General features: G+C 31.3%; 42 protein-coding genes (1 of these 42 running past the window's edge). 35 read left to right on the top strand and 7 right to left on the bottom strand.

All coding sequences use genetic code 11. The annotated features are described in order from the left end of the window. Nucleotides 1-150 carry the final stretch of a peptidylprolyl isomerase gene (locus C4Q29_RS04590; protein ID WP_103981672.1) on the top strand. Its footprint begins 450 nt before the window's first position, so only the last 150 of its 600 coding nucleotides appear in the window; its start codon lies beyond the left edge, outside the window; its stop codon occupies nucleotides 148-150. Between the two features lie 498 nt (nucleotides 151-648). Here C4Q29_RS04590 and thiT read toward each other — a convergent pair whose 3' ends face one another. Next, nucleotides 649-1,188, bottom strand: a complete 540-nt coding sequence (gene thiT / locus C4Q29_RS04585) for an energy-coupled thiamine transporter ThiT (protein WP_103981637.1) — start codon at nucleotides 1,186-1,188, stop codon at nucleotides 649-651. Nucleotides 1,189-1,524: 336 nt separating this feature from the next. Between thiT and C4Q29_RS04580 the strand changes: the two genes are divergently transcribed. The 9 genes from C4Q29_RS04580 to C4Q29_RS04540 all read left to right on the top strand — a co-directional run bounded on the left by C4Q29_RS04580 (nucleotide 1,525) and on the right by C4Q29_RS04540 (nucleotide 10,639). Next, nucleotides 1,525-1,989, top strand: a complete 465-nt coding sequence (locus tag C4Q29_RS04580; RefSeq protein WP_103981636.1) for a CarD family transcriptional regulator — start codon at nucleotides 1,525-1,527, stop codon at nucleotides 1,987-1,989. 22 nt (nucleotides 1,990-2,011) lie between these two features. Next, entirely contained in the window at nucleotides 2,012-3,130 is a 1,119-nt protein-coding gene (locus C4Q29_RS04575) for a PIN/TRAM domain-containing protein (RefSeq protein WP_103981635.1), read from the top strand. Between the two features lie 8 nt (nucleotides 3,131-3,138). Then, nucleotides 3,139-4,290, top strand: coding sequence for a DUF1002 domain-containing protein (locus tag C4Q29_RS04570; protein ID WP_103981634.1), 1,152 nt, complete (start codon nucleotides 3,139-3,141; stop codon nucleotides 4,288-4,290). A 71-nt stretch (nucleotides 4,291-4,361) separates the two neighbouring features. After that, on the top strand, nucleotides 4,362-5,012 hold the full coding sequence (locus C4Q29_RS04565) for a 50S ribosomal protein L25 (RefSeq protein ID WP_103981633.1): 651 nt from the start codon (nucleotides 4,362-4,364) through the stop codon (nucleotides 5,010-5,012). Between the two features lie 942 nt (nucleotides 5,013-5,954). After that, on the top strand, nucleotides 5,955-7,100 hold the full coding sequence (locus C4Q29_RS04560; protein WP_103981632.1) for a THUMP domain-containing class I SAM-dependent RNA methyltransferase: 1,146 nt from the start codon (nucleotides 5,955-5,957) through the stop codon (nucleotides 7,098-7,100). 1 nt (nucleotide 7,101) lies between these two features. Beyond that, a complete protein-coding gene (locus C4Q29_RS04555) occupies nucleotides 7,102-8,247 on the top strand; it encodes a SpoIIE family protein phosphatase (protein ID WP_103981631.1) in 1,146 nt (381 codons plus the stop codon). Further along, nucleotides 8,219-9,493 carry a glucose-6-phosphate isomerase gene (locus C4Q29_RS04550; RefSeq protein ID WP_103981630.1) on the top strand — a complete coding sequence of 425 codons (1,275 nt, stop codon included), beginning with the start codon at nucleotides 8,219-8,221 and terminating at the stop codon, nucleotides 9,491-9,493. The genes C4Q29_RS04555 and C4Q29_RS04550 overlap by 29 nt, the downstream gene beginning before the upstream one ends. Before the next feature lie 8 nt (nucleotides 9,494-9,501). Then, the gene (locus tag C4Q29_RS04545; RefSeq protein ID WP_103981629.1) at nucleotides 9,502-10,041 is read left to right on the top strand and encodes a phosphatidylglycerophosphatase A family protein; all 540 of its coding nucleotides are present in this window, start codon (nucleotides 9,502-9,504) and stop codon (nucleotides 10,039-10,041) included. Then, nucleotides 10,034-10,639, top strand: a complete 606-nt coding sequence (locus tag C4Q29_RS04540; RefSeq protein ID WP_103981628.1) for a ribonuclease H1 domain-containing protein — start codon at nucleotides 10,034-10,036, stop codon at nucleotides 10,637-10,639. The genes C4Q29_RS04545 and C4Q29_RS04540 overlap by 8 nt, the downstream gene beginning before the upstream one ends. Nucleotides 10,640-10,700: 61 nt before the next feature. On the opposite strand, the gene mscL is transcribed toward C4Q29_RS04540, so the two are convergent. Further along, complete coding sequence (gene mscL, locus C4Q29_RS04535; RefSeq protein ID WP_103981627.1) at nucleotides 10,701-11,087, bottom strand: large-conductance mechanosensitive channel protein MscL; 387 nt, start codon at nucleotides 11,085-11,087, stop codon at nucleotides 10,701-10,703. 131 nt (nucleotides 11,088-11,218) lie between these two features. On the opposite strand from mscL, the gene C4Q29_RS04530 reads away from it, so the two are divergent. After that, nucleotides 11,219-12,049, top strand: coding sequence for an aminoglycoside 6-adenylyltransferase (locus tag C4Q29_RS04530; protein ID WP_103981626.1), 831 nt, complete (start codon nucleotides 11,219-11,221; stop codon nucleotides 12,047-12,049). After that, on the top strand, nucleotides 12,050-12,871 hold the full coding sequence (locus C4Q29_RS04525; protein WP_103981625.1) for an HAD family hydrolase: 822 nt from the start codon (nucleotides 12,050-12,052) through the stop codon (nucleotides 12,869-12,871). A 63-nt stretch (nucleotides 12,872-12,934) separates the two neighbouring features. Here C4Q29_RS04525 and C4Q29_RS04520 read toward each other — a convergent pair whose 3' ends face one another. Beyond that, complete coding sequence (locus C4Q29_RS04520; protein WP_103981624.1) at nucleotides 12,935-13,765, bottom strand: phosphatase PAP2 family protein; 831 nt, start codon at nucleotides 13,763-13,765, stop codon at nucleotides 12,935-12,937. A 131-nt stretch (nucleotides 13,766-13,896) separates the two neighbouring features. Between C4Q29_RS04520 and C4Q29_RS04515 the strand changes: the two genes are divergently transcribed. From C4Q29_RS04515 to C4Q29_RS04495, 5 genes are all read left to right on the top strand, one after another. Continuing rightward, nucleotides 13,897-14,781 carry a tetratricopeptide repeat protein gene (locus C4Q29_RS04515; RefSeq protein WP_159459214.1) on the top strand — a complete coding sequence of 295 codons (885 nt, stop codon included), beginning with the start codon at nucleotides 13,897-13,899 and terminating at the stop codon, nucleotides 14,779-14,781. Nucleotides 14,782-14,783: 2 nt separating this feature from the next. Beyond that, nucleotides 14,784-15,587, top strand: a complete 804-nt coding sequence (map, locus tag C4Q29_RS04510; protein WP_103981622.1) for a type I methionyl aminopeptidase — start codon at nucleotides 14,784-14,786, stop codon at nucleotides 15,585-15,587. 13 nt (nucleotides 15,588-15,600) lie between these two features. Beyond that, the gene (locus C4Q29_RS04505; protein ID WP_103981621.1) at nucleotides 15,601-16,146 is read left to right on the top strand and encodes a hypothetical protein; all 546 of its coding nucleotides are present in this window, start codon (nucleotides 15,601-15,603) and stop codon (nucleotides 16,144-16,146) included. Nucleotides 16,147-16,170: 24 nt separating this feature from the next. Beyond that, nucleotides 16,171-16,902: an HAD family hydrolase gene (locus tag C4Q29_RS04500; protein ID WP_103981620.1), complete on the top strand. Its 732-nt coding sequence runs from the start codon at nucleotides 16,171-16,173 to the stop codon at nucleotides 16,900-16,902. Nucleotides 16,903-17,031: 129 nt separating this feature from the next. After that, the gene (locus C4Q29_RS04495) at nucleotides 17,032-17,385 is read left to right on the top strand and encodes a sigma-70 RNA polymerase sigma factor region 4 domain-containing protein (protein WP_103981619.1); all 354 of its coding nucleotides are present in this window, start codon (nucleotides 17,032-17,034) and stop codon (nucleotides 17,383-17,385) included. Between the two features lie 70 nt (nucleotides 17,386-17,455). On the opposite strand, the gene C4Q29_RS04490 is transcribed toward C4Q29_RS04495, so the two are convergent. Beyond that, complete coding sequence (locus tag C4Q29_RS04490; RefSeq protein ID WP_103981618.1) at nucleotides 17,456-18,070, bottom strand: hypothetical protein; 615 nt, start codon at nucleotides 18,068-18,070, stop codon at nucleotides 17,456-17,458. A gap of 20 nt (nucleotides 18,071-18,090) precedes the next feature. Here C4Q29_RS04490 and C4Q29_RS04485 point away from each other — a divergent pair, with 20 nt between their 5' ends. The 14 genes from C4Q29_RS04485 (at nucleotide 18,091) to C4Q29_RS04425 (ending at nucleotide 48,283) form a co-directional block, all read left to right on the top strand. Beyond that, nucleotides 18,091-20,244, top strand: coding sequence for a DNA internalization-related competence protein ComEC/Rec2 (locus C4Q29_RS04485; protein ID WP_103981617.1), 2,154 nt, complete (start codon nucleotides 18,091-18,093; stop codon nucleotides 20,242-20,244). Between the two features lie 145 nt (nucleotides 20,245-20,389). Beyond that, on the top strand, nucleotides 20,390-20,542 hold the full coding sequence (locus tag C4Q29_RS06335; RefSeq protein WP_159459213.1) for a hypothetical protein: 153 nt from the start codon (nucleotides 20,390-20,392) through the stop codon (nucleotides 20,540-20,542). A 19-nt stretch (nucleotides 20,543-20,561) separates the two neighbouring features. Further along, the gene (locus C4Q29_RS04480) at nucleotides 20,562-22,160 is read left to right on the top strand and encodes an ATP-binding cassette domain-containing protein (RefSeq protein ID WP_103981616.1); all 1,599 of its coding nucleotides are present in this window, start codon (nucleotides 20,562-20,564) and stop codon (nucleotides 22,158-22,160) included. 9 nt (nucleotides 22,161-22,169) lie between these two features. Then, nucleotides 22,170-23,177 carry a ribosome small subunit-dependent GTPase A gene (rsgA, locus tag C4Q29_RS04475; RefSeq protein WP_103981615.1) on the top strand — a complete coding sequence of 336 codons (1,008 nt, stop codon included), beginning with the start codon at nucleotides 22,170-22,172 and terminating at the stop codon, nucleotides 23,175-23,177. An 88-nt stretch (nucleotides 23,178-23,265) separates the two neighbouring features. Further along, the gene (locus C4Q29_RS04470) at nucleotides 23,266-23,925 is read left to right on the top strand and encodes a PH domain-containing protein (protein ID WP_103981614.1); all 660 of its coding nucleotides are present in this window, start codon (nucleotides 23,266-23,268) and stop codon (nucleotides 23,923-23,925) included. A gap of 246 nt (nucleotides 23,926-24,171) precedes the next feature. Beyond that, nucleotides 24,172-30,762: a type I pullulanase gene (pulA, locus tag C4Q29_RS04465; protein WP_103981613.1), complete on the top strand. Its 6,591-nt coding sequence runs from the start codon at nucleotides 24,172-24,174 to the stop codon at nucleotides 30,760-30,762. A gap of 225 nt (nucleotides 30,763-30,987) precedes the next feature. Further along, nucleotides 30,988-40,269 (top strand): Spy0128 family protein, encoded by a 9,282-nt coding sequence (locus tag C4Q29_RS04460; protein ID WP_103981612.1) that lies wholly within the window; start codon nucleotides 30,988-30,990, stop codon nucleotides 40,267-40,269. Continuing rightward, nucleotides 40,250-42,088 (top strand): SpaH/EbpB family LPXTG-anchored major pilin, encoded by a 1,839-nt coding sequence (locus C4Q29_RS04455; RefSeq protein ID WP_103981611.1) that lies wholly within the window; start codon nucleotides 40,250-40,252, stop codon nucleotides 42,086-42,088. The genes C4Q29_RS04460 and C4Q29_RS04455 overlap by 20 nt, the downstream gene beginning before the upstream one ends. 107 nt (nucleotides 42,089-42,195) lie before the next feature. Continuing rightward, nucleotides 42,196-42,867 carry a class C sortase gene (locus tag C4Q29_RS04450; protein WP_159459212.1) on the top strand — a complete coding sequence of 224 codons (672 nt, stop codon included), beginning with the start codon at nucleotides 42,196-42,198 and terminating at the stop codon, nucleotides 42,865-42,867. Further along, entirely contained in the window at nucleotides 42,854-44,854 is a 2,001-nt protein-coding gene (locus C4Q29_RS04445; RefSeq protein WP_159459211.1) for a pilin N-terminal domain-containing protein, read from the top strand. Before C4Q29_RS04450 ends, C4Q29_RS04445 begins: the two co-directional genes overlap by 14 nt. A 1-nt stretch (nucleotide 44,855) precedes the next feature. Continuing rightward, nucleotides 44,856-45,575: a class C sortase gene (locus C4Q29_RS04440; RefSeq protein WP_103981608.1), complete on the top strand. Its 720-nt coding sequence runs from the start codon at nucleotides 44,856-44,858 to the stop codon at nucleotides 45,573-45,575. Next, nucleotides 45,565-46,149, top strand: coding sequence for a SpaA isopeptide-forming pilin-related protein (locus tag C4Q29_RS04435; RefSeq protein ID WP_103981607.1), 585 nt, complete (start codon nucleotides 45,565-45,567; stop codon nucleotides 46,147-46,149). The genes C4Q29_RS04440 and C4Q29_RS04435 overlap by 11 nt, the downstream gene beginning before the upstream one ends. 61 nt (nucleotides 46,150-46,210) lie before the next feature. Next, a complete protein-coding gene (locus tag C4Q29_RS04430) occupies nucleotides 46,211-46,930 on the top strand; it encodes a class A sortase (protein WP_103981606.1) in 720 nt (239 codons plus the stop codon). Between the two features lie 99 nt (nucleotides 46,931-47,029). Then, on the top strand, nucleotides 47,030-48,283 hold the full coding sequence (locus C4Q29_RS04425; RefSeq protein ID WP_103981605.1) for an LCP family protein: 1,254 nt from the start codon (nucleotides 47,030-47,032) through the stop codon (nucleotides 48,281-48,283). Between the two features lie 50 nt (nucleotides 48,284-48,333). Here C4Q29_RS04425 and nagA read toward each other — a convergent pair whose 3' ends face one another. The 3 genes from nagA to C4Q29_RS04410 are packed head-to-tail and all read right to left on the bottom strand — an operon-like array spanning nucleotide 48,334 to nucleotide 51,698. Then, nucleotides 48,334-49,464, bottom strand: a complete 1,131-nt coding sequence (nagA, locus tag C4Q29_RS04420) for an N-acetylglucosamine-6-phosphate deacetylase (RefSeq protein ID WP_103981604.1) — start codon at nucleotides 49,462-49,464, stop codon at nucleotides 48,334-48,336. Between the two features lies 1 nt (nucleotide 49,465). Beyond that, on the bottom strand, nucleotides 49,466-50,899 hold the full coding sequence (locus C4Q29_RS04415) for a PTS transporter subunit EIIC (RefSeq protein WP_159459210.1): 1,434 nt from the start codon (nucleotides 50,897-50,899) through the stop codon (nucleotides 49,466-49,468). Nucleotides 50,900-50,915: 16 nt separating this feature from the next. Beyond that, complete coding sequence (locus C4Q29_RS04410) at nucleotides 50,916-51,698, bottom strand: MurR/RpiR family transcriptional regulator (RefSeq protein ID WP_103981602.1); 783 nt, start codon at nucleotides 51,696-51,698, stop codon at nucleotides 50,916-50,918. 161 nt (nucleotides 51,699-51,859) lie between these two features. On the opposite strand from C4Q29_RS04410, the gene C4Q29_RS04405 reads away from it, so the two are divergent. The 4 genes from C4Q29_RS04405 (at nucleotide 51,860) to C4Q29_RS04390 (ending at nucleotide 57,567) form a co-directional block, all read left to right on the top strand. Then, nucleotides 51,860-53,278, top strand: a complete 1,419-nt coding sequence (locus C4Q29_RS04405) for a S1C family serine protease (RefSeq protein ID WP_200813121.1) — start codon at nucleotides 51,860-51,862, stop codon at nucleotides 53,276-53,278. A gap of 102 nt (nucleotides 53,279-53,380) precedes the next feature. Then, nucleotides 53,381-53,914 carry a ribosome hibernation-promoting factor, HPF/YfiA family gene (hpf, locus tag C4Q29_RS04400; protein WP_103981601.1) on the top strand — a complete coding sequence of 178 codons (534 nt, stop codon included), beginning with the start codon at nucleotides 53,381-53,383 and terminating at the stop codon, nucleotides 53,912-53,914. A 114-nt stretch (nucleotides 53,915-54,028) separates the two neighbouring features. Continuing rightward, complete coding sequence (secA, locus tag C4Q29_RS04395; protein WP_103981670.1) at nucleotides 54,029-56,764, top strand: preprotein translocase subunit SecA; 2,736 nt, start codon at nucleotides 54,029-54,031, stop codon at nucleotides 56,762-56,764. An 8-nt stretch (nucleotides 56,765-56,772) separates the two neighbouring features. Then, nucleotides 56,773-57,567, top strand: a complete 795-nt coding sequence (locus tag C4Q29_RS04390; RefSeq protein ID WP_103981600.1) for a class B sortase — start codon at nucleotides 56,773-56,775, stop codon at nucleotides 57,565-57,567. The last annotated feature ends 104 nt before the right edge of the window (nucleotides 57,568-57,671 follow it).

Below are 57,671 nucleotides of genomic sequence, written 5' to 3'. Positions count from 1 at the left end.
GGAGCCTTCCACTTAGATGGTAAACACACAGTGTTTGGCCAAGTAGTTTCAGGTATGGAAGTTGTTGAAAAAATTTCAAAAGTTCAAACAGACCAAGCTGATAAGCCGCTTGAAGATGTGAAAATTGAAAAGATTGAAATTGAAGAATAGAATGGGAGTAAGATTGTGACGGGGCACAATTTTACGTCATGACACGACAAGCAAGAGCGAAGGGAAGCACGAGTCGATGTCTGGCTATTCCTCATCAAATGAAGAGAAATGTGACCGTAGTGGAAGCATTTTTAGAATGAGATGTGAATGGGATTTAGTTTAAGGATTTACTTAAATTGATCTGAATGAAACAAGTAAGAGCAGAGGCGTTTTTGTGTCTCTGCTTTTTTGTTATTTATAGGTGATTTATTCAAAAATGAAAACAAGTTTTTATTTGAATGAAATTTTTGAGATTTTTTCATTCAGAATTTAACTCTTCAATTTATTTGAATCATTTCGGATTTTTTCTAGTTTCATAACTCCCTCAAAATTTTGAGACACTTACTATATGTATGTGTTTCCAAAAAATAAAGCAACCAAACATTCCTACTAAATTTCCCAACAAAAAAAGCTGCTATAGTTACCTATAACAGCTAGTTAGATCTATATTTTTGATAATTAATATTGTCTTCTTAAATATTTACCCATTGGTTTCCACAATAAAGCGAAAACTACTAAAAATATAATAATTTCAGGTCCAATATAAGTAATGTTATATATGAATGAATACTTAGCGGCACTACCTGTTTCTGGTGGGAAAAATACTAGACCAGATAAGAAGTGCATTAAAAATTTCAAACTGTAAGCAATTAATATTGATGGAATATAGCCTAAGTAAGAGTTTTTATCTTTTGAGAAAGATAAACCAGCTATACCAATCATTGCACTTGGTAGTGGATAGTCTAGTAATACCTGTATTGGGTGGTAGAAGTAAGGTTTGATAATATAACTAACTACACCATACACAACACCAACAAGTATACCAGGTGCTAATCCCCATCTAATAGCAAAAACCATTATTGGTAGCATTGATAAAGATACGTCACCACCTTGTGGCATTTGATATAAAGGGAATAGTCCTAATACTTGAGATAGGGCTACCATGATACCTGCTTCAACAAGCATTTGTGTTGAAAACATTGATTTATTATTTTTCATTTAACCTCCATAAGTAAAGAAAATCTTTACTAATAAAAAAAGACGCTAATATAGCGTCTTGCCAACTTTCCTACGCTATCATTATATAGATCAGGTCAAGGGTACTTCTCAGCCAAAGGCGCCCCTAGCGACAAATTAAGCATACACCAGAGTAGAAAATATTGCAAATATGAGATTTAATTAACGATGAATGCTAGAAATAAAATAATTATCTTAACAAATATTTTGGAAAAGCTTAGCAAATATTTAGATATTGACATAATTTGCACATTATTATATACTATTATATTTTTACAAGGACGCCCATTTGTTATATAATTGTAACAGGAGGGTGTCATGTACAAAATAGGTGATAAGATTGTTTACGCTATACATGGAGCTGGAACTATAGTAGATATCCAGGAAATTGATATATTAGGAAATGTAGAAAACTACTTTATTTTAAAATTGCCTATAAATGATATACAAGTGTCTATACCCGAAAGTGAGCTAGGTACAAGTAAGATTAGACCTGTTATTTCTAAAGAAGAAGGCGAAGAAGTCTTAAAAATTTTAAAAGAGGATAGGACTGCCATGTCGGATAATTGGGGCAAAAGATATAGGGAAAATTTAGAGCAATTAAAGACGGGTGATATATTTGAGACTGCTGAAATTGTTAGAAATCTGACCTTGTTAAATGAAGAAAAGGCCCTATCTGCTTCAGAAAAGAAGATGTTAAACAATGCTAAAAGAATAATGGTATCCGAATTACTCATAGCTGAAACTATTAGCAAGGAAGAGGCTGAAAAATGGATAAAATAATAAATAATTATTAGGAGGTTTAATGTTAAGAAAAATAATTAGATTTATTATTTCAACCATGGGACTATTGCTTGGCTACGCTATTGCTGACTTACTGGTAGAAAATGATGTTTTACCAATTAATTCAAATGTTTGGACAATAGCTTCGCATGTAGTTCTTATGGTTGTATTTGCGTTATTGATGTATATTATAGCGCCATTTATAATAAATAAGATAGAAAAAATGGTAGATAGGTTAGAAGTGTTTTTATTAAAACAGCCTAAAGAAAAAATGTTAGTAGGTTTAGCAGGATTTATTTTTGGTATTATTATTGCATTTTTATTAAGCTTACCACTTACAATCTTTAGGTTGCCAACTATATTAGAGAGCATATCAACTATATTATCAATTTTGATATATATAGTATTGGGAGCCTTAGGATATAGGATGGCTATTAAGAACACGGATGAAATTGTTAAGTTTTTTAATAAAAATATAAAGAAAAACAAAACTTCTTCAAAAGGTGATTTAGAAGTTCCAGTTGGAGATAAAAACTTTTATGGAGTAAGTAATAAACTACTAGATACATCTGTTTTAATAGATGGAAGAATAGAGTATATAGCAGAAACAGGTTTTCTTGAAGGTGAGATAATCATTCCAAATTTTGTACTTAAAGAATTACAGACTCTAGCGGATTCTGCCGATGATCTCAAAAGAGAAAGGGGTAGGAGAGGTCTTGATATAGTAAATAAATTGAAAGATTCAAAGATGATATCTGTGAAAATTTCAAAGAAAGACTACACTGATACAGACGAAGTTGATATAAAACTTTTAAAATATGCCAACGAAACTGGCTATGCCATATTGACAAATGATTTTAATTTGAATAAACTAGCTCATGTCCAAGGTATTAAGGTTTTAAATATTAATGAATTGTCAAATTCTGTAAAAACTATAGTTATACCTGGGGAAAGAATGCATGTTACCATCATTAGTGAAGGTAAGGAAAGAGCCCAAGGACTTGCTTACCTAGAGGATGGTACAATGATTGTTGTTGAAGATGGTAAAAACTTAATTGGCCAAGATGTTGAAGTAATGGTAAATAAAGTTTTACAAACTTCAGCCGGAAAAATGATTTTTACAAAATTAACAAATGTATAGGAGAAAATATGAAAGAAAAATTAATTAGATTTTTAGCACTTACATTAGCTTGTTTGATGCTATTAGGCGCATTTTCTTCAATCTTGATTCACGCTACAAGCGTTTCATTAGAAGATGGAGCTTATGCTTATGGAGCAGGCTTAAATGAAGAACAAATAGAACAAACTAAAAAACTTCTAGGAATCAAAGGAAACCCTACAGCAGTAGCAGTAAAGGGTGAAGATTCAAAGAAATACATAAACGAAGATAATAGTGATTCAGCTATGATATCATCTATCTACGCTAAATCAAATAAGACAAATTCAATTAAAGTTGAAGTTTTAACTCCTTTAATGATTCAAAAAGTTACTTCATTACAATATTCAAATGCTGCTATCACTGCAGGTTTGAAATCTTTAGATATAAGCGTTGCAGCAATTAGACCGGTTACAGGTACATCAGCCCTTACAGGTGTATATAAGCTTGCTGAATTGGCAGGACAAAATATTGATGTAAAGAGAACTGAAGTTGCTAATGAAGAAATTCAAGTTATAAATGCTATAGCTAAAGAGCATGAAGGCGAAGATGGATTTAATAAGGAAACATTAAACAAGGCTGTTTTAGAGATTAAACAAGACTTAGTTGATAAAAAAGAAAAGGATGGAGATATCAGTTCTAACCAAGTTGCTGAAGTTATTCAAAATGTTATTAACAACAACAACTTAAACCAAGTTATCAACCAAGCTAACATCAAAGACTTACAAGTTGTATTTAATAACTTTATCAATATAGATAATTTAGACTTAGGATTAATAAAAGACCAATTAAATTCCTTAGCTAAGGAAGCGCCAAAAATAGCTGAAAAAGAATTAGAAAGAGTTAAAGATTTCTTAAATACTGAAGAAGGTAAAAACTTCGTAAATTCCTTATCAAATACATTTAGCAAAGAAAATTTAAATTCTATTTTAGATTCAGCTAAAAGTGCCTTAGATTCACCTGAAGTTGAAAATATTTTAGAAAAAATCAAATCTGGAGTTAGCCAAGAAAATATAGATAAAGTAATAAAAGGTGCAGAAGATACAATAAACAATGCAAGTGATAGTGGATTCTTCTCATCAATAGGAAACTTTATTTCAAACATATTTAAAGCTATATCTGATTTTTTCAAATCCATATTTTAATAAATATTAGGTAAAATCAAAAAAATATGTTATAATATCAAGCGATTGATATATTATCTGTAGGAGGAAAGATGAACGAATTAAAATTAAATGCACAACTTAGAGATGTTAAAGGATCTGGTGCATCAAGACAATTAAGAAGAGAAAATATTGTGCCAGCACAACTATACCAAAGAGATAAAGAAAATGTTAACTTACAAGTAGTTGCAAAAGAATTAGACAAGATTATCGCAGAAGCTGGTACATCAACAATTATCAGTTTAGTAATAGATGGTGAAGACCACAAGGTGCTTATAAGAGACTACCAAAGACACCCATACAAGAACCAATACTTACACGTTGATTTCTTAGGTGTAAACTTAGATGAAAAACTAAGAGTTTCAGTACCAGTTGTATTATTAAATAGAGATGAAATCTACGTACAACCATCAGTATTGATGCAACACTTAGAAGAAATCGAAATTGAAGCTTTACCAATGGATATTCCATCACAAGTTGAATTAGATGTTCAAACAATGGAATACGATGATACATTCTATGTAAAAGACTTAGAAGTAGTAAACGATGATAAAGTTGAAGTTCTTACAGACTTAGAAGAAGCTGTTGTTACATTATCAGAACCAGTAGAAGAAAACTTAGACGAAGAAGTTGAAGATGTAGATGCTGCTGATGTAGAAGTAATTGGCGAATCTGACGAAGAAGAATCAGAAGACGAAGAATAAAATAATTGATTATTTAACTGACCTAAGAGCGGATTTATTTCTGCTAAGCTGGGTCAGTTTTTTTGTGGGCTAATTGTTATTTGGGTAGGTCTAGAAAATAGCTTGTTGGCCGGTGGAAGAATGGGGCATTTCTAAATTTTAAATGCTTAAGCAAGTTAGGATGATTTAACAATGGAGCAGTCACGAAATTCAAATGACAAATTAGAGCTCGGAATCATGACAGGTAGAAGAAATCTCTAAATAAACATGAAAAGTTAAGCGTAGAAATCATGACAGGTTGTAGAAAGACTCGAATACACATGAAATCCTGAGCCTGGAAATCATGACAGATTGGAGAAAGTCTCGAATACACATGAAATCCTGAGCTTGAGAATCATGACAGGGAGGAGAAAGACTCGGACACGCATGAAATCCTGGGTTAGGAAATCATGACAGGTTGTAGAAAGACTCAATACACATGAAATCATGAGCCTGGAAATCATGACAGATTGGAGAAAGACTCGAATACACATGAAATCATGAGCCTGGAAATCATGCCAGGGAGGAGAAAGTCTCGAATACACATGAAATCTTGAGCCTGGAAATCATACCAGGGAGGAGAAAGTCTCGAATACACATGAAATCCTGGGTTAGGCAATCATGACAGAGTGAGAAAAAGGTGAATTAGACATGAAAAGTCATGATGGAATCCGCAAAAACGTTAAAACCCGCATGACATTCTTATTAAACAATTCATGATGGAATCCCCAAAAACATCATGACCCTCATCACATTAGGACTGAGGCAGAAAACTGGAAGTTATCTGCAATATGAATCTTCGCCAAAAGACATTGCAAACGCCAATAAATATTCACCTCAACACAAGCTACAATACTTTTCTTTATTTTAAGTCTTAAATATACAAAAATACACTTTCTTGCTATAATTATAATGGAGGAAAATATGGAAAAGATTTTTGATATATTAGTTACAAGTGAATTTGGACTTGAGTCTGTATTAAAGCAAGAATGCATAGACTTAGGTTTTGAAGACCTAGAAGTTTCAAATGGAAAAATTGAATTTAAAGGAAATTTTTCTGATATTGTAAAAGCGAACTTGTGGCTAAGGACTGCAGAAAGAGTTTTTATAAAGCTATTTGAATTCAAGGCTTTATCCTATGACGATATATATGACAATGTATATAACTTTGACTGGGAAAATTACCTATCAAAAGATGGGCAATTCATAGTCTTAGGTAAGAGTCATAAGTCAAAAATGTTTTCTATTTCTGATAACCAATCCATTACAAAAAAAGCTATCATAGATAGGATGAGAAAAGAATATGGTATTGATTGGTTTAACGAAGATAAGGAAAGATATAAAATTACCTTATCCATATTTGAAGATGTAGCTAGTGTGACCTTAGATACTTCAGGATCCGGTTTACATAAAAGAGGCTATAGAACCAAGCACAATTTAGCTCCATTAAAAGAGACAATGGCTGCAGGCCTTATACTTTTATCAAATTGGAAGTCTGAAACACCCCTGGTAGACTTGTTTGCAGGGTCTGGTACTATAGTTATTGAAGCTGCTATGATTGGTAAAAACATTGCACCCGGTATATCTAGAGACTTTGATTTTAAGCACTGGAAGTTTTTTGATTCAAAATATTACAAAGAAGAAAAGCTAAAGGCCTATCAAGCTATAAATGACGAAGACTTAGATATCATGGGCTTTGATATAGATGGAAATGCAATAAAAATAGCCGTAGAAAATGCTATAAACGCCAGTGTAGATGACCAAATAAAATTTGTAGTAAAAGATGTAGGCAGGGTTGGATTAAAAAACAATTTCCCTGTGATCATATCAAACCCTCCTTATGGTGAGAGAATGGGGGATGCCGAAGATATGGACCATATCTACAAGTCTATAAAAAATCATATGAATACTTTAACTACAGCTTCATTTTATTTTATAAGCTCTGACAAGGACTTTGAAAGAAAAGTTGGACACAGGGCTGTTAAAAAAAGAAAATTATTTAATGGTAGGATAGAAGTTGACTACTACCAATACCCAGGATTAGATCCATCACTCTTATTTGGAGGTTAGGATGAATAGAATAAGACTTGAAAACTTCACTAGGATAAGTGAAATTAAACGCTTTAGATTTTTAGAAGCCATGGAAGACCTGGTTAGGATAAGAGACGAAAATGGCGAAATAATGTATGAAAACTCGTCAATGAGAGAAGTGGTCAAAAATAATTTGATCAATCATACCAAGTATATAAAATCATCCGACTTATTTTTTGATTTATATTCATCAGACAAGACTATTAAAGAAACTATCAAAAGTGAGATTAATCTTGACGGAAGGATATACGCAGCCAAGGCCTCACCTATATTTGATGAAAACAATAAGGTGGAAGGTTATATTGAGGTTTACAGAGATATAACTGGTGAGAAATTGTTAAACAACAAATTGCTTGAAGCCAGGATGAAAATTCAAAATGATATACTCTTAGCTAAGACTATCCAAAAAAGCATTCTTCCCAAGAGTAAGAAATTTAGAAATATATATTTTCAATTTGCCCACATACCATCAGATGACTTGTCAGGTGATGTGTTTGATGTGGTAGTGATTGATGAAAATAAAATAGGAGTATATATGGCAGACGTGGTAGGGCATGGAGTTTCTGCTTCTATCATGACCATGTTTATTCGTCAAAGTATGAGAAGAATATTGCAAGAAAATAAGGATTTTGGGCCAGAAGAGACCATTCTGACTTTAAAAAAAATGTATTCTCAGTTAGAATTAGATATTAGCCAGTACTTTTCAATTATATACATGTTAGTTGATACAAAAGAGAAAACTATAAGCTATGTAAATGCTGGCCACAATACATTCCCTATCTTGTTTAATGGTGGACAAATAGCCGTTTTGGAAAACAAGGGAAAATTGATTTCTAATTTATTTAAAGATCCTAAATATGAAGTTAAAACGCTAAAACTCATAGAAGGTGATAAAATATTAATGTATACAGATGGTTTAACAGAAACAAAAAACCACGAGGGCAAGTTCTTTGATGAGCAGAAGCTCTTAAATTGGCTAAAGAAAAACAAGCATGATAGCCAATTGGTAGATAAGCTGGTTGATGAACTTAATATGTTTAGGCAAGGAAGCCAAAAAGACGATATAGCAATATTATTATGTGATATAAGGAGTAAAAATGAAAATAAGATTAACAGACTTAATTAAAGAAGAAGCATTATCAGAAATTAAGGAAGAAGTTTTGCAAGCTGACAAAAAATTAAAAGACGGAAGTGGCGAAGGAAGCGACTTTTTAGGTTGGGTAGACCTACCTGTTGACTATGACAAAGATGAATACGAAAGAATCAAAAAAGCTGGTAAAAAGATCCAAAAAAATTCTGATGTTTTAGTAGCTATCGGTATAGGAGGGTCATACCTAGGAGCTCAAGCGGTTTATTCAGCCTTGAAAAATAGTTTTGAAAAAGCTGATACAGAGTTGATTTTTACAGGTAACCACCTATCATCAACAGAATTTTATGAATTAAAAGAATACTTAAAAGATAAAGATTTTTCAATAAATGTTATTTCTAAGTCAGGAACAACAACTGAACCAGCAGTAGCCTTTAGATTATTTAAAGAAATTTTAGAAGAAAAATATTCAAAAGAAGAAGCTAGGGAAAGAATCTTTGCAACAACAGACAGGGAAAAGGGAGCTTTAAAAACTTTAGCAGACAAAGAAGGTTATGAATGCTTTGTAATCCCTGACAATGTTGGTGGTAGATATTCAGTTTTAACAGCTTGCGGCCTATTACCTTTAGCAGCTTGTGGCATAAACATCGATGATTTAATGCAAGGTGCTAGAGATATGAGAGAAGAAACTTTAAACACTGACTTTGCTGACAATGCTGTTTTACAATATGTAGCAAGCAGAAATTCTCTATATAGACAAGGAAAAGACATAGAGATCCTTGTTACTTATGATCCAAAACTTTACTACTTTACTGAATGGTTTATCCAATTAGCAGGTGAATCAGAAGGTAAGGACGGAAAGGGTATTTACCCATCATCAGTAATATTTACTACAGACCTACATTCAAGAGGACAAATAATCCAAGAAGGTCAAAGAAATCTTTTTGAAACAGTAATTAAAATTGATACTCCAAAATATGACATGGAAATTAAAGAAGACGCAGAAAACTTAGATAACTTAAACTACTTAGTAGGTAAAACAGTACATGAAGTAAACCAAGTTGCCTTAGAAGCTACAGTTGATGCCCATACAGAAGGTGATGTACCAAACATAGTATTGAGTATAGATAGACTTGATGAATACAACCTAGGTAAATTAATTTACTTCTTTGAATATGCAATTGGTGCTTCAGGTTATGTACTAGGAGTAAATCCATTCAACCAACCTGGTGTTGAATTATACAAATCAAACATGTTCAAGATGTTAGGAAAGCCAGGATTTTAGGAGAAAGAATGAAAGATAGAAACAGTTTAAATTCAAAAAAGAGATTCCCTATAGAGGAATTAACAGAAACAACTAAAAAAGCTTTAGAAGAAAGAGGCGTGACCATAGAAGACATAGCTGCAATTGTTCATGAATTGCAATTACCTTACTTGCCAGATCTTTCTATGGAATTTTGTATATATAACGTAAATAAGGTATTTGAAAAAAGAGAAGTTGTATATGCAGTTTTAACAGGGATAGAACTAGATAGACTTGCTGAAGAAGGCAAGTTAGCAGAACCAATAGCATCTGTTATAAAGGCTGACGATGGGCTTTATGGTATAGATGAAATCGTGCCTTTATCAATAGTAAACCTATATGGGTCAATTGGTTTAACTAACTTTGGTTACTTAGATAAGGTGAAGTTAGGAATAATTTCTACCCTTGACCTTGAAAAAGGTGGAGCAGTAAACACCTTCTTAGATGACTTGGTAGCAGCTGTAGCTGCAGCAGCAGCTTCTAGAATAGCTCACTCATCTAGGGAACACAATTTAGATCATTATGAGTAAAAAATATTATGCTGTAAGGCAAGGTAAAAAAATAGGTGTTTTTGATAATTGGGACGAAGTAAAGACTTATGTAAATGGTTTCAAAGGAGCTGAATACAAGAGTTTTAAGACCTATGAAGAGGCCGAAAACTTTGTAAAAGGTGAAGAACTTTCAGTTTTTGACCTGGACAAGCTTGATAAAGATCTTGTAATTGCCTATGTAGATGGATCCTACAATATTAATACAAAAGTATTTGGTTATGGTATAGTTTTAATCCACAAGGATGGCGAAATGAAACTAAATGGGGCTATAGATAATGAGGCCTATTCCGACCAAAGAAATGTCGCTGGAGAAATCTATGGAGCAAGAGAAGCTATAAATAAGGCTATAGACATGGGAATGTCCAAAATAATTATCCACTTTGATTACAAGGGAATCAAAGCTTGGGCCTTGGGAGAGTGGAAGGCTAATTTAGACTTAACTCAAAATTATCAAAAGTTTATAAATGAAAAGAAAGAACTTATAGATATAGAATTTGTTAAGGTGAAAGCGCATTCAAATGATAAATACAATGATATGGCCGACCAACTTGCTAAAGAGGCAGTAGGAATAAATTAATAGAAAAATAAAAACCAGTCTAAGGTTAAAAATTGACCTCTAGACTGGTTTTCTTATAGGCTTATTTTTTTAATAAGTCTCTGATTTCTGTTAATAAAACTTCTTCCTTGCTTGGAGCAGCTTCTTCTGCAGCTTCTTCAACAGCTTTGTTTCTTGACATTCTTTCTTTTGCTGTATTTATAGCTTTAACAACCATAAATAATACAAAAGCAATGATTAAGAAACTGATTACTGAGTTGATGAAGTTACCATACATGATTTGAGCTTGTCCAACTGTAATTGATAATTGTGAAAAGTCTATTCCACCTAAGAAGATACCTAAAATTGGTGAAACAATATCATTTACAAATGAGTCCACAATAGCTTTAAAAGATGCACCAATTATCATACCTATAGCTAGGTCTATAACATTTCCTTGAGCAATAAATTTCTTAAATTCTTTTAACATACTTACCTCCTATTTCTTTTTTATCCATAAATATTATATATAATAAATGTAAATTAATCAATTTATAAATAATTGAACAAAAAAAACACATATACTACAATATAAATATATAGTCTATTTTAGGAGTTGAAATGAAAAATAATTATATGGATCAATTGAGGATTGACTTAGAAAAAAATGAAAATATTAGAAGTCTTATATATATTTTTAATAAGGGGCTAAAATTTTCCTATAGTGGTGGATTAAAGCTTCATACTCTTATAATAGGTCTGGACGGATATGAAAGTCTAAAAGAGGTTTTAGATTCAACAATTTCATCTGAAAATATAATTATATCTAAAATACAAGAATACCAATATAAGGAAATTCACTATGTTGATAGTAAAATAGTCACTGGTACTGGTAAGCTTTTACAGCTATTTTTACTTAAACAAGAAGACTTGGAAATATTTTTAGAAAAATATAGGTCTTATGAAGTTTTGTTTGACAAGGATTCTTTCATAAAATCTATAAAAAGTAGTTCAGATGAAAGAAATTATTGGTTAATCCCTGATAAGTTTGAATTTGAAAGTAAAGTTATAGATTTTTATATTGATCTTTCAGAGGCGGTATTATCTAGGCAAGATGGAGATTTAATAAAGTCTAACCTAAAATTTGATGACTTATTAGATGAATTATTAGACTTAATAAATGTTTATATAAGCATAAAATATGACGGTAATGTTTTTGTAGATACTATGGGGATAAATTTAAAGACTTACTTGGAAAATGATTATTTCGATGAATTCGAATATGTAGTAAACCTGGATAGAAGAAATGATTTTTGGACAGGAATATTCAAAATGGCAAGCTTGTATAGGAGAATAGCCTTATATATAGCTGAAAAACTATCTTATGAATATCCTAAAGAAGAAGATGTTAGAACGTTGGGATTTTTAAGAAAATTATATAAGGAGAGTTAAATGAAATATCTATTTTTTGATATAGATGGTACCCTGTTAAGTCATGAAGAAGGAATCAGTCAATCAACCATAAAAGCCTTGGAGCTAGCCAAAGAGAATGGACACAAAATCTACATTTGTACAGGTAGGTCATATGCAGAAATACCAGAAAGATTAAAAGATTTTGGATTTGATGGGATTATAGCAGCAGCAGGTGGATACGTAGAAGTCGGAGATGAAGTTATATTAAACAAGGTAATGTCTGATGAAGCAGCAGATAATTTAATGTATTTTTTAAGCACCCTAAACATTCCTTTTATCTTAGAGGGGACAGAAGAAATCTACAGTAACTCAGGACTTAGAAAAGACTTTTCAGACAAGCTAAAAGTTGCAGAAGAACTAATGCTAGAAAGTCAATATGAACATGCTGCCTACCACTACGGTATACCAGGCCCAAAGAGTTTGGAAGAGTATTTTGAAAATAGGACACCTATTAGCAAGCTAACTGTTTATGCTGAAAATAAAGACCAACTTATAGAAATGAAAAAACATATAGACAAAGATTTTGACCTAATAAATTACGGTGTAAATGGTGAAATTATAGCTAAGGGTGTAAACAAGTATACAGGCATTGAAGAAGTTTTAAAATACTGCAAGGCTAACCAAGAAGATACCTTTGCCTTTGGTGATAGTTTAAATGACTATGATATGATTCACAGTGCAAATATTGGTGTTGCCATGGGGAATGCATCAGATCCTGTAAAAGAAGTTTCAGACTATATCACAACAAATGTTGAAGATGATGGAATTTACAATGCCTTAAAACACTTTGATTTAATTTAATTAAATATAGAAATAAAGAGGTAGAGACCTCGACTTACTAAATGAGTCAGGGTCCCTATCTCTTTATTTTATAAATTTTTTAAGTATATTTTTAGTAAGACTTATCACTAGGCAGCTTATTATAATGGAAGCTGCAGTATCGCTTAGATAATGGGCTCCATCAAAGATCCTTGCAAATTGGACTAATAAGGTCCATACAATTGGTCCAAATAAAAAGAAATTCTCATATTTTTTAATAAAATTATTCTTATAAAATATAGATGGAAGTAATATAAGCACAAAAGTACTAGCTGCTGCTCCCGTGTGTCCAGAAGGGAAGGACTTAAATATATCGCTCCCGCTATTTCCCGGTAGTTGCCACCAATGAGTGAACATGGTGTAGTCTTTTTCTTGGTGCATTGGGAAAAATCTTGTTCTACCCCAAATTCCCTTAAGTATTGAAAAACTTAAAAGTATCAATATTATTGATATGATAACAAATAAGGAGTATGCCAATACTCTATTCCTACTAGTTTCATTGATGGACCTAGCTATTAAAAAGCTGCATGCCATATAAAAGAAGAAAATAAGCATGCTAAAAAATACATTATGTATTTCAAAATATGATAAGCTTGTGAAAGATGAAACTAATGGAAATCCAACGGCAGCTACTGCAAGCAAGGCTAAGAGTATTTTATTTGTCCTATGGTATCCATACCTTATATAGGTAAAACAAGCAGAGGAAAAAACAACTATCATAGGCATTTCGGCAGTCAACCTGAAAAAGTTTGGATATATGCCATTTCTATTGTATAGGGTTTTGTTGATATCTAAATCATATAAGGATGCTATAAGCAAGCAAGCAATCCCATAAATCATTAAATAATTAAAAATCTTATCTTTTTTTATTTTCATAAATTCTCCTTAGAAATATCTTACCAAATAAGTAAATATAATAAAAGCATGAACATGTTTAATTTTACCAACTTTTTGATATAATGAATAATGAGGTAAATATGAATTTAAAGTATAAAAACTTTTATATTATGGCAGAAAATTTGTATGAAGCTGGAGACTTAGAAAAATCCTTAGCTCTTTTTAAAAATGCAGAAAAATATGCAGGTGAAGATGACTTAATTAATCTTTATTATAAAAAAGCTTTCATATATGATGAGTTAGAAAACAGTGAAGAAGCCTTAGGATATTTTGAAAAAATACACAAAATAGATTCCTCTGAAGCAGAGGCCCTTTATGGCATGGCTATGGAATATGAAAAGCTTGATAACTTTGACCTAGCTGAACGCTTTTACAAGGAAAGTATAAAAATAAAAGCGGACTATGATAGGGCATATTTCTTTTTAGCTAATTTAATGGATATTCAGAATAGGCATGAAGAAGCTATAAAGTATTATAAAAAAAGCATAAGCTTAAGACCTGATGATTATATGGCCTACAACAATTTAGGAGCCATTTATGAAAATATTGATGAATTTGATAAGGCCCTAGAAGTTTTGGATAAGTCTATAGAGATTGAACCTTCATATTTTAGGCCATACTTCAATAAAGGAGTAGTTTATGGTAGGCTAAAAAAATATGATGAAGCCTTATATTTTTATAATCAAGCCATGCACAGGAAAAAAGACTATAGCTTTATTTATCTAAATTTATCAGCTTTATTTATAGAGAATAAGGAATATGAAAAATCTATATCCATTCTTGATAAGGCCATAGAAAATGTATCCCCACCGAAATCATCCCTTTATTACAATAGGGCATGTTCATATATGAAGTTAAATAAAAAAGAAAAAGCCTTAAAAGATTTAAAAAAATCGGTGGAGTTAAATAGAAATATCATTGATTATGCAAAGAATGATTCAGACTTTGATGAAATTAAAAATGATGAAGAATTTATAAAAATTATTGGAGATTAATTATGATAGTGCTTAAAACAAGTGAAGAAATTGAAGGAATGAGGGCTGCTGGGGAAATCTTATGTAAGACCCACTTGGCTATAAGAAAAATTTTGAAGCCGGGACTTTCAACCATGCAAGTGAATGATTTTGCAGATGCCTTTATGGAATTTAAAGGTGCAAGACCAGCTCAAAAGGGCTACCAAGGATTTCCATATGCCTTATGTACATCTTTAAATGATGTTATTTGCCATGGATTTCCTAGAGAAGATGACATTCTAAAAGAAGGGGATATCCTATCTATAGATAATGTTGTAGAATATAAGGGATACTTATCAGATTCTTGCTGGTCATATGCAATTGGTGAGCTTTCAGACCAAGACCAAAAGCTTATGGATGTAACCAAGGAAAGCCTTGATAGAGCTGTAGAAGTTGCCATAGATGGTAATAGATTGGGAGATATTGGCCATGCCATCCAATCCTATGCTGAAGACCAAGGTTTCTCTGTTGTAAGAGACTTTGTAGGGCATGGTATTGGTAAGGACATGCATGAAGATCCTCAAGTACCACACTACGGAGTCAAAGGCAGAGGTAGAAGACTTATAGAAAATATGGTGATTACTATAGAACCTATGATAAATGTAGGGACTTGGAAGATGAAATTGGATGATAATGGCTGGGTTGCAAGGACTAGAGATGGAGAAAAATCTTGCCAATTTGAGCATACCCTAGTAATTAAAAAAGATAAGGCAGATGTATTAACAAACCAAGATGATTATTCAATAAATGATGAAGAATTAGCTTGGATTGAAAACTACAAATTCTAAGATAGGAGAAAAGATGAAGTCAATATTAGATTTGATAAAAGACTATTCGGGTGCGAACTCATTAGTCCCTATAGTAGCCGTAGTGGCTATTATAGTTACGGTAATTATATATACAACACTTAAAAACAAAAAGTTATCCTATGGATTGTCAGTGATTGTGACCTTAGCAGGACTAGTTATAATGTTTATAGGATATAAAAATGTTTTATTAAAAGCAGGCTTAAAAATAATAAGCTTAGGCGTTTTAGTAACAGTTTATGGTTCAATATCGCTAATATCAAACATGATATTATCCTTATTTGACTCTATAGGCTATAATTTCACAAACCTTTTTAAGGGTAAAAAAAAAGAAGATAAAACAGCCGTAGTAAAAAATGAGCAAATAAAGCAAGAAATAGATGACGAAAACCAAGAAACCAAGCTTATAAAAACTGCTAATGCAGACCAAGAAACTAAAGTTATTAAAACAAAAAATGATGACCAAGAAACCAAAATAATAAAAACAACAAATGGTTCAACAAAAGAGATTAAAAAAACAAGAGCGAAAACTAGAAGGTAAGTAAAGTACTTATAAGGAGACTAAATGATAGGAGCATTTTTTGATATAGATGGTACCCTAGTAAGGGAATCCATCATGCTTAAACATTTCAATAAGCTTGTAAAATATGGAATTATAGACCAAGAAGCCTATATAAAAAACCTAAAGGCTAAGTATGAGGCCTATGAAAAGAGATATGGTGACTATGATGACTTTATTTCAAAAATGGGCGATATATACAAAGAAAAATTAACAGGCATTCATGAATCGCTTATCCTTGAAACTGCCAAACAAGTTATTGAAGAAGGTGGGGAAATGGTTTATGCCTACACCAGAGATAGGATTAGATTCCACAAGGAGAATGGTCATAAGGTGTTTTTTGTTTCAGGATCTCCAACCTATTTAGTAAAAATGTTGGGCGACTTATATGATATATCAGATTCCAGTGGTACTGAATATTTCTTTGACCAGTATGGAGTATTTACGGGACAAATAAGTCAAATGTGGGATTCAAAGTCCAAGCAAAAAGAAATAAATAGACTAGTTGAAAAATACAATATAGATGTAGATAAGTCCTATGCCTATGGTGATACAAATGGTGATTATACCATGCTAAAGACCATGAAAAATGCAACCGCTATAAACCCGTCAAAGAGATTTTTAGATAAAATCAATGCTGATGAAGAATTAAAATCTAGGGCAAAAATAGTTGTAGAAAGAAAAGATGTTATCTATGAACTAAACCCGGATGTGAATATCTATAAAATTAGTGAATAAGTAAATATCAATTAGAAAATAATTAGTAAGCCAGCTAAGGATTAATCCTTGGCTGGTTTTTTAATTCTCATTATAAATTTTTGAGTATAATAATTCTGATATAAGGGGGAAGACCCCTGGATACAATACATGGTAAATGTAAAAGAAGTTAAAAATTATTTTAGGAATTATAACAAAAATTTAGATTATATAGAAATGTATAGAAATGATTTAAAAGAGTCGGATGTGAAATATTTAGAAAACAATAAAGAATCGGAAATACTTAAAAATGCTCAGACTGAGATTATAATTAGAGACTTGTTGTATTATAGGTTAAATGACAAGGAAAAGAATTTGATAGATATGAGATATAAGTATGAAATGGATGTGGAAGAAATTTCAAATGAATTATATTGCTCCCATTCAACCTATTATAGGAAGATGAGACAGATATATAGGAAGTTATCTCAAGAATTAGCTAAAATTAAGGAAATAATAAAATAAAAAGGAGGAAGACAGGTAAGTCAAAATTGTAATAATTTTGACAGTTTTTAGTCGTCCCCCTTGTATATAATTATCTTGTAGAGTAATAGATTCTCAAAGCCTTATTTATAATTTTATATCTTGTTATATTAAATTTAGGTATTTCACTAAGGCTACTTAAGTGATAAGGAAAATACTCGGTATCTATTAATCCATTTACCATTGTTTTATTCTCCTTTTTATTTGACCTTATAGCAAGATTGTAAGATAGGTAAGTATTGATATTTTTTGTAAGTATATCACAGATAGTATTTGCGTCTTCATCAAAATAAATATCATCTATTTCAAAATAAGACTCATCTGGGCTAGTGTAAAAATTTGAAGTTTTAAGATTAAAATATTTATCCAAACAATTTTTAATGAGAAGTCTTAAAGTCAAAGATTCTAAGATCTTAATCCTCTTGTCATAGTCTACATAAATTTTGATTTTATCATTACTTGCCTTGAAGTCTGCCACCATAGCGAAGCCTAGGCTTGACTCATAAATCTCTTCAACAGGAAAATTATTTATAAAGACCTCTTCTTCCTCTATATTGTACTTCTTATAGTCAAGAAGAATATTTTCCTTGCTAACCAGGTGTGTCTTGTTATTTATATATTTTCTTTTAATTATTCTACTATTTAATTCATTAATGTAAACATTCATACTAAACTCCAGGAGATTCTATGAAAAGACCCATTTTATTAATCCTTGTGGCTCTAATAACAGGGATTCTAATTCATGAATTTATTTTAATAGACCTTGTATTTGTCTTTTTATCTATTTCACTCATATTTATATTTTATACGAAATATAGGGAAAATACCATTATTTTTATTTTGTGCCTACTTATAGGCTATACACTTACAAATTTTAACTATCAATATATTAGTAAAACTTGGATTGACCTTAGAGGGGAAATTGTTAAAGTAAAAGAAACTGATGATTATAAGCTTTATTTTATAAAGTCGGATACAAGGACTTATATATTTTATAATGACCAGGTCCTTAAAGAAGGTGATGTAGTGAAAGTCAGAGGAAGGCTAGAAAAAATTAGGTATTATAACAATTTCAGAAACTTTAACAAAAGTAAATATTACAAGTCTAAAAAGATTTTTTATGAAATCAAAAAGGCTAAGGTAGAGATGGTAGGGCATAAAGATAGGTGGAAGTATGGAGTGAAATCCTATATGACTGAAATAATAGATAAAAACCTATCCAAGCAGGGAGCTAGTTTAGTGAAATCAATGCTTTTAGCAAGTGATAAAAGTGGTCAAATCACTGATTCTTTTACCAACTTAGGCCTAGCCCATATCTTAGCTATATCCGGACTGCACTTAAACATCCTAATTAGTCTTCTTGACCAGCTAGGAAAAAGGCTGCATTTGAACAAAAAATATTATTCTGTTTTTATAATAAGTCTCCTTGTTTTTTATGGTTATATAGTAGATTTTCCTGTTTCTTTTATTAGGTCTATTATCATGTATAGCTTATCCATTTTAACTATTTATACTTTAAATATAAAAGATAGGATAAATGATATGCTGGTTGCCATGACCTTATGTCTTTTGATAAATCCTTTTTATATCTATTCGGCAGCCTTTTATTTGTCTTATGCCTCTGTATTTGCTATTTATTATATAAGTCCAAATTTGAGTAGGATCTTCAGGAAGACTCCAGATTTTATCTTGGGAAACCTTGCTATTCAACTGGGACTACTTCCTTTCTTATCCCTATATTTCAATAAGTTTAACCTGATTACTTTTGTAGCAAATTTATTGGTCGTACCGATCATGTCTAGGATTTTATTTTTATCATTTATACTAGTTATTTCTAACTTTGGATTTTTATCCTATATCATAAATCCAAGCTTTGACATAATAATCTTTCTAGTGGAAACTATGGAACATCTGGGAAAAAACCTCTGGATGTCATTTCCGTCTTTGTCCCTAAAAGCAACCGTTTTCTATTTTATCTTTATATACATAATTTTTAATTATAGGATTTTGATCTACCATCTAAAAAGAAAGAAAAAAATATTTTTGCTATATTTGTCAGGTGTGTTTCTTCTAGTTAAGATAATCATTCCATCAGCTACGGTAAATATTATTGATGTAGGCCAGGGAGATGCCATTCTTTATAGGGATAGTAATCTCAATATCCTATTTGATACAGGTGGCGACTATTTAAATAAGGAAAGATCTGGAGACAATATCTACCAGTACCTAATCAAAAATGGAGTTTATAAGCTTGACTATGTTTTTATATCCCATCCTGATATAGACCATATGGGCAACCTATATTACCTAGTAAATAAGATGCAGATAGGAAAAATTTATTCCAACAATTTAGATGATTTTAAAACTTATCCAATAAAATCCAATGATAAATTTAACTCTTATCCTTTAAACTTAGAAGTCTTATATGTAAATCCCGACCACCCAGAAAGCAATGAGACTTCAGCTGTCATCCTTGCTAATGTATTTAAATATAAGCTTCTTTTAACTGGAGACATAGGAGAAGAGGAAAATAATATAAAGACCAAGGATTTAATTGATTTCTTGAAAGTATCCCATCACGGATCAAAATTTTCCACATCAAAAGAGTTTTTGGAAAATAATAAATTTTCTAAAGCCTTGATTTCCGCTGGCTATAAAAATAGATATGGTCACCCAAATCCAAAAGTCCTATCTAGATTAAAGGATAATAATATTGAAATCTACAGAACCGACCAAGAGGGAAATATTGAAATAAAATTTAGACCCTATGGATACCATATAAAAAGATACTGGGAGAAGAGGAGTGTGGGAGACTTGTTGAGCGAGTTGCTTTTTTATTAAAAAGTTATACAAATCAAGACTAAATGTATAAATATATTGACCGATTGATATAAATAAATTATTATTAAAGAATAATAATGGTATTAAAACATATATAAATTTTGCACTATAAATTGTTTTGGTATTCAAATATAAGGAGGAAACTATGCATAAATACCTAGGTATTATTATTAAGTTAATTATTGCTGGCTTGATTATTTATAGGTTAGGCATATCAAAATTAACAGGGGTAGAATATATAATTTTCTTTTTATTAGTATTTGAATATTTTAATAATAAGAGGAAAATTGAAGAATAAAGACTAATAAAGGAAGAGGATGAATTTTTTATATTATTTAAAGAAAAAGTGGAAATTAACTTCAATTATAATTTTATTAAACATTTTGGAACAATTTTGTGTTGTTTTTTGGGGGTTTTCAACTGCCAAATTAATTACCAATATATCCAATAAAGATATTGATGGATTTAAGACATGGCTTATATTAATGATAGTGGATATAACTATTTGGATATTTGAAATCTATTTTATGAAAATATATTATCAAAAATGGGTTCAAGAATCTAATATAGAAATAAGAAAAGATGTTACTCAAAGGCTAATTAATACTGGCTATGAGGAGTACGCTAAGAAGGAAGCGGGAGCCTATATTTCATGGTTAACAAATGACATTTCAATCATAAATGATTATGGATTTGATGTATTAAATTATGTAATTGGACAAGTAGTTTCGATCATATTTAGTGCCATAGCGACTATATATTTCAATTACTCTATATTGTTTACTATGCTTGTTTTAGCTGTATTTGTTATCAATGCACCAAAACTTTTTAAGAAAAAAGTACAAACAGAGATGGAAAATGTAAGTGTCGAAAATGAAAGATTAACCAATGATTTAACAGATATTTTTAATGGGTATGAGGATTTAAAATTCCTTAATTTAGAAAAATATATGATTAATAGGGTGGATTACTCTTCTAGACGACTTGCTAGACAAAAATATATTTATGCAGATATAACTGGGAAAATGTCTAGTACTGTAAATGGGACAAGTTTAGTAAGTCAAGTAATACTTTTTACTCAGACAGCATATTTATTTTTTAATAGTGTAATTCCAATAGGAGCTATAAGTGGAATTCATTATTTTTCAGCACTTATATTTTCAGGTTTAACAGGATTTTCGGCAAATTTGCTTGAAATGAAAGCATTAAATCCGATATTCGAGAAGTTTGATTCAATTATAGAAAGTAGAGACTTAGAATTATTAAAAATTGACAAGCTACAAGATTCTATCAAAGTAGATAATTTAAGTTTTTCATATAATGACAAGACAAACATTTTAGATAATTTCACTTATAATTTTGAAAGAAATAAAAAGTATGTGATATTAGGTGAATCAGGCAAAGGAAAAACCACATTACTGAATATACTTATTGGTAAGTTAAATAAATATGATGGAAATATAATGTGGGATGGTCAGAATATAAGGGACATAAGTAAAGAATCTATTAGAAGTAAAATAATCTATTTAAATCAAAATCCACATATATTTAATGCAAGCATAAGAGAAAACATACTCTTATCTGAGGATATAAGTGAGGAAAGATTAAATAAGGTTATGAAAGAAGTAGGTTTGGAATCTTGGATTAATAGTTTACCAAATGGAATTGACACACTAATAAGTATGAATGGTAAAAATATTTCAGGTGGTCAAAAACAAAGGATTGTTATAGCTAGAGGGTTGTTGAGAGACAAAAATGTTATTTTAATCGACGAAGCTACTTCCTCACTTCATAATGATGCTGCAATAGAAATTGAAAAGATGATATTTTCTAATAAAGAATTGACAGTGATTATGGTTACTCACTTATTGAGGCGAGAAATAAAAAATATGACAGATGATATTATAACATTATAGGAGTAAGTATTGAGCATTGATTATGGAATAAAGGAATATATCAAGGTAAATAATCTGTCTAAAGATTTAAATATGTATAGAATTATAAATAAGAGTAGGACAGATCTTAAAATAGCAAATGACGAAAATAATATTTTGAATATAAATATAACGAGTATTAATGATTCTTTAGTGGTTGGCGATTTTGTAGAATTGATTCAATTTGATAATGAAAATTATATAAAAAAATCGTATGAAAGAATGTCAATTGTGAGCAAGGCTGCAAATACTACAAAAAAAGACTATAGCTATAATAATAATGAACAAATTCTTGCTTCAAATGTAGATCAAATTTTTATACTAATTGCAGCTGATCAAAGATTTACTTTATCAAAATTTGAAAGATATTTATTGACTTTTGGAAATATGTCTGAGGAAATAGTAGTTTTAATATCTAAAAGTGATTTTGATGATAATAGTCAGAAGATCATTGGGACGATTAAGGAAGTATATCCTAATGTGAAGGTTAGACCATATTCTATATATAACGAAAATTCCTTAATTAATATTAAATTATTATTTAAAGAAAATAAGACTGCAATTTTAGTGGGCTCATCTGGAGCCGGAAAGTCTACATTGACAAATTATTTATTATCAAAACAAGATGTAGCTACTCAAGGTGTAAGGAGTGATGGTAAAGGTAAGCATACTACAACATCAAGCACCTTATATTACTTACAGAAAACAAATTCTTACTTGATAGATACTCCAGGATTTAAGACGATTTCAACTAGTAGAGAGGTTGATGAAGATATTTTATTTGAAGAAATTAATAATTTAAGTAAAATGTGTAAATTTAATGATTGTAAGCATGAAACAGAGCCTGGTTGTGCTGTAAAAAAAGCAATTGAAAATGGAGACTTATCAAGTGAACTATATAAAAGATACCTTATAAATAAGGATAAAGAACTTAAATTTAAGAAATTTGAGGAAAAAAAGTTAATTAAAAAGGAAAGATTAAAAAGAAATAATAGGTAACATTATAAAAAACTGGGTATAATAAAGGTGTGATATACAATATCATAAAAGAGTAGAATTAAGATAATCGAAATTTTAAGGAGTTAATATGAAACCTTATTTTATAGATGATAATGAAAAGATACTTTGGCAGGGTAAGCCGCACAAGTTGATGTATGTGTTTAACGGTTTTAGTATACTAGCCTTTCTATTTTTTATAGTGTGGGCAACAGTATTCATATCTATAGGAAGCAATTTTTTTACATTCTCAAGAGAATTTAGAGACTTGCCTGGCATGGCTGCAGAAGGAATGTTTGGCAGATCCTTTAGTTTGTTTTCTATAATTCCACTTTTAATATTTATAGTAATAGCCGGTGCCTTTATATTAATGCCAATTAAAAGGATTATAGAATCTTTCAAGGTCAATTACTATGTTACTGACTTAAGAGTATATATAGAGTCCGGGATTATAGGAAGAGATATACAAAATATAGAATATAGAGAAATAAATAAATTAAATGTAAATGTTGGAATCTTAGGTAAGTTGTTTAACAGAGGAACCATAGCCCTTACTCCAGATAGGAGCTACTCAGATGGAGATGGAAGTTATACTGTTAGAGGTATAAGGTTGATAGGGGTTGAAAAACCTTATGAATTATTCAAGTTAATTAAGAATAATTCTCTAGATGTTACAACAGACCAACAATATCCAAATGCCTACAGACCAGATAAAAACCCTGGTTACAATACAAGATTTGATGATAAATAAAATATTTTAAAGAGAACTAGAAATAGTTCTCTTTTTTTGTAGAGTTAGTAAAAAACTGCTTGATTTTTGACATACTTTTCCTTTGTTACAAAAAATTAACAAAAATACTTTAGTAAATACCTGTATAAAGTGTTGGAATTTAGTTATTTCATTCCAAATGAAAGCTAAAATAGCAAAATGTGACATCGTTTACAAGAAACGCTTTTCATACTATAATCAAGTCAAGAAAATATTAAGGAGGATTGTATGCAGTTTAAAAACAGAAGACTCATGTCTATATTTTTAATATTCGCTATTCTTATAGGAATATTTCCTGTAGGGGCTAAAGATGTAGGTGCCCAGTCTTTAGAACCGAAAACCGAAAATGGTATCACAACTTTTGCCTACCAGGGAAACCAAGATACTAAAAAAGTAAACCTGGCTGGTGAGATGAATGGGTGGGATCCAGAAAGCCTTGTGCTTGAAAAAGGGGACAACAACCTATTCAGTAAAAGTTTAAACTTACCGGCAGGTAAGTACCAATACAAGTTTATAATTGACGGAAATTGGATGGAAGGTGACAACTTAGAGTATGTTGTTGAAGGTATCAAAATAGTATCCGATGATTCCGTAAAAAGTGGAAGTAGTATAGATTTAAAAACTGTAAATATCACTAAAGATGGTGGTGAAAAAGAAGTTGCTGCCACTTATGAACTTAAAGAAACCTACAAAGGAGTAAAACTAGAAGGAAACAAACTTCTTGTTGGAGAAGATGCTGATGTAAAAGAAGTGACCCTAGTAAGTACTTTCGAAGGTAAAAAGGCTGAAAAAACTATAAATATCTTATATCAAATGTTTGAATATACTATCAACTATAAGAGAGATGATGGTAAGCAAATGGACTGGGATATGTGGGTATTCGGTGATGGCTTAGATGGTAGTGCCGTTAAATTTACTGAAGAAAATGATGGATATGCCAGAGCTAAATTTAGTTTACCTTTAGACAAAATCACTATTATAACTAGACCAGGAAACTGGGATGCTCAAGAGGCTGATAGAAAAATAAATATAGCCGAAGGGGAAACTTCCGGTGAGTTTTGGATTCTACAAGGTGATGATACAGTATACACATCAAAACCGGATGAAAACACACCAAAACCAAAACAAAGACAAGTACAAGTTACCTACTTAAGAGAAGATAAAAATTATGACGGATGGAACCTATGGATATGGTCATCAGGTTTATCTGATGATAGACAAGATTTTGATGGGAATATATCAGTATTTCCTATATCAAAAACAGCTACAAATATAGGTTTTATAGTAAGAAAATCTCTTGAAGGAAATGATTGGGCAGAAAAAGATCCAAATAAAGACTTAGATAGAGAGATAAAAACTGATCCAAATGCCTTAGAATCGACAACCAAGGTTGTTCTTGAAAGTGGCAAAGATGAATTTAAAACTGTTCCTTATCTAAAGGGACCAGAAATTAATGGTCAAAATATTACATTCTACTATAGGGACCTAGACCTATATGAAGAAAATAAGATGGACACCCTTGAAGGGGCAAAAATAAATATAGTTAAGAAAAATCTTGAAGATGGTACAGAAGAATCTTTAGGATCTTTCGACATGACCTATTCAAAAGAAAATGAAAGATATGAATATACCTTAGAAAATGCCGAATATGGCTTCGACTATATCTACACCTTTGATGTAAGTAAAGATGGACAGACTGAAAAAGGTCTAAAAGATGTATCAAATATTAAAGATGATAAATCTTATGTAAGATTAATAGATACACATATTGGTGTAAAGGCTTCTCTAAATAGGGAAGAAGCTAAGGCTGGAGAATCAGTACTAGTAAATATAGAAATTGATAATCCAGAAAACCACGAAATAAAAGAAGTTTATTTAGACTTAAAAAATCTAAAACAAGGTAAATCACTAGTTGCTACAGACTTATTAAAACACAATGTTTCCTTACCACTTGATCTTGAAGCAGGCGAAAAGGAAATTGAAGTTGTAGTAGTTGATAGCTATGAAAAAGAACACAAGACAATTGTTAAATTAAATACTTTAGCTTCTACAGACACCAAAGAAACCATTGCTTGGGATGAAGAAATAATTTACTTCATGTTGACAGACAGGTTCTTTGATGGAGACAAGTCAAACAACAATCCTAACAATGACGGCTCATACGATCCAAACCACCTAGAAACCTTCCACGGCGGAGACTTCCAAGGAATTATTGATAAGATAGCTTATCTAAAAGAATTAGGTGTATCTACTGTATGGATTACACCTATAGTTGACAGTATCGATGAAAACATGCGAGCAGCATACAATGATAAACAATATGGATATCATGGATATTGGGCAAAAGATTTTACAAATTTAGAAGCTAGACTAGGTAATGTAGAAAAATTAAAAGAATTAATTGATGTCTTACATGAGAATGGTATCAAACTAATGGTTGACGTGGTACTAAACCATGCTGGTTATGGAACAAATAATGATCCAATCTTTAAAGATATGATCAGAACAAATCCTGGTTCAGATGATATAACTAGTGAATTAGCTGGGTTGCCAGATTTCATAACTGAAGATCCAGAAGTAAGTGCAAAACTTGTTAAGTGGCAAAGTGATTGGTTAAAGACGCTAACCACAGACAAGGGAAACACAATTGACTACTTCAGAATTGACACTGTAAAACATGTTGAACATGACACATGGAAAGAGTTGAAAAATGCCTTAGTAGATATTAAACCTGACTTTAAGATGATAGGTGAATACTATGGTGCATCTGCTGGTAACAACGGTGGTTACCTAGCTAATGGAATGATGGATTCAGTACTAGACTTTGAATTTAAGTCCATAGCTGAAAAATTTGTTAAAGGAAATATAGCTGAAGTTGAAAAGAGACTTCAAGAAAGAAACCAAGCTATTACTGATATAAGCCAATTAGGACAATTCTTATCATCCCATGATGAGGATGGATTCTTAGCTACAAGAATAGGTGGAAACAAGGACTTATTAAAAGTTGCAGCTTCCCTACAAATGACAGCCAAGGGTCAGCCTGTAATCTATTATGGTGAAGAGATAGGAATGTCAGGACAAAATGCTGATTTTTCTGTAAATAGAATGGGTGAAAATAGGAAATCATTCGATTGGACCAAGATAGAAAATAACGACCTATTAGACCACTATAGAAAGATTACCAATATAAGACGTGAAAATGCAGAGGTATTCTCAAGAGGAGATAGAGAAAGTCTCCACACAGATACTAATGTTTCTGTATTTAAGAGATCTCATGATGGAGAAAATCTACTAGTAGGACTAAATATCTCTGACCAAGACCAAAAAGTTACATTCAAACTTGATAAAAATCTAGGAAATAAATTAATAGATATTTACAATGATAATAAAGAATATATAGCTGAAAATGGCAAGGTTGAAATAACCATACCTGCCAATTCTAAGGGTGGAACTTCTGTATTTAAGATAGAAAAAGATCCTAGCCTAGAAACTGAAGATCCAGATGCTCAAAAAGTAATCTTCCATTTCGAAGATCCACAAGATGGAGAATGGGAAATGTATGTATGGCCTAAGGCTGGTAATGGTGAAAGATATCCATTTACTAGAAAAGAAGGTAATACAAAGATAGCTGAAATTACACTTGAAAAAGGTACAGAAGAAATCGGCTTTATAGTAAAGGGAAGCCAGTCAGCAGATGACTGGAGAAAAGATGTAGATAAGGATAGATTTGTGACAATTACCAAAAATCCTCAAAATGTTTATTTGAAATCTGGTCAAGAAGATTTCACTACAGATGGCGTAGCAAAGACTTTAATTGATAGTTTCACAGTTGATGACTTTAGAAAGGCTAACTTAGTATTAACTAAAGAAGCTAATATAAATGATATCCTTGAAGACTATAGCTTAGAAATTGCAGGTAAAGATATCAAAGATAAGGTTGCAAGTATAGAAAGTACAGGAAATGACAAAGAAAATTCTAAATCATTTGTGATAACTTTCAAAGAAGACCTTCCTCTTGATGAAAATATCGACATACAATTAAAACTATCTGACAAGGATGAAAATGACCAAGATGTAGAATATGAATTAAATAAGACTTCAAGATTACACAAGATTTTTGCAAGTAAAGACTTCGAAGATAGATATGCCTACGATGGAGAATTGGGTGCCATCTATACACCTGGCTCTACAGAATTCAAGGTATGGGCACCAACAGCTAAAAATATTGACCTAGTAGTTTACGAAGGAAGATTTGTTGCAAATAGCCCAGAAAATAAAGACTTGGTAAATGAAGAAAAATATACTTCATATCCAATGACAAGAAATGAAAAGGGAGTATGGTCATATAAATTAAATGGGGACCAAATAGGTAAGGCCTATATGTTTAATGTAGACGTAAATGGTACAAAGACCTTAGCTATCGACCCTTATGCAAAATCTGTAACTGTAAATGGTGAAAGAGGGGTTGTAGTAAATCCTCAAAAGACAGACTCTAAAGAAATTTCTGACAAAGATGCTAAGAATCCAATTATCTACGAACTTCATGTAAGAGACTTGTCTATACAAGAAAATAGTGGAATAAAAAATAAAGGAAAATTCTTAGGAGTAGTTGAAGAAGGAACAAAGACTCCAAGTGGACAAATTACTGGTTTAGACTATATCAAGTCCTTAGGTGTAACCCATGTTCAATTTATACCTGTTTATGACTACAGTAAGCATTCTGTAGATGAAACAAGATTAGATGAACCTCAATTCAACTGGGGTTATGATCCTGTAAACTACAATGCTATAGAGGGTTCATACAGTACAGATCCTTATGACCCGTTTAGCAGAATAAGTGAGTTCCAAAAGATGATTGACAAGTTACATGACAATGGTCTTGGAGTAATCATGGACGTTGTATACAACCACGTTGCAGGTATAGACCAACATTCATTCGATAAGATAGTTCCTGGCTACTACTTCAGACAAGATGCCAAAGGGAACTTCTTAGGTGGTACAGGAGTAGGAAACGAAACTGCTTCCGAGAGAGCAATGATGAGAAAATTCATCGTTGATTCAACTAAATATCTAGCAAGCACATATAACCTAGATGGATTTAGATTTGACTTGATGGGAACCCATGATTACAAGACAATAAATGAAGTTAGGGAAGAATTAGACAAGATTAATCCTAATATCTTCATCCTAGGTGAAGGTTGGAATATGGATATGGGTATTCCAGAAGACCAAAGAGCAACTCAAGTAAATGCTGGCAAGATATCTGATAGAGTTGCATTCTTCAATGATGATTTAAGAGATGCAGCTAAGGGTAGCGTATTTGGAGATACAGATCCAGGATTTGTAAATGGAGCCCTAGGTAAGGAAGAATTTTTACTTCAAAATATTAGAGGTGGAAAGGGACTTAAGACATACAAGTCAGCCAACCAACTAATTCAGTATGTAGAAGCTCACGACAACCTAACCCTATGGGATAAGTTGAAATTTACTAATCCAGATGAAGATGACCAAACATTATTGAAGAGACATAAGCTGGCAACAACTCTTGTAATGTTCTCACAAGGTACTCCATTTATCCATGCAGGTCAAGAGTTTGCAAGGACAAAGGGTGGAGACCACAACTCATACAAGTCAAGTGATGAAGTAAATAGGATTGATTGGGATAGGGTTGAAGAATTTGGAACAAATGTAGAATACTTCAGAGAAATAGTTAAAATCAGAAAAGCTTATGACATATTTGATACAAAAGACTTTGATGAAATTGATAGAATCTTCAATAAATTAAATGCAGAAGACCAATTAATTGCATACGAGTTAAAAGATGATCAAAAAACAAACCAACACCTATACCTGGCCTACAATGCTTCCGACGAAAGCAAGGAAATCCAAGTAGCTAACGGTAAATACAAGGTGCTTGTAAAAGATCAGTTAGCTAAAGTTGACGGTTTAGAAACTATAGAAGTGACAAATGGTAAGTTGGAAGTTGATCCTTTATCTTCACTAGTTCTTGTAGAAGATGTGAAAGAAGACATACCACTAATCCCGTTAGAACCATCCGAACCAATTGAAGATGAAGACAAAGAGGATATCCCTCTAACACCGTTAGAACCATCCGAACCAATTGAAGATGAAGACAAAGAGGATATCCCTCTAACACCGTTAGAACCATCCGAACCAATTGAAGATGAAGACAAAGAGGATATCCCTCTAACACCGTTAGAACCATCAGAACCAATTGAAGATGAGGATAAAGAGGATATTCCACTAACTCCGTTAGAACCTGCGGAAGAAGAGTTAGAAATGTTTATAAAGGACCTTGATAAAAAGGTTGCAGAATTAAATTCTGACTTAGACAAGGAATTGACTGATAAACTAGGTAAAAACTATAAGGCTCTTGTTAAAGATATTTACTTCAGATACAAGATTTCAAAAGAATTCAAACATGAATTTGAAGAAAATCAAGTGATTAAAGTAGACGTATCTAAATTGGGCTTAAAAGAAAATAGTAAATTACTTGTATATAGGCTTCATGATGGAAAATTTGACGCCTTAGACTATACTTTGAAAGACAATATAGTTACCTTTGAATCAGATAAATTCTCTCCATATATATTTGCGACAGAAGCTGACTCAAATATAAGAGGTAAAGATACAAAAGATACTAATATTAAAGTGAGTGAGTCTGATGATTCAAACACCAAAACAAGTCCTAAGACAGGGGATAGTGGAGTATTGATAACTTCAATTATTCTATTTATTTCCTTGCTAGTGCTTGTAGCTATTAGAAGATTAGGAAATAGTAAATATATAAATAGATAATGAGTTAATATATTTATTAATAGCAAAAATATACAAAAACCAAAATCCTGATGGGTTTTGGTTTTTTGTGTTTAAAAAACTACCTCCTAATATGCATACATATATATATATATATACATTTTTTACAGCATTTTACATTGGAATATGGTATAATTACTGTATACATTATGTGTATAAATATTGCATAAGAAGGGAGGAGTATATATTTAATATACATAAGACTATATGAAAAGAAGAACAAGGATTGTATCTTTATTTTTAGCTTTTATTATGGTTTTATCAAATATTTCTTATCCGGCTACTGCACTTGCAAATAGCCTTAACGGAGATCAAGAAATAATTGAAATTGATAATACACAAACTGAAAATAAAAGTGAGTCTAAAGATGATAAAGATGAATTATCTAAAGAAGATATTAAAAATCTAGATAAACTCAAAGAACACATATCTCGAGACTCAAATGATGCAATAGAATTAAATGAAGAATTAGGTCTAAAAGCTGCAGACAAGATTTCGACTGATCAATACAATAAAATCATGAGTAGATCAAGTTTGAATGCTAGAAATGTTTCTTTATTTAATGCAAGAAATGCTAGCAATGATGCTGCGGATGGATCAAAGATTGAATCTATATCTGTATCTTGGATAGATAAAGACCAACAAGATAATTCCAGACTAAACCTAGTGTGGACTGACAATTACAATCAATCCGTTAGAATGAAATTGAATTTTGCCATGTCAGGTCAATATGATTATGAACCTGGTAAAGTTCAAATTAAGATTCCAAAGCATATATTCAAAGATAGAAATGGAGAACCCATAGGAAATATGACCTTAGCGGTGCCAAAAGCTCCAGACAATAATGGTATATTTAACTATGTCGAAACAGATGATTCATATATTTTAGTCAATACTAAAACAATATCAGCTGCTTCTCAAGGTTCAATAGAAATGACTATAAATTCATTGAAACCTTCAGAGATAAAAGACTTAAAATCAGGCTATGTGACAGATCCATTCTATGCCGATATTAGTATCATTACTAATAAAGGGAATCAAATCACGAAGATATCTAATAAGATAGATGTTCAAGTAGATACAAAAGCTAGAATTTATGATGCATTCAAGAGAAATGAAACTTTTGTGCATGAAAGCTATCCAAGTGATTGGCCACAAGAATTGAAACCAAAAGAAAATGCAGATGACTATGTTTTTGTTAAATGGACTGCTGGTGCTAATACTAAGGCAAGCCAATATTTTTATGTAGAGGTAGAAGATAAGGCAGATAACACTAAAGAATATAATAAAGGTGTTAAAGTATTAGGGTTTGAAGATTCTAAGCAAGGAAAAGTTTACAAAAATGAAACAGGAGAAGCTTCTGTTTTCAAAGAAACTATAGCTAAAAATGTCTATTATAACGATGGACAAAACTTCAATTCAACAATATATACAGCCTATCCAAAGTCTGAATTTGAAAATGGTAAAACTTATGAATTAAAGAATAATATTAACTTCAAAATGACTGCTGTTGATGATGGTGAAACATCAGAAACTTCAGCAAATGCAAGTATAAAATATTCACCGGTTGCATACCATAAGCCAACTGGGCATTTTATTGTAAGAAAAAGAGGTATGGGTCCACAAAATACTATGGTTTCTGGAAAGAGAGAAGGTATTTACTCAACAGCCTTAAATGATCTTTCAAATGGGAAAAATACTGACATAGAATTTGAAGTTGATGTAGTAGGATTTGGTGAAAAATGGACCTTAGGTGAAGATTCACAAGGAAAAGATTTAGATTCGTTTAATAAGAAATCATATAACCAAAAGGACTATACTCTAGTTGTAGAGGATACAGATGTTAATTTTGACTATGGAAAATCTCTAGATTCTAAATCTTTTGAATTTAAATCATTAAGATTCAAAACACCAATTATATCTGACTATAAGAAATTTGAAGAAACCAGATATGGATACCTTGAAGGTGAAAATGGTATTGCTTGGGGAATAATTCCTAAGGGATACTATGGTTATGAAAGAATTGAAGATAAAAAACAGATTCCTGATATAGAAGTATTTGGTATGGTAGATGGAAATAATGACTATACAAAATTTGCAACTATTTCTCATAAAACAGGAAGCATGGTAATAGAAACTGTAAATGGTGCCAAATCTGATAGAGATAAGGTGATATTCCCTGAAAATATCGTTAAATACAAGGTAACATCAAAAACTAAATTATCTCATTTAGAATGGAATATGTATCCTACAGTTACTTTAAAGGCTAATAATCAAATAAAAGAACAAGTTCAAAATCTTTATGATAATTCCTTAAGACCTATGACAAGGTCCGAAAATACTATTAAGATGGATATCTTAGTAAATAATAGTAAAGACCTAAAACATATAAATGTTGATATCGGTAGGGACCAATTGATGGGATTCTCAAGCGGAACTAAGATGGATAAGCATCTAAGTTACTCTAATGATAAATCAAATGGAAGAGTTTTACTTAACTATAGCGCAAAGGTTAGAACAGAAACCAACGTTAATTCATTAGAAGCTTTACAAGATGCTATTGATAGTGGTCTATATGAGGAGCAGAAAAAAGGAATATTTTATGATTTGCTTCCAGAGGGGGTAATACCTGATACTAAAACAATAAAGTTAAGAGAAAATGACACAATTACAAATATTGAGTTATTTGAAAACTACAAAAACACTGGAAGAATATTATTAAAGGTTGAAGCGGATTTAACTCCAAATTACAAACTTAATAATAAAGCATCCGACACTATAATAGGGGCTCCAGGATATTATGATGAGCAAGAAATAAGTTTTCAAGCTAGATATTCTTGGTTGTCACTTAAAGATTTTGGTGAAAAGTTAGATAATAAGATTGCTTATGAGGCGGTAGGTATTGACAAACTAGGTTCAATCAAAGATTTAATGGGTGAACCTGACAACCCATATGCCGGAAACAATAAATATACAAAAGATGCTTTTTCTGATGAGGACAAAGAAATAAAAGATGCTTTTGTTAACCTTAACGATAATCATGATAAACCAGTTTTTGTATATGCAAAAAATGAAAGTAGTGTAGAAGCCGACACTTATACTCTAGCATCCTTGCAAAAACTTGTTGATGTAAATAATGAGCAATCTTATGGGGATGGTTTAGATAATCTACTTCCTAAAAATGTCTATGAAGGTGGTCAATATTCTTACAATATTAGATATAGGACAACTCAGACTACAAAATCTAAAAATATTGTGATTTATGATAATCTTGAAAACTATAAGCCAACAAGTGATAAAGAAGATCATAATGACCAAACATGGATAGGTCAATTTAGATCGATAGATGTCAGAGCTCTTAGAAATAGGGGAGTTGACGTAAAGGTATACTATTCAGTTAAAGAAAACTTAACACTGGACGATACAGACAACAGACAAGATATGGATTTATCAAATACCAATATTTGGTCTATTCAAGAGCCAAGTGATAAGTCTAAAATCACAGCAATAGCTGTAGATGCTAGAAAAGATACTGAAGGAAATGACTTTGTTTTAAATGAACTTGAAGAGATTTCTTTAATTATAAATATGAGTGCACCTATGGTTAAAGACCTGGCAAAAGCCGGTGAAGAATCTAAATGGTATGACACTGACCTTAAAGAAAATGAAACTGAAGAGGGCTTAAATGGAGGTGCTCATGCCTATAACAACATTAGCATGTTAGCATCTACAGCTTCCAAAGGTGATAGTTCTCAAAAAGTTGAACTTATCAGACAAGACTATGTTAAAGTTGGTCTAAAACCACACAATATAGAAGTAACTAAAGAGTGGGACGACTTTAATGATAGAGATGGTAAAAGAACAGATTCAGTAACCATTCGTCTTTTAGCAAATGGAGTATATACAGAAAAATCCTTGGTATTATCTAATGATAATGAATGGAAGGGTGTTTTTGAAAACCTACCATACCAAGACAAAGATGGAAATAAGATAATATATTCATTAAAAGAAGATTATGTAGAAGGTTACAACTTTATACCAGGTCCTGGCGAAGATATAAAAAATGGTATTAAATATAATACTAAAAATAAACATAATCCAGAACTTGTTGTAATTGAAGGTGAAAAGAAATGGGATGACCGAAACGAAATTACTAGACCTGAAAGTATAGAAATTATGCTTTATAAAAATGGAGTTAGATATATTACAAAAACTGTAAGGCCTGACTCAAATGGTCAATGGAAATTTAAGTTTGATAATCTTTTCAAATACGAAAATGGTGAAGAAATAACTTATACCATAAAAGAAAAGTATGTTAATGGATATGTAAGTGATATAAAAGATTTCAATATCACAAATAAATATACTCCTTATGGAAATTTAAATATAAGTAAAGAAATCACAAATAAGTTAGAAAGTAATAAAGACCAAAACTTTACTTTTGAATTCTTCTTAAGAAAACCGGATGGAGAAATATTTAACTCAAGATTTAAATTTGTTAAATATAACAAGGAAACTGAAGAAGAGATAAGTGAAGAAACCGTAAGTTCTAATGGTGGACTTATTGAATTTAATTCTAATGAAAAAGTAGTGATTGAAAAAGTTAACTCTGACTACCAATATGAACTAGTAGAAACAAACATACCTCAAGGATATAAGTTTGATAATAGAAACTCTGAAAATATTCAAGGTACTATTCAAGCTGGGGAAGAAAAAAGTGTTAAAGCTGTAAATATCTATACTTCAAAAGGTGAATTGAGACTGGATGCAAGTAAAACCCTTAAAGGAAGAGACTTGATCCCTGGTGAATTCCTATTTGATATAAAAGATAAAGCTACTGGTAATATTGTATCTTCAGGTAGAAACTCTAGTGATGGAAAGATAAACTTTGCAGCAATAGAATTTACCTATGAAGATATTGGTAAAGAATTTAATTATATTTTAGTTGAAAGAAATCTAGGAGCAAAAGGTATAACAAAATATGATGAGAGTCAATATGAGTTTACTGTGGATTTAGTAGATAATGGCGATGGAACCATATCAGCTAGTCCAAGATACTTAGATAAAAAATTAGAATATAGTGATGATAATCCTCACTTTATCAATGAATATAAGGCAGAAGGTGAGCTTGAATTAAAGGCTTGGAAGTTCATTCAAAATAATTTTGAAATTAAAAAGGATGACTTTACTTTTGCTATATATGATGAAGAAGGTAAAGAGCTAGCTCAAAGCAAAAATGATGAAAATGGTAAGATTAGTTTTAAACTGAAATTTGATGAGACTGATATAAATAAAACTAAAACATTTACTATTAAAGAATTAGCTGGTGACAACCAAGACATGATTTATGACGATAGCAGTATAAAATATACAGTTAGAGTCATAGACAATAAAGATGGAACTTTATCCTTTGAATCCAATGCTAAAGATTTGAAAACAGATGATATAAAAAATGATCCAAGTCTACCTATATTTGTAAACAAATATAAAGATGGTTCACTAAGTATTCAAAAAGAAATAAAAGGTTATGGTGATCCTAACAAGATTTTTAAATTCAAGGTAAGACTAAAGGGTGATAAGGATCTTTTACCTAAAGGAAAACTTGATATAAAAAGATCATATGTTAATGATCAAGAATCAAACGTATCTAACTTTAGTAATGATAAAGAGTCATCTAATAACATCTTTAGAAATGTATTGGATAGTGTGATAAATCTATTTACACCAAGCACTGTAGAAGCTGCAGCATCAGATGCTCCATATGCCTTAAGTAAGGGATATATTACAACAAATCATCGTGTTGTAAAAAGTGGAACAATAGACAATGAAAATGGAAGTCATGGAATCACTTGGGAGATATATGATAATGGTCATCTGGTTATCAGACCTACAGGCAGTGATGCAGGTGTGATAAGTATAGGTGAGTATGAATTTTTAGCTTATAGGCATGTAAGCGAAAATGTTCCGTGGGTACATGAAAAATATGATTCTTTATCTATAGAGAAAAATGTTAAAGGTGGAAGATCTATCGGTGGAGTTTTTACAGAAGAAGGCATTCCAGGTTTTGGGAATGATTCAAGCAGTGATTCTAATCGTGGAAATAAACCAACTCACGCTAAAAGAATAGATGTGACTAATCTAGATACATCAGAGACTGAAATATTCAGGGAGATGTTTAGAGGAAATAAAGAGTTAGTAGAATTAATTGGTCTAGAGACGCTTGATACAAGCAATATGAAAAGAATGGACGAAATGTTCCAAAGAGTAGAGTCATTAAAAACATTAAACTTATCAAGTTTCAAGACTTCAAAAGTGGAAAATTTTGCTGCCATATTTGATAATATGCATTCTTTAGAAGAGCTAGATTTATCAGGATTTGATATGACTAATATGACCGGTCAAAGTTCAATGCTATCATATCTTCACAGTTTGAAGAAAATAACTCTTGGTCCAAAAACAAAATTAAAGACTGAAGCAGGATTAGAAAATAGAAATAATTACAACTCAGATGCTAATCAATGGATTAATATAAATGATGAGACTCAAAGATATACAGCTATTGAACTTCAAAATCTAACAGGCGATCCTACTGGAACATATAGGCTTGGAGGTAAGCCATATAAACTAAGATATAAGATGATTTATAAGAGATTTTCTTATTCACCGGAAATTAATTTACCGGATGCATATAGCAATATATACAACAAGGAAGAAAAAATCTTAGAAATGGGTGATAACTTTGTTATACCAAAACCTAGTCATTTAGCTAAAACAACAGTAAATGGAAAAGAATATTATACTGTAAAAAATGATGGTATTACACTAGGTTTAGTAAACTTTAAATTACTATCTTATGATGGGGCAACGCCTAACCGTATAACTTATTACGGAGATTACAATATAGGAGATAGGATTAACACATCTAGATTTTCAAGTATAAATAATCCACATGTATACTTAGAGTCAACATGGAAAAGGTTGAATTATAAAATAAACTTTTATAGTACAAATCTGGGCGGTGGTGAAGAAATCGAACCTATAATTGCTAATCCAGGTGAAGAAATTGTATTGCCTGATCTTGTTAGAGAGTTTACTACCGAAGATGGAATAAAATATATATTTGAAGGTTATTATGATTATGGAATGTTTGGTCAATATCAACCAGGACAAACATTCATACAAAATCTTCAAGATAATGTTGAGTTAAGTGATGTAAGTTTTTATGCTCAGTGGAAGGCTATTAATTATATAATTAGCTTTGATACAAATGGAGGTATCCAGACCTATAAAGATATAATCGCTAAAGAAGATGAACCTGTAAAATTACCAACTCCAACTAGATTAGGCTATAAATTTAAAGGTTGGTCTAGATATCCTGATGGAGATATTATTTCTGATAACAAAAATATATTTTCTACAGGACATGAAGGAACCCTTTATGCTGTCTGGGAACCAGATAATAATAATATAGATATAGTAGATGGTGAGTTTGAAATAGAACTAATCCCTGGACAAAAGGTAACAATAGAAAATCTTCCAGCAGGTATCACTTATGAAGTCTATGAAGAGAAAGAAGATGGCTGGGTTTTAGTAAGTGAAGAAAATACTAGCGGAGAGATAAAGGCTAATACAGAATCTATGGCTAAGTTTGTAAATGAATCTAGACCTAATTCTATAGAAGCTAAAATCAAAGGTAAGAAATATCTGGATGGACAGGGTACAAAAGGATTCAAATTCAATTTATTAAATGAAGATAGGGAAGTAGTTGATACAGCCGTTTCTCTAGAAGATGGTTCCTTTAGTTTTGCTAATCGTATTTTTGATGACGATTATTATTACTATCAAGAAAATGAATTCTATGAAGAAACTTACTATATACAAGAAGTTGTTGGTCAGGATCCTTCAATTAACTATGATACTCATGAAGAAAAAGTTGTTATAAGAGTAAGCAGAGCTGAGAATGGTTATTCTCTAAAATCAGAAGTAATCTATCCAGAAGGTCAAACTGAAACTGTATTTAACAATACAACTAAGAAAAATAACTTAACTATATCTAAAGAAGTTACAGGAACAGATGCTAAAGATATCGACTTTACTATAGTGGTAAGTATTAATGGAGGGGAAGGATCTCCAAATGGATATGATGAAACCATTACGCTGAAGAATGGGGAAAGTCATACCATTGAAAATCTAAAATATGGTACAAACTACGAAATCAAAGAAATCAATCTTACTGATAACTATACTTTAGAAAATATAAGCAATGAATCTGGAGTTATAAAAGGAACAGATGTTAAATCTGTTGTTACAAACAAGTATTCATATGAGACAAGTGGATCATTTAACTTAAAGGCTAAGAAGATTTTAGAAAATGCTGAGCTTCAAAGTGGGCAATTTGAATTTGAATTGTTAGATAAGGATAAAAACTTAAAAGAAAAAGTTAGAAATGATCAATTTGGAGAGATTAACTTTAATGCAATTTCTTTAGATGAGCCGGGTGAATACACCTACTATATTAGAGAAATAAAAGCTGATCTTCCAAATATAAAATATGATACACATGAAGAAATAGTTAAAGTTACAGCTACAGATAATAAAACAGGAAGTTTAGACATTAAAGTCGAATACGATAATGATGGACCTGTATTTACAAACATATATGAACCTGAAGATAATACTAATATAGATTCATATGATCTAAAGGTATCTAAGAAAGTAGTTGGAACTGAAAGACTTGATAAATTTACACTAGTTGTAAGTCTATCTGATAAAGATAGACAAGTTCTAACAAGTGCTTATCATTGGGCATCTGACACCAAATCAGGAACCATAAAAGATGGTGGAAGTATTAAAATATCTGCTGGCGAAACAATAACTATTAAACAATTACCTGAAGGTGCAATTGTAGAAGTAGTTGAAGAAGAATCAGCCGGATATACTTTAAGTCAAGATTCCAAGACAACAGAAACGATTACAGACAAAGAAAATGTAATTTCTTTAACTAACATCTATTCTGCAAATGGCCAATTAGAAATAAAAGCTAATAAAACTCTTGTAGGTAAGGATATAAAGGATTACGAGTTTGAATTTATGATTATGGAAGATGACAAAATAATCCAAACTGCAAGAAACAATGATAAGGGTGAGATTGTATTTGAACCTATTCAATATACATTAGATGATATAGGAACACACAAGTATAGGGTCCTAGAAAAAGCTGGTAATGAAAATACTATCAAATATGATGATAAGGTATATGAAATTGAGGTTAAGGTAAGTGATGGTGGCCAAGGTAAATTAATTACTGAAATAAGTGGTCTAAATGAAGACATTAACTTCAAAAACGTATATCGTCCTATAATGCCAGTCACAGGTACTCACAACACTATAAGCTATCTATTAGCTTTAACAAGTATGCTATTTGTTGCTTTATATATAAATAAAAAAGATTCAATAAGGAGAAAAATCTATGAAAATAAAATTAAATAGGCTTTATGCTCTAGTATTATCACTACTTATGATAATAACAGCTAGTTCAACAGTTTTTGCTGCAAATCAAACTCCAGCAAATCACAAAACAAAATTAACAATCCACAAGTTGCAATATATGAATTCTAATGAAGAATTACCTAGTGTTAAAAATACAGGTAAAGAAATGGACATAAAAGACTTTGGTACTGAAGCTCAAGTTTGGGATAAATCAAAGAATGGTGAAGTTGGATTTAGTATCTTCAAATTAGATAAAGAAGAAGTGGCAAAATCTAATTTAGAAAACAAAAATCCACAAGCTATAGCTGATGCTGTAGAAAAAGATAATACAGCTTATGGAGCAACAAAAGTTAATGATCAACTAGTAGTTGATGACAATGGTTTAGTATCATTTGAAGGCTTAGCAGAAGGTCAATATGTAGTAGTAGAAACTTTATCATCTTCTACAGTTACTCAAAAAGCTAAGGCAATGTTTATATCACTACCATTAAACAATGATGAAGCTAATGGATACTTAGATGAAGTACACCTATATCCTAAAAATAAGGTAGAAGAAAAAACACAAGAACTTGTAAAATATGTTTTAAGAAATGGTGAAACAGATGCTAAAGCATATGAAGGTGCAAAATTTGACCTTTATAAAGGACAACCTGGACAAGGTGAAAAAGTAAACCAAGATTCTTTAGTAACTAATGGTGAAGGTAAAATCTCTGTAAATGGCTTAGAAGTTGGATCATACTATTTTGTAGAAACTTCAGTAGCAGATGCTGATATAACTGAAGAAGGTCAAGCAAACAATGTATTACTAAACCCAGAAGTAGCAAATGCAGCAACTAACAAGTTAACATTTGAATACAAAAATGATGGTAGTATAACTTATCCTGAAGGATCTTTATTAGCTGAAGGAAAACAAGTAGTAAACTACGAAAAACCAACTATTAAAAAAGAAGCTACAGATGAAAGAACAGTAAAATCATACAATATTGGTGATGAAATTTCCTATAAAGTTACAGTAGATGTTCCACACAATATAACATCATATAAAACATTCAATTTCACAGATAAAGCTGATAAGGCTTTAACTGTTGATGTTAACTCAATTAATATAGAAGGTTTAACTAAAGGTACTGATTATCAAGTGAGTGAAATTGATGGTGGATACCAATTAGACTTTACTCCAGCTAATTTAGCTGCTTTTGCTGGTAAACAATTGACTGTAACTTATAAAGCAACTATAAATGACCAAGTAGAATTTGGAAAACCAGTAAATAACACCGTTGAACTAAACTTTGATAACAATACCGAAACTGGTAAAGAAAAAGATAATGAAGAAGTATTTACTTATTCACATAAACTAGTTAAAAAAGGTCAAGGTTTATTTAATACAGGTATAGCTAAAGAAAACCTTTCAGGTGCTGAGTTTAAGATATATAGACAAGGTGAAAACGGCGTAGAATACCTAAAGAAATCTGATAACAAGGTAGAATGGGTAGCAGACAAAAATGAAGCTACTGTTTATACAACAGTTGAAGATGGTAGTGTAGTTATTGAAGGTCTAAAAGCTGGATCATATGTAGCAGAAGAAATTAAGGCTCCTGCTGGTTATAACTTACCAACAAATCCTACTACAGAATTTACAGTAAGTGATAAAGAAGAAGGCCAAAGTGAATGGACAGTTTCTGAAACAGAAATTATAAACGAAAAATCTCCTGACATGCCTATGACAGGTACTGAAAAAACAGTTCTAGTAATTGCTGGACTAGCAGCATTGACTGTAGTTGGATTTGTAATTTCAAAAAGAAATAAAGAAGAAGCTTAAAATAAATTAGATTTTAATTGATTAGATAGAGGTAAAATTTGAGAAAACATTTGGATAAAATAATATTTTTGACAGTCATCTCGATTTGTTTATATACAATATTTGAAATGAGAGTGACTGAAAGAAATAGACAAAATGAATTGATATCAAAGTTTGAGTCAAACTTTGAAATACAAGAGGATAAAAATGAAGGTGATGTTTTCTCAGTAAAAAAAGCCTTACTTGAGACTATTGGTGTGCTTTATGCACCTGACATAGACCTTAAAATGGCGGTATTTTCAAATGCTGGAGAGGCAGCTCTAAATGAAGGGGCCGGCCTTATAGTTGGAACAGGTAATTTAATACCCTACGAAAATTCCAATAGTGTCATCACATCTCATAATGGGGACTCATTAAAAGACCTATTTATAAATGTACCTAAATTAAAAGCTGGTGATCATTTTTATATAAAAAATAGGGACTCCAAGATATATAAATATGAGGTGTTTGACACTAGGGATGTCAGTCCAATAAATGAGTTTGAAAAAATTCTTCAACCAAAAGCTGATGAGTCTTATGTAACCCTTAGGACTTGTACACCTATAGGGATCAATAGTCACAGGTTTTTAGCAACAGGTAAATTAATTGAAGAAGTGGAAACCATACCCAACTCAAGTTTTACCCTATCACTATTTGAAATAGGGCTTATAGCAATTGCTACAATTGCTTTAATCCTATTGCTTATAAGCATAATAAAAAAAGATGACCAAAAGGAGAATAAAGAAAATGGGAAAAAATAATATTAAAAAATATTTCTCAATCTTATTAGCAGTATTATTATTTGCACTACCATTAGGTAATGTATTTGCAAACAATGTTGAAAATACAAGTAAAGCTGATGCGACAGTTAATTTAGCAATTAGAAAATTAATGTATGAAGGTGAAAGAACACAAGACTTCATCAAAAATACAGGTAAAGAAGTAGAATTACCACTAGAAGTTAAAGCATGGGATAAGTCTAAGTTTGGTGATGTAGGATTTAGCTTATATAAAATAGAAAAAGCTGCTCTAGCTAAAGTTGAAAAAAATGCTATGGAAATAGCTGGTGAAGTTGAAGCCGCTGTAAATGCTGGAACAGAATTACCATATGGTGCAGAAAAAGTTGGTGAAGAAGTTATAGTAAATGATGAAGGTGTTGCACTATTTGAAAAAGTAGAAAATAACAAAGATATTTTATACGTTATTGTAGAAACTAAGACTTCTGCTTTAGTAAAACAAAAAGCAAGACCAATGGCTGTGCAACTACCTATTACCAATGCAGAAGGAAATGGCTACCTAAATGGTACCATTAGCCTATATCCAAAAAACGAAGCACAAAAATTAACCTTTGATTTAAGAAAATTAGTTAAAAGAGCAGAAGACACAGAAGCCAAAGCTTTAGAAGGAATTAACTTCAAGCTATATGTTGGTGAAGCAGGTAAGGGTACAGTAATCAAAAATAATGAAGGTGAAGATTTAGTTTATACTACTAATGCTGAAGGTAAAGTAACAGTTGAAGGACTAGTAAAAGGACACTACTACTTTGTAGAGCAAGAAACAGCTAATCTAGTAGATGGCATGTTGGTAGAAGCAGATGCTAAAAGAGATGATGTTGGTGATTTATTAGTTTCAGGTTTTGCTCAAAATAATGAACACAACAAATTAGGTTTTACAGTAGATGCTAATGGTGAAATTACTGTAGACGATGAAGAATTCTTTAACTCTTATACCAACTATGATAAACCAGAAATCGATAAGACTCTTACAAATCCTACAGCTACAGTTGAGGGAGAAAAATCTTCTTACTCAGTTTTAGAAAAAATGGACTTTAATGTAAAACTAGATGTTCCTCATGACATAAAAAATTATTCTAAGTTTGAATTTACTGATGAATTGCAATTAGACAATGTGAAAACAACTGGTGCAAGATTTATCTTAAATGATCAAGGAAAACTAAAAATTGAAATAAAAACAAAAGAAGGCGAAGTAATAACTGAAGGTGAAGACTATACAGTAACCTTAAGTGAAGAAAAAAACAGTTTTGAAATTAACTTTATAGTATCTAATAATAAAGTATCAGATAAAGTTGCAGCTACAAGACAATTAAATGTATCATATTCAGCAGAATTCACTGGTGAAGTGGCTCCAAATGGGAACTATTCTAACGAAGTTAAATTAACCTTTAACAACGATCCAAATGGTAAAAACAAAGATAGACATGATAAGGACGAAGAAGAGTTTACAACTTACGGCTTTGTAGTAAAGAAGGTTAATGATGGTTTATGGGGTTCAAGTATAGCTCCTGAAGCATTAAAAGGTGCAGAATTTATCTTAACAAAAGAAGAAGATGGGAAAATACTATACTACACAGGCGAAAAACAAGTTATAAATGAAGAAGAAAAAGTATTTGAATCAGTATTTAGTGAAAATGAAGCAGAAGCTTTAAAACTAGTTTCAGGTGAAGATGGACTTATAAAAGTAAATGGATTAAGAAAAGGTACTTACAAATTAGTGGAAACTAAGGCGCCTGAAGGATATAAACTACCTGTTGATCCTGTAACTGAAATAACAGTTAAAGAGGATACTCACACAGTTGGAGTTTTAAAAGATATTAAAAATAACAGAACACCTGACCTACCAACAACCGGTACAGAACAAATGGTAATGACAGTTGGCATATTATTAGCAGTTGTTGTGATTTCTGTAATTGCATACACAGTATCAAGAAATAGAAAAGAAGTGAGATAAATTGAAAAAGTTTATTTCAATATTTTCTAAGATATTACTATTGTTAGTATTTCTTTTCACATCATATACCGTGATTTCTCAAAGGTTTATTGAATCTGCTAAAAGAGAAGAAATAATTGAAAGATATTTTGATCTAGAAAGAAAGAACACAAATGATATAAGTGAACTTTTATTAAATATGGAAGGGGTCTTGTTGATCCCTTCTGTAGATATAAAAGTACCTGTATTTACAGGAACTTCAGAAGCTGCAATTTCTACTGGAGCTGGTATCATTGAAGAATCAGGAAGCTTAGAAGATAAAGAAAATGTAAATGTCATAGTTACATCCCACAATGGAAGTAACAATTCAACTCTTTTTATAAATTTGGATAAACTTCATAATGGAGATATTTTCTACATCAAAACCAAAGAAGGAGTTGAAAAATATGAAGTCTTTGATACAAAGACAGTTTCTCCAATAAATGAGCTAGAGCATTTTATTGAGCCTCAAAAAGGAGAGAAATATATTACTCTAAGAACCTGTACTCCTGTATATATAAACTCACATAGGTTATTAGTGACCGGAAAGCAATTGCCTTATGATATGAATGAGGCCATTCCTGATCAGAAGCTAGTCTTTTCATCATTTGAATATATAATGATGGCTATAGGAGGAGTTTCTTTAGTTACATTTATATTGATGGTAATATTGGACAAAAAGGAGAAAAAAAGTGAAGAATAGAATCTCTATTTTATTATTAGCTTTATTACTCTTAATCCCTACAAATATACTTGCAGCCAATAATAGTTCAAGTGATTTATATGAAATCACAATTCAGTCATTGGATAAAAATGGGCAAGGGCTTAAAGGGTTTAAGTATAAAATAGTTAATAAGGATACTAAAGAGGAAACAATAGTTGATTTAACAGACTCAACTAGTAAAGTTGTTAAATTGAAAAAAGGTGAGTACCACTTTGAAGAGATTCAAACACTAGAAGGATATGAAAAATCAAAACAATTTGATTTCAAGATTCCTTTAGAAGGGACAGGTACAATACAGCCTAAACATTTAAAGACTGTACATGAAACTAAAGCTGAAACCGAAAGGGAAACAGACAAAGAAACCGGTAAGGAAACTAAAAAAGAAACCGGAAAAGAAACAGTTAAGGAACCAAGGGGTAAAAACAAATATACCAAGACTGGTATGGAAGACAATAATGACAACAACAATGTAGTCCTATACTTTTTAGCCTTTGCTTTGATATCATTGACTGCTATTTTAGTTTTTACTAGAAGGAAAGATGAAGAAAAATAAAACTTTATCATTTATATTTTTATAAAAATGCTAGTGATTCTAGCTTAGTTAAGAGAAGTATATGAGAAAAAAATTGTTAACAATATGGGCTATAGTAACAGGTATATTGCTTATAATAGCTCTGTATTTATATAGTGATGATTTCATGCAATTTATAAAATATAATAGAAAAACTGGTGTGAATGGCTATGTTGACAACTACGATGATTTGAGTAACTTGGGATTGAACCCAAGCTACAACGTAGATGATGTAGAAAACTTATCTAGAGAGATGGTTGACAAGTACAAAGACGAAGCCAATAGAGCTGTATCTAAGGGAAGGATTTTAATACCTTCTGTAAACATAGATGAGAAAATCTTTGAAGGTATAAACAACGCCCACCTACTTTTAGGAGTATGTGAGCAGCTTCCTAGAAGTCAAGTAAAGGCTGGTGACCATGGAAACTACATTCTTGCTGGTCATATCAGTCATGTAAATAATAATTTTATCTTAACACCTCTTAACAAAGCAAGCATAAATGATAAAATATTTATTTTAGACCAGAAACAAGCGTATGTATATCAAATATACAATGCTAAGTTGTATCATGAAAGTGATACGAGCCCTATCAATATAGACACTGATGAAAAGATGATAACAGTATATACATGTAAAAGACATACAGGATATCATCCTAAAGAAAGGTTTGTAGTTCAAGGGAAATTGATAGGGGGATTTTCGATAGAAAACTTCAACGAAAAAGATTTAATGGATAAAATAAATAGTTTACTACAAGTATAAGAAAAGCCTTCAAAATTTATCTGAAGGCTTTTTTAATTAAACATTGCAAAATATCATGACTATATATAATATATATTATATATGAGTAAAGGATGAGATATGAAAAACAGAAACAATAGACCTCGTAGGGTCTTAGAGGATTCTTATATAGATTCTAATAGGAATAAAAGATATAGGGATGAAGATAGCTATGATTATGATGAATATGGCGACTATGAAGATGCTAATTATTCAGATGATTACGACTATTCTTACGAACCTTATCCAAGAAGAACTAAGAAAAATAAAATATTTTCATTAAATTTAATAGTATCATTTGTATTTTTAGCTTTTATCTGGATATTAGGTTTATTTTATTCTCCAACAAGATTGATAATAACTATAATTTACCTAAGTTTGCTCTTGATATCTGTCTTTATTAGGCTATCTAAAAAGGCGGTTTTTGCAAAAATTATTTCTTGTATTTTAATGCTTGTGAATATAGCGTTTGTGATTAGTTTTATATCTATATATCTTTATGCTGATGCAAGTATAAAATCTACAAATATTGATAATGTAGCACCCAATCCAAATGTTTACAATGACCATTCATATAACTTATTTATATCTGGTTTTGATACTGAGGGATCTATAAATACTGTCTCAAGATCTGATGTAAACATATTGACTACTGTAAATATGAAAGAAAAGAAAGCTTTATTAACTACCATACCAAGAGATACTTATTTACCTATAGCCTTGGGAGGTAAAGACCAGTATGATAAATTAACACATGCTGGTATTTACGGAGTTGCTTCATCTATGAAAACTATAGAAAATGCGCTTAAAACTCCGGTAGAATATTATTTCAAGATAAACTTTACTTCCTTTATAGATATAGTTGATGTAGTCGGTGGTATAGAAATAGACAATGATTATGAGTTTACAGCTTGGAATGGTGTCCATTTCCCTAAAGGAAAGCTCCACTTAGATGGTGACCAAGCCTTATCCTATGTAAGAGAAAGAAAATCTTTAGCTGAGGGAGATATTGGAAGGGGAAAACACCAGCAACAAGTTATGATGGCTATAGCTGATGAAATAGCTAGTCCCAAAAACTTTTTCAGATATCCGAAAATTATTAAGATGCTAAAAAAATCGATAGCAACAAATGCCCCTACCAGGGTTCTATTTAACACTGCCTTTGAATATGGAAAGTCCAGTAAGTTTGAAATTGAAAGGGAATATGTCCAAGGTTATGGACAAAAAGGCTTACCATCTTATGCTATGCCAGGCTATAGTCTTTATATGTATGTTCCTTATAAAGAAAGTTTAGAAAAAATTTCAAATAATATAGGTAACTTAATAAATAATTAATAAATAAAAAGGCTTCACTAGTGTGAAGCCTTTTTCATGTTTGAACTATTTTATTGCAAAACACCTTCTATATAGGTGTAAAGTAAGTTATTATCTTTATCCAATATATTTATATCTGCGTCATAATTTATTTCTAAGTAGCCTTTTTTGTCGTCTATTTTTAATCGTTTGGCTGGATTTACCGAACTCATAAGGACTATATCTTCAAGAGTAGCTCCTGTATTTTTCATGACATTTCTAATATTCTCTATAAAAGTCATTGGTTTCCCTGGTAGTCTACTTGCCCCATGATAGTCGGTAAATGCTACCCCGTCAATCATTTCAATTTCTCTTCCCATGCAATTGTATTTACCATTTGGTAAACCTTTTAGAATCATTGCATCGGTAGTTAAAATCATTTTATGAGGAGTTTTTAGTTTGAAGGCCATTTTCCAAATGGCTGGATCGATTGAGCATTCATCACACCCTGCCATTTCAGAATATAGGTAGTCGTTAGTTAATGCTTCCCCTAAGACACCTAATTCTCTATGGTGTAAAGGTCTCATAGCATTAAACATATGGGTGACTTGGCTTAGTCCATGGCCGATAGCTTTATTGATATCCTTTGAGCTTGCATTTGAATGTCCAGCCGAAGCGATTATTTCATGTTCTCTTAAAAGATCCAAAAGCTTATCTGAATCATCTAATTCAGGTGCAAGGGTCATAAATTTTATATGACCTTTTGCGTCTTCTAACCATTTTTTTGTGAGGTCTAAGTCTACACTTATCATAGAGTTTTTATCCATTACTCCTAGATGTAAGGGGCTTAGGAAGGGGCCTTCCATATGGATGCCTAAAATTTTAGCTCCATCTTCATTTTCTTTTTCGATGTATGAACTTATTTTTATCAAGGAATCATTAAGTTTTTCTAAGGAACTTGTAGATACAGTTGCGAGCATAGAAGTAATACCTTCGCTTGCTTGTTTTTTCTGTAGGTCTTCATAGCTAGATAAATCTGTATTTACATAGTCCATACCATAACCACCATGGTTGTGCATGTCTATAAATCCAGGTATAGCTATCAAATCACTAGTCCCGTCAAATTCTTCTATTTTTATAATTTTCCCATTGTCTATGCAGATTGTTTTGTTTTCTAATATTCTTTTTCCGGTTATTAGTTTTCCTACATTTATTTTTTCCATTTTATTTTTCTTTCATAAGTTCTAATATTTCATTAGCTACCTTTTCTACTTCTAAACCGATAACTACATGAACATTGTTATTGGACATGTGCATTACTTCGATAACCCCTAGTTCTTTTAGTTTATCATCATCAACTAAGGAAGGATCCTTAAGATTTAATCTTAATCTTGTAATACAATTTTCTAAAGTATTTATATTTTCCTTACCACCAATATATTCTAAAATTAACTTAGATTTATCTGATATATTCACATCTTCATTTTTATTTACAACAGTTGTGTCTTCTCTACCTGGTGTCTTAAGATCTAATTTCTTGATTAAGAATGTAAATACAAAGTAGTAAAGAGCCATCATTCCTATACCGACCGCCAACATCAAGATAGGTTTTGTTGCCTTATTAAATTGTAAGACATAGTCTATAAGTCCAGACCCACCAACACCAACTATCTTAATACCAAGTATATTACAGATTACATTTGATAGACCTGTAAACAAGGCATGAGTTAAGAATAAGACAGGTGATATAAACATAAATGAAAATTCAACTGGTTCAGTTATACCTGTAACAAAGGTTGCTAAGGCTGCTGCATACATCAAACCTTTTACACGTTTTCTATTTTGTAGGTAGGATGTTTTATACATAGCTAAAGCTGCACCAACAAGACCGAACATCATCATAGGGAACATGCCTGATACGAAAGTACCAGCTGTTGGGTCTCCAGCGAAATATCTTGGAATTTCACCACTTACATTAGCAAATTCTGGAAGTGATGAAGGTAATTGCATTTGAATGTATGTGTTAATAATATGGTGTAAACCAGTAGGTATAAGTAGTCTATTAAAGAAGCCGAATAAGAATGGTCCAGACTTGGCGTTACCTAAAAATACACCAAAGTTTTGGAAGGCTGTGTCTACATATGGGAATACATAAGCCATCACTACTGAAGCAATAATAGCAAAGAATGAAGACATTATAATTACTAGTCTTCTACCACTAAAGAATGCAAGTGCTTTTGGTAATTGCTTATCCTTGAATTTTTCATAGGTTACACCAGCAATTATACCTGCTATAATACCTACTAAAATATTATATTCAATGGTTGCTATGGCTGGACGTCCAAATGAGTTTAGGCCGTCATCACCAAGAGGTTTTAAGGTCCTAGTAATAATGTAGTATACAACTACAGAAGCTAGACCTGATGCTACGTGTTTATCTTTGGTTATACCACCTGCTACTGAAACAGCAAATAGTAAAGGCATGATAGCAAATATTGTCCATGCTGCTTCCTTTAAGAATGGTATATTTAGTAAGTCGTTAGAAGCTAGTCTGTTTAGTATAGCTGCGGCCGGCATTACAGAAATGGCTAACAGCATTGATCGTCCTAAGACTTGAAGCTTCTCACTTACTCTTGAGAAAAAAGTATTATTTTTCATAAAATCCTCCTTTTTATTATTTATTAATACTTTCATATAATTTTCTATATTCATTTAAGATTAAATCGAATATAAAAGTTATGCCATATTTATTAAAGATATCTATGTCAACTTGGTCGAAATTTTCGGTATTTATATTAAATGATTGTTCTATATCTTTGTTAATTGTGACTACATCATAATCAAACTTATAGTTTTCAAGGTCGTTTGATAAAAGTTCTAGGTATTTTCCTGATGAAGAAATGATTATTATATAATCATCTTGAGTTAAATTTTTAAATAAAAAATTATCATCTATACGAGACTTTAATAATACATTTTTCCCACAAATTATAAACTCTTCTTGAAATTGTTTAAGTACTCCATATATTTTCCCGGAACTTAAAATAATAAATTTATTAGACTTGTAAATCTTATTTACTATATCATCTATAATATCGTTGTTAAATTCTTTCAAGATTAGTTTAAACATGCTGCATACCTTTTGATAAATGATATCAAAGTCTTCATAGAAGAAGGAGTTATCTTTTTTGTAAGAAACATTTTTGTATGCAAACATATTGGAGATTCGGTTTTTAAAATCATAGAAATTTTCATATCCTAGCTTTATCGTGAATCGTCTTATGGTAGCTCTTGAAACGAAGCAAGCCTCACTCATATCCATGATGTTTATTTTATTTATATTTGGTATATTTTCTAAAATATAGTTTGCTAAAATCCAATCGGTATTATCACTTCTATTATTATTTATTATTGAAGTTAATTGCTTTATGATATCCATTTCATTTATATTCATCATTATATCTCCATTATAATTAATATTGTAAAATCAAGTGTGACAACATTTGCAACATGAGAAAAATTAATTATTTCATCCACAATTTCTTCACAATATCCATAATTTTATTATATATTATATGTATATTATATCTATAATAATTGACGAAAGGAAATGTGATTATGACAAATAGAAATGATGATGAATTCTTAAGATGGTTACAAGATAATAAAAATCAAGATGAATCAAATAATACAAATGAAGATTTTGAAAAGAGACAAGATGATATTGATCAAGTATCAGATTTTGATTATGAGACTTATTCCGATAATGACCCAAAAATAGATGATGACAATATGAAATTTGAGGATGAAGATTTTACTGAAGATTCCAAGAAAGATTACTACAGCGAATCTTCATATGAAAGATCAAATGATGATTATATAAATAAAATTTATGTTGATAAAGATTATGTGGATGAACAAATAGCTAAAGTTAAGACAAGATTTTCGACTTTTAGAATCCTTGCTTTGATTCTTATTGGTGCAATCCTAGGTTCTTTCATTGGTCCTTTAGTAAAAGATAAATTGCCAGGATATTCCAATCCGAGCACAACTAACCAATCAAGTATAAATATAAATGCTAGTGAAGAAAATAATGTAGAAAATGCTGTTGCTAAAAAAGCTATTCCATCAGTAGTAGGTATACATACTTCGTTTATAAAATCTAACCCATTTATGCTTGGAGCAGAGAAAAAGTCTGAAGGTATAGGCTCAGGTGTAATCGTTAGTGAAGATGGATATATCTTGACTAATGCCCATGTAATAGGAGATAATCCTGAAAAAATATCTGTATTATTTTCTGATAATACCAGAGCAGAAGCTGAAGTTGTTTATAAAAATACTAACTTAGACTTGGCTGTTATTAAGGTGAATAAAACTGGTTTACCAGCTATCGAATTTGCTGATTCAAGCAAGGTTCAAATAGGTGATAAGGCAATAGCTATTGGAAATCCTTTAGGATTTAACTTGCAATCTACCTTAACATCTGGTTATATTTCAGGTCTTGATAGGTCCATTACCATGCAAGATGGAACAACTATGACAAGCTTAATGCAAACAGACGCTTCTATAAACTCAGGAAACTCTGGTGGAGCCTTGTTAAATAGTAAGGGGCAACTTATAGGTATCAATACTGCTAAGGCTGGATCTACTGATGGAATTGGTTTTGCCATTCCTTCAAATACAAGTAAAAATATTGTTGATCAAATTATAGAAAAGGGCTCATTCTCACAAGTAGTCTTAGGTATAAATGGTATAGATTTAGACCTATATAAACAATATACAAACAATAGAAGTATTGAAGCTTCCAAGGGTGTTTATATAGCTGAGGCTTTGAAAAATTCTTCAGCATACAAGGCTGGATTAAGAGCGGGGGATATCATAACTCAAATAGATGATGTAGAGATAGACTCAATGAATAAACTCCAACAAACACTTATAACGAAGAGAGCAGGGGATAAAGGTAAGATAAAAATAATAAGAGATAATAAAGAATTAGATTTAGATATTACCTATGAAGGTCAACAAGCCAATATATAAAAATCCTAAAGTAAATATAGAAATCCTAAAGTAAATATAAATATGTGTTAATAAATTATTATATTGGGTATATTATTAGTACCAGATATTAGGAGGTACGAAATGAGAATTGAATATGTAGGTAGAGATATAAATATTAGAGATAATTTCAAAAATGAGGTTGAAGCTAAAATTTCCAGACTTGATAAATATTTTGATGAAGATGTAGATGCAAAAGCAACATTTTCAGTAAATGGAAATTTCAAAAAAGCTGAGATCACAATATTTCTAAAGGGAGGCGCTATTTTAAGAGCCGAAGAAACTACCGATGATATGTTAACTTCTGTTGATAGAGCTATAGATGGTCTAATTTCACAAATTAGGAAATATAAGACAAAGCTACAAAATAGAAGACAAGGTGAATCCATCAGATATGAACATATTCAAGAAGATGAAACTACCTTAGAAGAAGATTTTGTTCCAGAAGTTATTAAGACTAAAAAGATTGGCTTAAAGCCTATGTTCTTAGAAGATGCAATTATGCAAATGGAACTATTGAACCATGATTTCTTCGTATATAGTGATGCTGAAACTGAATTGGTTTCTGTAGTTTATAAGAGAAATGATGGAAACTACGGTGTAATTGAACAAGCATAAGTGAATTAAAGATAAAAAGGAAGATTTTATCTTCCTTTTTTATTTATCTGAAAAGCATTTTATGGTATAGTTATTATGAATAAGTATAAGGGAAAGATTGGAGAACAGATGGCTATAAGTTTTTTAAAATGGATTTTTAAATCCTATAGCGAAAAAGAAATAAACAAATTAAAACCAACAGTTGATAAAATTTTAGATTTAGAAAAAGATTTTGAACAATTAACAGATGCTCAATTAAGATCTAAAACTGAAGAGTTTAAAGGAAGATTAGCCCAAGGCGAAACTTTAGATGATATTTTAGTTGAAGCTTTTGCTACTGTAAGGGAAGCAGCTTGGAGAGTCTTAGGATTGAAACCGTACCCAGTACAAGTTTTAGGTGGTATTATCTTACACCAAGGTAAAATCGCGGAAATGAAAACTGGTGAAGGTAAAACCTTAGTTGCAACTTTACCAGCATATTTAAATGCTTTAGAAGGTAAAGGCGTTCACGTAGTTACAGTCAACGATTATTTAGCTCAACGTGATAAGGATCAAATGGGTAAAATCTATAGGTTCTTAGGTTTAACAGTAGGAAATGTAATCCATGGTTTAAGCGAAAGGGAAAGACAAGAAGCTTACAAGTCTGACATTACCTATGCTACAAACAATCAATTAGGTTTTGACTACTTAAGAGACAATATGGAAATCCACAAGGAAGATACAGTTCAAAGAGGTTTACACTTTGCTATAGTCGATGAGGTTGACTCTATCTTAATAGATGAAGCCCGTACCCCTCTTATAATTTCAGGTCAAGGTGAAGATTCTACAGATATGTATCAAAGGGCTGACCAATTTGTAAGTACTCTTACAGGTCGTATCTTGGATCCTGAAGAAACAGAGAAAAATAAGTTAGATTCTTTATTTGAAGAACATGAATTAGAAACTGTAGACTTTGTAGTTGATGAAAAAAGAAAATCAGCTACTCTTACTGAACAAGGTAATGATAAGGCTGAAAAATTCTTTGCGGTTGAAAACCTATCAGATCCAGAAAATATGGAATTAATCCACCACATAAATCAAGCTTTAAAAGCTAGAAATACCATGCATAGGGATATAGACTATGTAATTAAAGATGATGAAGTCTTGATAGTTGATGAGTTTACAGGACGTATCATGGAGGGGAGAAGATATTCCGATGGTTTGCACCAAGCTATTGAAGCTAAAGAAGGGGTATCTATCAAGAGTGAATCAAAAACACTAGCTACAATTACCTTCCAAAACTTCTTTAGAATGTATGATAAATTATCAGGTATGACTGGTACAGCTATGACTGAAAAGGATGAATTTGCTGAAATTTATAATCTAGATTCTATTGAAATACCAACAAATGAACCGGTAATAAGGCAAGATGAAAATGATAGAATATATGTAACTGAAAGAGCAAAATTTGCTGCCGTAGTTGATGAAATAAAAGAAATCCAAGCTACTACAAAGCAACCTATACTTGTAGGTACTGTATCTATTGAAAAGTCTGAATACCTATCTAAGTTATTGAAAAAAGAAAGAATAGTTCATGAAGTGTTGAATGCTAAACAACACCAAAGAGAAGCGGAAATAGTTGCCCAAGCTGGTGTTCTAGGAAAAATCACTATAGCAACAAACATGGCTGGTCGTGGTACCGATATTGTTTTAGGTGGTAATCCTGAGTATTTAGCTAAAAAAGAAATGAAAAAAGAAGGATTCGAGGACTATCTAATAGATGAAGCAGATGGTTTTGCGGAAACTGATGACCAGGAAATTTTAGATAGCAGGGCTAGATTCCAAGAATTAAAGAAACAATTTAAACAAGCAACCGATGAAAATGCTAAGGAAGTAGTAGCTGCTGGTGGTTTGATGATCATTGGTACAGAAAGACATGAGTCAAGACGTATAGACAACCAGTTAAGAGGTAGGTCAGGACGTCAGGGAGACCCAGGAAGGTCTAGATTCTACATTTCTTTAGAAGATGACTTGATGAGATTATTTGGTGGCCAAGCTTTAAATAGGTTCTCATCATTCCCAGAAGACGAGCCTATAGAAGCAAAGCTTTTATCTACAGCGATTGAAAAAGCTCAAGGAAGGGTTGAATCAAACAACTTTGCCATGAGAAAAAGAGTTTTAGAATACGATAACGTAATGAACAAGCAAAGAGAAGTTATATATGGTGAAAGAAACCAAGTATTGAATGGTGATAATATCCATGAAAACATCATGAACATGCTTGAAGGTTTTATATTTGATACCGTAGACTCTTTTGCAAACCCATCCACTCCTAAGGATCAATGGGAAATTGAAGCCTTAAAAACATACCTAGCTTCAATTTGTATACCAGGAGAATATTGGGATAACATTGATTTAACTAACCAAGACAAGTTAAAGGTTGATTTGCTAAATATAGCTAAAGATATCTATGCGTCAAGAGAGGAAAATATAGGTGCAGACCAAATGAGAGAGTTAGAAAGAATAATTCTCTTAAAGGTTGTAGATAGCAAATGGGTAGACCATATAGATGCTATGGATCAGTTAAAACAATCTATTGGAGCTAGGGCGCTAGGTAATGATGATCCTGTAAGAGCCTATGCAAATGAAGGTTATGAGATGTTTAATGATTTAAATACTTCTATCAGAGAAGATACCATTAAATATTTATTCCATGTAGAACCTACAAGTAATATTCAAAGAGAAAAAGTAGTTAAAGAAAATGAAGCTAAGCTACAAGGCGGTGAAGACCAAGACCAACCAGTCCAAAGGGTGGTTGATAGAAAAATAGGAAGAAATGACCCTTGTCCATGTGGTTCGGGTAAAAAATATAAAAACTGTCATGGTAGATAGGAGAAGAAATGAAGAAAAAAACTAGAAATAGGATATTAACAATTATCCAGATTTTGCTTTTGATTTTTATAGCTTATAATTTATACCAAATTGGAAGTTACTATTATAGTAGATATAAAGCTCAGCAAAACTATAATGAAACTTCAAAAATATTTGAAGAAGTAGTAAATAAGGATAAAGATAAAAAACTTTCACCAGAAGAGTTGAAAGCTTTGAGGGATGAAAATTCTAAAAAGTTAATTGAAAATTTAAAGAAGAAAAATTCTGATATTGAAGCTTATATTAATATTAAAGATACTCATATTGATTATCCTATAGTTTACAAAGATAACTCTTATTATTTAAGAAGAGATATAAATAAGCAGTATTCTATACCAGGAACTATTTTTATAGAGGAAACTAATAAACCAGATTTTTCTGACAGAAATACAACCATATATGGTCACAATATGTCGAATGCTTCTTCTAGTTTAGCTCCTATGTTTAAAGAGTTAGAGCAATATGCTGATTCTGAATTTGTAAAAACCGGAAAAGCAAGGACTATAGAAATATTTACTCCAAAAGGTGTTTTAGAATATGAAATCATATCAGCTTACTATATTGATGCTTATTACGATTATAGAAGTTTTGATATGTCTGATGAAGATTGGGTGAAATACTCTAACAACCTTATTAAAAAATCTGAAGTAGATTATGGATATGAGGGAGAGATAGGTCCTGATGATAAATTATTGACCTTATCTACATGTGATAACGTTGAAGATATAGGTAGATTTGTAGTTCATGCAGTTTTGAAAAAATAAAATAAGATAGTTTATAAAACTATTAGGCGATTTGAAACTGGCCCCAAAAAGTTGGATATAATACCAACTTGGAGGAGGTCAGTTTTTGCGTTATATATTAATAA

It is taken from the genome of Helcococcus massiliensis, from assembly GCF_900258485.1.
GTDB lineage: Bacteria > Bacillota > Clostridia > Tissierellales > Peptoniphilaceae > Helcococcus > Helcococcus massiliensis.
This window is presented reverse-complemented; position numbering and strand designations above follow the sequence as displayed.

What these genes read in the sequence shown, in the direction of transcription:
- thiT (WP_103981637.1), bottom strand. Translation starts at nt 1,188, where the DNA reads ATGAAAAATAATAAATCAATGTTTTCAACACAAATGCTTGTTGAAGCA.
- C4Q29_RS04580 (WP_103981636.1), top strand. Translation starts at nt 1,525, where the DNA reads ATGTACAAAATAGGTGATAAGATTGTTTACGCTATACATGGAGCTGGA.
- C4Q29_RS04575 (WP_103981635.1), top strand. Translation starts at nt 2,012, where the DNA reads ATGTTAAGAAAAATAATTAGATTTATTATTTCAACCATGGGACTATTG.
- C4Q29_RS04570 (WP_103981634.1), top strand. Translation starts at nt 3,139, where the DNA reads ATGAAAGAAAAATTAATTAGATTTTTAGCACTTACATTAGCTTGTTTG.
- C4Q29_RS04565 (WP_103981633.1), top strand. Translation starts at nt 4,362, where the DNA reads ATGAACGAATTAAAATTAAATGCACAACTTAGAGATGTTAAAGGATCT.
- C4Q29_RS04560 (WP_103981632.1), top strand. Translation starts at nt 5,955, where the DNA reads ATGGAAAAGATTTTTGATATATTAGTTACAAGTGAATTTGGACTTGAG.
- C4Q29_RS04555 (WP_103981631.1), top strand. Translation starts at nt 7,102, where the DNA reads ATGAATAGAATAAGACTTGAAAACTTCACTAGGATAAGTGAAATTAAA.
- C4Q29_RS04550 (WP_103981630.1), top strand. Translation starts at nt 8,219, where the DNA reads ATGAAAATAAGATTAACAGACTTAATTAAAGAAGAAGCATTATCAGAA.
- C4Q29_RS04545 (WP_103981629.1), top strand. Translation starts at nt 9,502, where the DNA reads ATGAAAGATAGAAACAGTTTAAATTCAAAAAAGAGATTCCCTATAGAG.
- C4Q29_RS04540 (WP_103981628.1), top strand. Translation starts at nt 10,034, where the DNA reads ATGAGTAAAAAATATTATGCTGTAAGGCAAGGTAAAAAAATAGGTGTT.
- mscL (WP_103981627.1), bottom strand. Translation starts at nt 11,087, where the DNA reads ATGTTAAAAGAATTTAAGAAATTTATTGCTCAAGGAAATGTTATAGAC.
- C4Q29_RS04530 (WP_103981626.1), top strand. Translation starts at nt 11,219, where the DNA reads ATGAAAAATAATTATATGGATCAATTGAGGATTGACTTAGAAAAAAAT.
- C4Q29_RS04525 (WP_103981625.1), top strand. Translation starts at nt 12,050, where the DNA reads ATGAAATATCTATTTTTTGATATAGATGGTACCCTGTTAAGTCATGAA.
- C4Q29_RS04520 (WP_103981624.1), bottom strand. Translation starts at nt 13,765, where the DNA reads ATGAAAATAAAAAAAGATAAGATTTTTAATTATTTAATGATTTATGGG.
- C4Q29_RS04515 (WP_159459214.1), top strand. Translation starts at nt 13,897, where the DNA reads ATGGCAGAAAATTTGTATGAAGCTGGAGACTTAGAAAAATCCTTAGCT.
- map (WP_103981622.1), top strand. Translation starts at nt 14,784, where the DNA reads ATGATAGTGCTTAAAACAAGTGAAGAAATTGAAGGAATGAGGGCTGCT.
- C4Q29_RS04505 (WP_103981621.1), top strand. Translation starts at nt 15,601, where the DNA reads ATGAAGTCAATATTAGATTTGATAAAAGACTATTCGGGTGCGAACTCA.
- C4Q29_RS04500 (WP_103981620.1), top strand. Translation starts at nt 16,171, where the DNA reads ATGATAGGAGCATTTTTTGATATAGATGGTACCCTAGTAAGGGAATCC.
- C4Q29_RS04495 (WP_103981619.1), top strand. Translation starts at nt 17,032, where the DNA reads ATGGTAAATGTAAAAGAAGTTAAAAATTATTTTAGGAATTATAACAAA.
- C4Q29_RS04490 (WP_103981618.1), bottom strand. Translation starts at nt 18,070, where the DNA reads ATGAATGTTTACATTAATGAATTAAATAGTAGAATAATTAAAAGAAAA.
- C4Q29_RS04485 (WP_103981617.1), top strand. Translation starts at nt 18,091, where the DNA reads ATGAAAAGACCCATTTTATTAATCCTTGTGGCTCTAATAACAGGGATT.
- C4Q29_RS06335 (WP_159459213.1), top strand. Translation starts at nt 20,390, where the DNA reads ATGCATAAATACCTAGGTATTATTATTAAGTTAATTATTGCTGGCTTG.
- C4Q29_RS04480 (WP_103981616.1), top strand. Translation starts at nt 20,562, where the DNA reads ATGAATTTTTTATATTATTTAAAGAAAAAGTGGAAATTAACTTCAATT.
- C4Q29_RS04470 (WP_103981614.1), top strand. Translation starts at nt 23,266, where the DNA reads ATGAAACCTTATTTTATAGATGATAATGAAAAGATACTTTGGCAGGGT.
- pulA (WP_103981613.1), top strand. Translation starts at nt 24,172, where the DNA reads ATGCAGTTTAAAAACAGAAGACTCATGTCTATATTTTTAATATTCGCT.
- C4Q29_RS04460 (WP_103981612.1), top strand. Translation starts at nt 30,988, where the DNA reads ATGAAAAGAAGAACAAGGATTGTATCTTTATTTTTAGCTTTTATTATG.
- C4Q29_RS04455 (WP_103981611.1), top strand. Translation starts at nt 40,250, where the DNA reads ATGAAAATAAAATTAAATAGGCTTTATGCTCTAGTATTATCACTACTT.
- C4Q29_RS04450 (WP_159459212.1), top strand. Translation starts at nt 42,196, where the DNA reads ATGAGAGTGACTGAAAGAAATAGACAAAATGAATTGATATCAAAGTTT.
- C4Q29_RS04445 (WP_159459211.1), top strand. Translation starts at nt 42,854, where the DNA reads ATGGGAAAAAATAATATTAAAAAATATTTCTCAATCTTATTAGCAGTA.
- C4Q29_RS04430 (WP_103981606.1), top strand. Translation starts at nt 46,211, where the DNA reads ATGAGAAAAAAATTGTTAACAATATGGGCTATAGTAACAGGTATATTG.
- C4Q29_RS04425 (WP_103981605.1), top strand. Translation starts at nt 47,030, where the DNA reads ATGAAAAACAGAAACAATAGACCTCGTAGGGTCTTAGAGGATTCTTAT.
- nagA (WP_103981604.1), bottom strand. Translation starts at nt 49,464, where the DNA reads ATGGAAAAAATAAATGTAGGAAAACTAATAACCGGAAAAAGAATATTA.
- C4Q29_RS04415 (WP_159459210.1), bottom strand. Translation starts at nt 50,899, where the DNA reads ATGAAAAATAATACTTTTTTCTCAAGAGTAAGTGAGAAGCTTCAAGTC.
- C4Q29_RS04410 (WP_103981602.1), bottom strand. Translation starts at nt 51,698, where the DNA reads ATGATGAATATAAATGAAATGGATATCATAAAGCAATTAACTTCAATA.
- C4Q29_RS04405 (WP_200813121.1), top strand. Translation starts at nt 51,860, where the DNA reads ATGACAAATAGAAATGATGATGAATTCTTAAGATGGTTACAAGATAAT.
- hpf (WP_103981601.1), top strand. Translation starts at nt 53,381, where the DNA reads ATGAGAATTGAATATGTAGGTAGAGATATAAATATTAGAGATAATTTC.
- C4Q29_RS04390 (WP_103981600.1), top strand. Translation starts at nt 56,773, where the DNA reads ATGAAGAAAAAAACTAGAAATAGGATATTAACAATTATCCAGATTTTG.